Raw genomic sequence first — 56,204 nt, 5'->3', positions numbered from 1 at the left:
TGCCAGACGCATCCTCACCTGCGTCGGCCTGACCTGGAACGAAGCCCCTTTCAAGATACCCCCCGGGCGCACCCGAAAAACTGGCCAGACCAAAGCCTGAGCTCCCTCAACACTCCGAAACAATCGCTGGCGAAAAAAGTCCGTGTAGTGCCTTTTGGCAACCAAGGCATAATAATATCAATGACTTATACGAAAAAATGTCGGAAGTCAGGAAATGACCGTAGAGCCTGTCATCGCCCTCATCCCCGAACAGGGCGTCATCGTCTGCCTCGCCATGTAGAAGGTCATCGCCCTGACCGCCGGACAGTGTGTCCTCACCTTCGGCTCCGTGCATCACGTCGTCGCCATCGCCGCCCATGATGTGGTCGTCACCGCCATAGCCGTTGATCTGGTCCGTGCCGTTCTGCCCGGTAATGACATCGTTGTTGTCGCTTCCGGCGATCACCAGATCGCCTTCATGTTCCGAGATCACCGTGCCGCCGGTGGTCGTGTCGTCGCTGTCCTGCGCCGGCTCGAAACTCTCGCCTACGTCAAGGAACTCACCTTCGCTGATTTCCGTCTGGCTTTCGTCCTCCGCGCCCTCGTCCTGCTCATCTTCGTCTTCGATGAACACATCCCCAATGGCGTACGCTGCGCCGCCGACGGCGGCCAATCCGATCAAACCGGCCAGAAACATATCGAACCCTCCGAAAGAAATGAGACGCCTTGACGGCACTGTCCCATTCGAACGGTTCATCGGTCAAAGCATAGCTGGCCGAGTGGTTAACCCTTTGTCACCAGGGTTCGGGTTGCTGTGTATAGGCGATGTAAAGCGGATGTTTCGGGTGCCCGGCTTTGGACAGGCCTAGATGAAACAGAGGCTGCCCGGTGCCGCGCAGCAGCACCTCAACCGCCGGGCCGCGGTCCAGATGTGCGCCGTGGGTGCCCCAGGCCGCGATGACCTGATCGGCCCATCGGGCGCCATCCAGAATGGCCGCGTCGTTTGCAGGCCCCACCGGATCAGCGGCGGCGCGCATTTTGCGCGGATCGGTGTCGCGCCAGGCAAAGATGTTGGTGACCTGAAACGCCCCGAACCCCAGCGCCCGTGCGCGGCGTTCGCAGCGCTCGACCGTCGGGTCGTTCTGCACCTCAGTCGCGGTTGACGGGTTCAGCATCACAAACAGCGCCTTACGCCCTGCCGGATCCCAAACACGGGTCAGGCTATAGCGGTATTTCTCGCAATCCGAGTAGACGGCGGTCGAGGGCGCATCGCCCTTGGTATGCGTTCGGGTAATCATGCCCTTCGCCTAACACGGAGTTCAGGTGACGAACACCCGGCTTGGGTGCAGCTCGCCGGATTTGTAGATGCCTACCGCCACGGCCTTGCCGTCGAACGAGGCCCAGGCCTCATCGCCATATTCCACGCCCGAGGCCAGCACCATGCCCGGATTGCCGTTGCGCAGACGTGTGGCACCTTCGAGGGTGCATTTCAGCTCGGGCAGGTCCGACAGGCCGGTTTCCAGCGGATGCAGGTAGTCGTCCAGCGCCTCGGTCTTGGCCATCTCGTCGATCTGTTCGATGGACAACCCATCTTCGGCCTCAAAAGGGCCGGACCAGTTGCGGCGGAGTTCCTTGACGTGGCCGTGGCATCCCAAAGCCTCACCCAGATCCCGCGCGATCGAGCGGACATATCCGCCTTTGCCGCAGGTCATCTCCAGCACCACGTGATCGGCGTCGGGGCGATCAACGAGGATCAGTTCCTCGACCCAGAGAGGGCGGGCGGACAGCTCTACCTCTTCGCCGTCGCGGGCTAGTTTATAGGCGCGTTGCCCGTCGATCTTCACGGCCGAGAACTTGGGTGGGACCTGCATGATATCCCCTAGAAACGGGGGCAGCGCCTGTTTGATATCCTCGTCCGACGGGCGCGCATCGCTTTGCGCAATCACTTCGCCCTCAGCATCGTCCGTGTTGGTCGCCTGACCCAAACGCACGGTGAAAGTGTAGGCTTTCAGCGCATCGGTGATGTAAGGAACGGTTTTGGTCGCCTCACCCAAAGCCACGGCCAGAACGCCGGTTGCTTCGGGGTCCAGAGTACCCGCATGGCCCGCTTTCTTGGCGTCCATCGCCCAACGCACCTTGTTGACCACTGCTGTCGATGTCATGCCCGCAGGTTTGTCCACCACCAGCCAACCGGAAATGTCGCGGCCCTTGCGTTTGCGTCCCATCTTACACCTTGCCTTTTGCTAAGGCGCGCGGGTTAGCGGATCGTTTTGCCACTGTCAAACTCAGGGTGCGTCTTCGACGACGCCTACGATTGGCCCTAGCGAGAACCCGATATCCGACCGGTTGCTGGCGCGCTCATACATGCGTGAGATATTTCCATCGAGGAACAGCGCATTCGGCGTTTCCAGCACGTCGCGGAACAGCCTGCCGAACTCATGGAAGGTCACGTAATCATCAGAGATCGCAAAGACCGTGCGCGTGCCATCAGCACTGGTGCCCACACCGTTGCGAATGTAGGGCGAGGTCGAATCGGGCAGGAACCGGGGGTGCAGTTTGCCGTCGATCACCAGCATCGGGCCGGATTGGGTGGCAAAACGGCACTGTGGGGCCTGATCCACGAAAGTGAGCGTTTCGAACACGTCAGCGCGGCCCTCACGGATGCAGAACACCCCGTTGGGCAACAATCCGAAATTGCCGGGCCCGGCATTCGGGATCACACGCATCTTCTCTTGCCCGTTTTCGACATAGTGGCCGACGGGCGAGCGGTCGTCGTGATACATGCCCGCATTCATCGCAAATACCAGCTGTTTGCCTTCGGGCGCGAGCGTATCGTTCACCGATGAGAAATGCCCAAGCAGTTCGCCTTGGTCATCGTTCAGAAACAGGCGCAGGTCTTCCGAGGCATCGACCTCGCAGACCGTATACCGATTGTCCTCATGGGTCAGCTTTTCACAAGTGACCGCATGGGCCTGCGCAGCCCAGAGAACCGCGCCAAGTGTTACGAATGCCCGGATCACTCGTCCAGATCGCGGCGTACCGCGTCCTGTTCGAACATGCGGCGGGTGTCTTCCAGACGGTCAAACGTGTCATCCAGACGGAACCGCAGATCGGGTGAGAATTTCAGGTTCAGCTTTTTGCCGATCATGCGCCGTAGTTCACCCTTGTTACGGGCGAGCAGGTCGATCACATCCTCTTGGCCCTTGCCGCCCAGCGGCAGCACATAGGCGGTGGCGATCTTGAGATCGGGCGAGGTGCGGACCTCACCTACGGTAATCGACATACGGTTCAGGTCGGGGTCGTGGACATCTCCGCGCGCCAGAACTTCGGACAGGGTGCGGCGGATCAGTTCGCCGACACGCAGTTGCCGTTGGGACGGGCCGGGGCCATCGTGGAATTTGTTCTTTGCCATAAACCCCAATCTAAGCGCAAAGCAGGGCTTTGCCAAGCGGGCGCGAACCGGGTAGGAGGCTTTGAGCCGACTTAGCGAAAAGGACCAGCGCAATGACCCATATTCCGGGGATCGTCATCACAGGGGCTTCTGGCCGTATGGGGCAGATGCTGATCAAGACCGTGACTGACAGCGATCAGGCCCGTCTTGTGGGTGTGGTCGAGCGCGCGGGCCACGATTGGATCGGTCAGGACGTGGGCACCGCGATGGGCGGGCAGTCGCTCGGCGTGACTGTGACAGACGATCCGCTGGAGGCGTTCGCACAGGCGCAGGCCGTGATCGACTTCACCGCGCCCGAAGCGACGCTGGAGTTTGCTGCTTTGGCTGCGCAGGCGCGGTGTGTGCATGTGATCGGCACCACCGGCATGACCGAAGAACAGATCGCTGCCCTCGAGCCTGCCTCGCGCCATGCGGTGATCGTGCGGGCGGGGAATATGAGCCTTGGCGTCAATCTGCTGGTGCAACTGACCAAAAAAGTCGCCGCTGCGCTGGATGAGGATTTCGACATCGAGGTAATCGAAGGCCATCACCACCATAAGGTCGACGCGCCCTCGGGCACTGCGCTGATGCTGGGTGAAGCCGCTGCCGAGGGGCGTGGTGTCAAGCTGTCGGATGTGGCCGACCGGGGCCGCGATGGTATCACCGGTGCCCGTAAACGCGGAGACATCGGCTTCCATGCCATTCGCGGTGGAGACATCGTGGGTGAACATGACGTCCTGTTCGCCGCGCCAGGCGAACGGATCGTCTTGCGCCATCTGGCAACTGATCGCGCCATCTTTGCCCGCGGCGCGCTGAAGGCGGCGCTGTGGGGGCAGGGCAAGGCACCGGGTCAGTATGACATGGTGGATGTGCTGGGGCTCTAACTCAACACAACCAATGAGATTTTTGAACATGGGCTTTACCTGACGCCGGGACTCGATCCATGCTTGCCTCGTAAGGCAAGGGGGAAGAGTGCTTTGGTCAAGTCTGTTGCAGGGGCGTTTCTGCTTTCGCTGGCCGCTGGTAGCGTTTTGGCCGAGGACCAGCAGGTGGTGTGCACGGTCGAGGGTTGCAAGGAAATCACGCTGCAAAAGCCCCGCTTCAGCGAGTCCAGTGCGTTTTCGGTACAGCAGGTTTGGGGTGTGGTGGACAGTATCCTGGCCGTGTCTGGCCTGTTGCCGAATTTCGAGGTGCTTGAAACCACCGAGGTCGATAACGCAGCGGCTGTAATCTTCAAAGAACAACGGTACTTGGCATTCAACCCGGACTGGCTGTCGCAATACGAAGCGGACCCGAACGCCTATTGGCAGCTTTATGGTGTGATCGCCCATGAGGTCGGTCATCATCTTCAGGGACATACGATCATCGAAGGAGGGTCGCGCCCGCCCACCGAATTGGAGGCAGATGAATATGCCGGATTCGTTCTCGCTGCACTTGGGGCCAACCTGACGCAGGCTCAGTCCCTGTGGGAGACGTTGCCCGCACAAGGCTCAGCGACCCATCCGCCCCGCCATCAGCGCCTTGCAGCGGTTGAGCGCGGATGGCTGCGACGCAATGGGCAGGCGCCATCCACTGCGACACCAACGGCTGAGCCGCCTGCGCCCGAAGTGCCACCGCCACCGGGTTGGCTTATGAACAGCTGCACCGGTATTTCTGTTGCCGGGCAGTGGGCGGATTTGTGTTTCAGTTCAGTTTTGAAGGCTCAGGGCAGCAACAACTACGGCCCTCGAAATGTGACGGACCAAGACAACCGCACCGCTTGGGTGGAAGGCGCGCCGGGGCATGGCTACGGTGAAGCATTCGTTCTGGCTTTTGATTCACCCACTCGGATCAACCGCTGGGCAATTCGGAACGGCTATGCCAAATCTGAACGGACCTTCATCCGCAACAGTCGTGTGCGCGAGCTGAAGTTGAGCTTTTCGAATGGTTCGACGACATCTTTCACGATCGACGACACATCAGACTGGCAGGAGACCAGCGCTTTGGCCAACTATGGTGCCGTATCCTGGGTCGTGTTCGAGATCACTGATGTCTACCCCGGCACGCATTATCAGGACACGGCGATTACCGAGCTTGTCTTCGAGTGATCGTCAAAGATCCTTAACCTTGTCCGCGCGCAGCGGGCAGGCGAGATAGACGCCGAATTCTTTGCCGATATCCGCGCTGACGCGGGCGTGAACCGCGCCTTGCCGGTCGAGAAAGCGCTGGTTGTCTTCGACCGGGAAAATCCCCTCATGCCAAATGCCGGGATGGATATAGAGGCCGCGAGACCCATCGCACCAGAACGCCACCACTTTGTCTGGGGTCAGATTATCGCCCGGCAGGGCGGCGGGAACGATGAAGGGCTTGTTGTCCAGCGGCCAGAACATCTGTCCGCCATCGGGGTGGTAGTTCATGTGCCACAAAAGGACTTGATCGCGCGGTGCGCTCTGCCGTTCGACCTGTGCCTGCTGAGGATCAGTTGACCAACCCAGAACGTAGTGGCCGCCCACGGCTTCGTTTCGGCCATAGAGGACATCGCCTTTCCACTGCCCATGGAATGTGCCTTCGACCCAGCCGCCTTCATCGCCGGTGCCTTCGTCGATGGGCCGCCAGCCTTGCTGCGGCCAGCGAGTGATCTCGATCTCGAACCCTTCAGGGTCATCGACCAGACAGCCATGACCTTTGACCGATGCGTCCGTGGCGCGGATAAGGGGAACCTCTTGCCACGGCAGCGAGGGTTTTGTGCTGGCTTCAAAAATGTATTCAGGGGCGTTCATGGCGTACCCATGTGCTTGTCGACCATACGCTGCACCATCGGGGCGAAATGTGCAAAATCAGGGGTCTCCATATCCGCGCGCTTTCCGGCCTCATCGAGATATCGCACCTGAATGATCTCTTTCAGGTTCGGGTTGGCCTCGAACGCGGTCACTTCTTCGGAACTCATCGGGCCCCCTTGCAGTTTCAGCGTGTGAACCGAGGCGGTGGACAACCGGTTGAAGTACTCAGGCTTCGTTGCGCAAAGATACCGTTTGGCCGCCACATGATAGCGGCAGCAATCGGTGATGACGGACGGGAAGAACTGCTCCAGCACTTCCGCACCTGCGTCTTCGTGATGGCGATCTTTGGTGTCATCCGGGTGATATGTTCCGAATTCCGAGGTGAAATGGCCGATGTCATGCAGCAGGGCCCCCACGATGATCTCTTCGGGCATGCCGTTCTGTTCGGCGATGGTGGCCCCTTGCAGCATGTGTTCGGCCATGGTCACGGGCTCGCCCAGATATTCCTCGCCACCACGGCGGTCGAAGATATCTCCGATGAAAGCCACGATATTGTCGCGGTTCAGAGTCGTAAAATCGGGTTTCATTCCGCCGCCTCCGGCTGTGCAATGTCCATAGCGGCCAGAGTGGACAGCAACCCGTCCTTATCGGCGTAGCAGCCCTGCAGCCACCGCGACCCTGCGCCCGAATAGCCAAGTCGCGCGTGCAGCACGCGGGTGTTGTCGACGATGAAGCTCTCGCCCGGTTCAAGCTTGAACGACACGCCCATCGCAGGGTCGTCGATGATGTTCCCCAATTGGCGGTAGGCGGCGTAGTAGGCCTCCATCTTGTCGAAGGGCACATCCACAAAGGGCGCGGAGGAGCGATTGTTGAACCGGATGCCAATGATTTCGCCATCGGGAGACAGCTCGATCATCGGACGGCGTGACCGCAGGCAAACCCCGTCTGAGCCTTTGTATTCGAACCGCGCCGGGAAGCCGACCAGCAGGGCAAAGCCTTCGGGATTCTGGTCGCGCAGCTTCTCGGCGGCTCGGAACCCGTCAACCACGATCGAGTCGCCGCCCTCGGCGCTGTTTTCAAGGCAGTAGAGGATTTGTAGCGTCGGCACCGGATCGCGATAGGGATTGTCGGTGTGGGCCTGCAATCCCAACCCGGTATAGGCGAGGTTGGTCGGGTTCACCTCGGTCCGGACCTCGAAATAGGGGCCGTAGTTGGTCTCACGCACATAGCCGAACAGGTCGGCCACCTTCAGCAGCGACTCGGGCTCGGTCGGGCCACCGGTCAGTTTGGCAAAACCGTATTCGGCCACAGCCGCCAGCCAGTTGCGTTTGGCGCTCGGGTCGGCGTGAACCGCGTTCCAGTCGCCGCTTGGGGCCGTGATACCGCTCTCCCATGTGGTGATGCCGGGGGCGATGCGCCCGAACGGGGCGCTTTGATCGCGATCGTAAACATGATCGGCCAGCCATGCGGCGGGGAAGGTGACGGTTTTACCTTCCGGCTGGAAGGTGACGCTCAGGTCACCGTCGATCACCTCGGCCGCGCTGACTGAGGTGTTTTCGGGAATGTCGCCAATGGTGATCAGGCGCTGCCCGTTGCCCGGCGCGCGGGTGTCCGGGTCAAGCGCGTTGTCGCGCAACCAAATGGCATGAAATCGGGCTGAGGTTCCGTCGGTGTACTCAACAGTCACAACCGAAGGGTCAAAGGTGGCGGTGCGCAGCATGAGGTCTCTCCTGTTCAGCGCGGGCTTTACTTGAAGGGGATACGCCCCCCGTGCCATTATCACAATTAATGCTTATTTCGCCTGAGGGTTGGTTTTTCTAATGGCTAAGGAAAAGATCGGTTTGCCGCCTCTTGACTGGCTGCGGGTGTTCGAGGCGGCTGGTCGACTGGGCGGTTTCTCGGCCGCTGCACGTGAGTTCGGTTTGACGCAGGCCGCGGTCAGCCAGAGGATTGGCAACCTTGAGGCCTGGCTAGGGCGTACGCTTTTTGTGCGCGAGGCGCGGGGCGTGTCGCTGACCATCGAAGGCGAAAGTTATCTGCCGCTGGTGCAGGACAGCTTGCAGGCGCTGGAACGCAACACCGAAGACCTGTTCGGCAAATCCCCGCGCGAGCTGCGGGTCGCGGGGCTTTCCTCACACATCCACGCACTGGTTCTGCCAGCCTTGCCTGCCTTTCTGAACATGCGGCCCAAGGTGCGGGTGATGACGGATTCGGTGACACGCAGAACGTCGCTGGAGGAAGAGCGGACATGGCTGCAAATCCGCTACGGTCGCGGTGTATGGCCGGGGCGCAAGGCCAAGCTGATCGCGCCCGAGGTGCTGGCCCCGATGGCTGCGCCGGATGTGTCCTGGGGCGCGCCGGTGATTGATCTGCGGGGCGAGCGGCCCGGCTGGCAGGATTGGGCGCAGAGCGTGGGGATCAAGGACCTCCCGAAGGGTAGGATCAGCTTTGATTCCGTCGGTCATGCGATGAAGGCGGCGCGGCAGGGATTGGGGGTTGTTCTGGGCTCGGTGCCTCTTGCTGCAGAAAGCCTGCAGTCGGGGCGTTTGCTCAGGCTCGACCTGCCGGAATTGAAGACCAAGGATAGCTATTGGCTGACATGGCCCGAGGAGCGAGCCAAATCGAAAAAACAACGCGCGTTGTTGGATGATTTCCTGCAAGCGCTGCGGGGATGAGCCATCAAAAGTCGATGGCGATGCCCTTTTTCTCCCAATCGCCATAACGCGCCGGGTCCGGGCCGTCACGCCCGCCCAGCTCTTTCGGCATGTCTTTTGCCTCGGCTTCGGCCTTGCGGCGACGCTCGGCGGCCTCGGCAAGTGCGCGCTGGGCTGCGGGCGGTAGATCTTTGGTGTCGTCACTCATGACATCGGGTTCCTTTCCGGTCACGGTCTTGATATACGCCACCGTCCGCCAAAGGCAATGCGGACCACAGGCACATCAAAAGGCGGTTCCATGTCCGACAATGCAACAGCGGCGCGACGCAGCGCGATCTATCTGCTGGATCAGATTTTGGGCGAAGGGCGGCTTTTGTCCGAATGTCTGGCCGCAGGCGCGCTGGACCGGTTAGCCCCGGAAGACCGGGCGCGGGCGCAGCGCCTGACGCTGGAAACCCTGCGCGGGCTCGAGCGTGCGGACCGGCTGCTCGACAATCACCTCAACCGTACCCCCGCGCTGACCGTCCACAATGCGTTGCGTCTAGGCGCGGTTGAGCTGTGCCACGGCGAGGCTGCGCATGGTGTGGTGAACTCCATGGTGGAAATTGTTGCCCGCTCACGCAAGCATGGGCGTCTCAAAGGATTGGTGAATGCGGTGCTGCGCAAGGTCGCCGCCGAAGGGCCAGACGCTTGGCCCAAGATGCGCGTGCCGCGTCTGCCGGACTGGCTTCGTGATCCGCTGGTCATGGCGTGGGGGGCGGAGGCCGTCGCTGGCATGGAACAAGCCCATTTCGCGGCTGCCCCACTGGATCTGACGGTCAAGCCGGGCTCGGACGCGCCGGGTCAGGTGCTGCCGACCGGGTCAATGCGCGTGCAGGATGCGGGACAGGTTTCGACTTTGCCGGGCTACAACTCGGGCGATTGGTGGGTGCAGGATGCAGCGGCGGCGATGCCTGTGCGCGTGCTGGCCCCACAGGCTGGTGAGAAAATCCTCGACCTCTGCGCCGCGCCGGGGGGCAAGACGCTGCAACTGGCCGCTGCTGGCGCCGAGGTGACGGCGCTGGATATCTCGGAGCAACGGTTGGTGCGCGTGCGCGAAAACCTCACGCGCACCGGGTTGGAGGCAAGCGTTATCGCGGGCGACGCGCTGGAACATCAGGGTCAGTATGATGCGATCCTGCTGGACGCGCCCTGTTCGGCTACCGGTACGATCCGCCGCCACCCTGATCTGCCCTTTGCCAAGGATGGCTCGGAATTCGGCGGTCTGATCGAGCTGCAGACGCAGATGCTGGCCCATGCCTGGAGCCTGCTCAAGCCGGGCGGGCGGTTGGTCTATTGCACCTGCTCTTTGCTGCCTGACGAGGGCGAGGTACAGGTCGAAGAGGCGTTGGACATGTATCCGGAAATGTCTGTGGATCGCGACGCGCTGAACATCGACGGGGTTGAACCGGACTGGATCACCGAGGAAGGCGGCCTGCGTCTACGGCCCGATTATTGGCCGGATCGCGGCGGGATGGATGGATTCTACATCGCCTGTCTGAACAAATCTGCCTGAGCGCATGCTTTTCGATGACTTGACGATCGGCGCGGTCTATCGTTGGGTCTCAAGCGCCAGCAGAGCGCAAGAGGCAGAGTAACGAGCGTCATGTCAGATACGGACACCATGACCAGCCGGTGGATGCGGTTCCAGAACCGTCTCTATGCGCGCCTGAGCCAACGGCAAAAGGCGGTCACGGGGTTTGTCACGCAGCCTGAACCGCGCACCGTTGGGTCTTTTGCCCGCGGCCGTCAGCTGGTGGCGGGCAATCTGCTGTTCTCGGGATATCTTGTCGAGGCACAGGATACGGGTCTGTGGGAGGTCACAGCCCCCAGTCTTGGCTTTGACGATGAGAGGCACGGCTTTGCTTGGCTGGATGATCTGGCGGCTGTCGGTGATATGCGGGCGCGAGACAAGGCGCAGCGCTGGGTTTGGGGCTGGATCGAGGCGCATGGGCGCGGGCAAGGGCCCGGGTGGGTTCCCGATCTGACCGGACGGCGTGTCATGCGCTGGATCAATCACGCGTCTTTCTTGCTGCGCGGCGCAGACGAGGCGCAGAGCAAATTGTTTTTCCGGTCTCTCGCGCAACAAACATGGTTTCTGTCTAAACGCGCGCATGCCGCAACGCCGGGATTGCCGAGATTTGAGGCACTGGCCGGTCTGGTCCAGGCTGGATTGGCCTTGCAGGGGCTGGGGGGGATGGCCGATCCAGCCCTGCGTGCGCTGGCGCGCGAATGCGAACGGCAGGTCGACAAACAGGGCGGCATCCCAACACGCAACCCTGAAGAGCTGCTTGAGGTGTTTACGCTGCTCGGCTGGACCTCCGCCGCCCTCAGCGATCTTGGGCGCGGCACACCGGTGGCGCAGGCCGCAGCGATCAAGCGGATCGCGCCTACCCTGCGCAGTTTGCGCCATGCGGATGGCGCTCTGGCCCGGTTCCATGGCGGCGGGCGTGGGATCGAAGGCCGGTTGGAACAAGCGCTGGCTCAAAGCGGGGTAAAGCACAAGGCGGCAACCGAATTGCCAATGGGCTTTGCCCGGCTGTCTGCTGCCCGCACGACCGTGATCGTTGATGCCAGCCCTCCGCCCGTCGGCGCGGCCTCGCTGAACGCGCATGCCTCAACCACGGCGTTCGAGCTGACGTCGGGCCGGCGTCCGTTGATCGTTAATTGCGGCTCCGGGGCCAGTTTTGGGCTGGATTGGCGTCGGGCGGGACGGGCCACGCCGTCTCATTCCACGCTCTGTCTGGATGGATATTCCAGCGCGCGTCTCGCCAAACCTGTGACGGGTAGCGAGCGGCAGGCGCTGGTGGATGCGCCGCAAGACGTTCCCGTGGATTTCGAGGACGCGTTCGAGGGCATCCGCTTCATGGTTGGCAACGATGGCTATACCAAGGTTTTCGGCCTGACCCACGCGCGCACGTTCGAGCTGCGCTTTGACGGGCGTGAGTTGACCGGCGAGGACATCCTGCTGACCACAAGCGACAAATCCAAGCGGCAGTTTGACAAGGCGATGGATGCCTCGGGCCTTTCAGGTGTAGGGTTTGATATCCGGTTTCATCTGCACCCGGATGTGGATGCGGCCGTGGATTTGGGCGGCTCCGCAGTGTCGATGGCCCTCAAAAGTGGCGAGATCTGGGTTTTCCGCCATGATGGCGTGGGAAAATTGTCCGTCGAGCCAAGCGTTTACCTTGAAAAAGGGCGTTTAAAACCGCGCGCGACAAAACAGATCGTTCTATCTGGCCGCGCAATGGAGTATGCGACGCGCATCCAGTGGACGTTGAGCAAGGCGCAGGATACAGCCTATGCCGTGCGCGACATGCACCGGGACGAACCCGAATTCGACTGACGCCAAAAGGACCTTTGGACCCATGACCGACCTTCACCCCGTGCGCCGCGCGTTGCTTTCCGTTTCCGACAAGACCGGGCTGATCGAGCTGGGAAAGGCGCTGGCCGAGCGCGGGGTTGAGCTGCTGTCCACCGGGGGGACCGCCAAGGCCCTGCGCGATGCGGGGCTTGAGGTTCGGGACGTCAGCGAGATCACCGGCTTTCCCGAGATGATGGATGGCCGTGTGAAAACGCTGCACCCGATGGTGCATGGCGGCCTTCTGGCGCTGCGCGACAATGACAGTCACGTCGCGGCCATGGATGAACATGGCATCTGTGCGATCGACCTGCTGGTCGTGAACCTCTACCCATTCGAGGCGACTGTGGCCAAAGGGGCTGACTATGACACCTGCATCGAGAATATTGATATCGGCGGTCCGGCGATGATCCGCGCGGCGTCCAAGAACCATGCTTTTGTGAACGTGGTTGTGGATGTCGAAGACTATTCATCGCTGCTGGACCAGTTGGAAGAGAACTATGGCAAGACGTCCTATGGCTTCCGACAATGGCTGGCGCAAAAGGCTTATGCCCGCACAGCGGCCTATGACACCGCTGTTTCAAATTGGATGGCTGATGCCCTGCAGCTGGAGGCCCCCAAGCGCCGTGCCTTTGCCGGTGAGTTGAAACAGACCCTGCGCTATGGCGAGAACAGCCACCAGCAGGCGGCGTTTTATACCGATGGCACGAACCGCCCTGGCGTGGCGACCGCCCAACAGCATCAGGGCAAGGAACTGAGCTACAACAACATCAACGACACGGACGCAGCGTTCGAGTTGGTTGCCGAGTTCAACCCGGCTGACACTGCCGCCTGCGCGATTATCAAACACGCCAACCCCTGCGGTGTCGCGACCGGAGCGACCTTGCTAGACGCGTATAAGTCGGCTTTCGATTGCGACCGGACCTCTGCCTTTGGTGGGATTGTCGCGCTGAACCAGCCTCTGGACGCGGAAACGGCGCAGGAGATCACTGGCATCTTCACCGAGGTCGTCATTGCCCCCGGTGCCTCGGATGAGGCCAAGGAGATCTTTGCCGCCAAGAAGAACCTGCGCCTGTTGACGACTGAGGGTCTGCCGGACGTGACCGCCGGTGGGAAAACCGTGCGTCAGGTGGCCGGTGGCCTTCTGGTCCAAGACAAGGATAACGGGTTTGTCGGAATGGATGACCTGAAAGTGGTCACCAAGAAGGCGCCGACCGACGAACAGATGCGAGACCTTCTGTTTGCGTGGAAAGTCGCCAAACACGTCAAATCCAACGCTATCGTCTACGTCAAGGACGGCGCGACCGTCGGGGTTGGCGCGGGCCAGATGAGCCGCGTCGATTCGGCGCTGATTGCGGCCAAGAAAGCCGAGCGTATGGCTGATGTGCTGGGCCTGCCGCAGCCGCTGACCATCGGCTCAGCGGTAGCCTCGGATGCGTTCTTCCCCTTCCCTGACGGTCTGATGGAAGCCGCTGAGGCGGGTGCCACCTGCGTGATCCAACCCGGCGGCTCAATGCGCGACGACGAAGTGATCGCGGCGGCGGATGAGGCCGGTCTCGCCATGGTCTTCACCGGCATGCGTCACTTCCGCCACTGATGCGCAGCCGTCTTTTGCTCTGGGCCGCACTCACGGCATTTCTGATCGACCAGATCAGCAAATATCTGGTCGTTCACGTGATGCGCGTGGCTGAGGGCAATATCGAGGTGCTGCCGCCGCTGCTTGTTTTCAAATACGGCGAGAATCGCGGGATCAACTTTGGCCTTTTCCAAGGCAACTCAGACGCTGCGCGGTGGGTTCTGATTGGCATTTCCGTGGCCGTCTGTATCGCGGTTGCGATCTGGCTGTGGCGGTCGGCCCCGACCAAGGTGATGCTGCTGAGTGGCGGACTGCTGATCGGTGGCGCGCTGGGCAATGTGGTTGATCGGGTGCTGTATGGCTATGTTCTGGATTTCCTGAACATGTCCTGTTGTGGCATCAACAATCCCTTCGTGTTCAATCTGGCCGATGTGTTCATCTTTGCCGGTGCCATCGGACTTGTGTTGTTCGACAATAAAAAGGCCTCGTGACGCGCCCGAAGAGATGCGTTAAAAGCACCTGAAACAGGTTGGAGACTCTGATGCGGTTGTCGCGCGCCCTACTTGCCATGATCCTTGGTGCAGCCGTTGCAGGTTGCAACAACCCCGGCCTGCGCGATCTTGACCCTCCGGGGGAAGGGCCAGATGAGTTCTCCGTGCTGCCGGTCAAACCCCTGACCCAGCCGAAGGATTATGCGTTTCTGCCGGCCCCCACACCGGGCGGTGGCAACCTGACAGATCCGAACCCGAACGCAGACGCCGTGGTGGCCCTTGGGGGCAACGCATCGGCGCTGAACCCTAATGCGGCGATCCCATCCTCGGATGCCGCGCTTGTAACTGCCTCAAGCCGTTATGGCGTTCCGGCAAACGCGCGCGCCGTGGTCGAGGCTGACGACGAAGCCTTCCGCAAGCGCCGTGGCCGTTGGACCGGTCTGCGCCTGTTCCCGGTCGATCGCTACCAGCAGGTTTACGAACGTCAGTCGATCGATCCCTTTGTCGAGACCGATGCAGCCCGTCGCATTGGGGTAGAAACTCCGTCTTCACCTCCGAATGAATAATTCTTTAACTTTCTGTCATCTCCCTTGATCCCGCCGGGCGCCACCGTAGTTTGAAGTCTAGAAACGAAACGGAGGATGCCCCATGGTTCGGGCTTTGGCACTATCTGCCGCCCTGATTGCAGCCACCCCGGTCCTGGCCGAGGACGGGAAAGAGGCGGTCACAACCTTCACTTTGGACAACGGCATGGATGTTGTCGTGGTCGAGGATCACCGCGCGCCGGTCGTGCAGCACATGGTTTGGTATCGCGCCGGGTCCGCGGATGAGCCAATCGGGTCGTCCGGCGTGGCGCATTTCCTCGAACATTTGCTGTTCAAGGGCACCGATACTCTGGCACCTGGCGAGTTCTCGGCCACGGTTGCGGCCAATGGGGGCAATGACAATGCCTTCACCTCCTATGACTACACGGCCTATTTCCAGCGCGTCGCAGCCGACCGGCTGGAGCTGATGATGCAGATGGAATCGGACCGGATGCGCAATATTCGCCTGTCCGAAGACGATATTGCCACCGAACGCGACGTGATTCTGGAAGAGCGTAACCAGCGCACTGACAACAACCCGCGCGCACTGTTTGGCGAACAGATGAACGCAGCGCAGTACCTCAACCACCGCTACGGCGTCCCGATCATCGGCTGGCGGCATGAGATGGAGACGCTGGATATGGAGGACGCGCTCTCCTTCTACCAGACCCACTACGCCCCCAATAACGCCATCCTTGTCGTGACCGGAGATGTCGACCCGGACGAGGTGCGCAGCCTTGCGGATCAGTATTACGGTGTGATCCCGGCCAATCTGGACCTGCCGGAACGCATCCGCTCGCAGGAGCCTCCGCAAACCGCTGAACGTCGCCTGACCTACAAAGACCCGCGTGTGTCGCAGCCTTATGTGCAGCGCAGCTATCTAGCCCAGGAACGCGATCCGGGCGCGCAGGAAAAAGCGGCAGCCCTGTTTCTGTTGGCCGAACTGCTTGGGGGAGGCACGACCTCATATCTGAACGAGAAACTGCAATTCGAAGATCAGGTCGTTACCTATGCAGGCGCGTTCTACCGGGGGGTCTCGCTGGATGACACAACCTTTGACCTGTTGGTGGTTCCGGCCGAAGGCGTCTCGCTGCAAGAGGCCGAGGATGCCATGGATCGGGTCGTGGCGGAGTTCATCGCCGAGGGCGTGAACGCAGAAGATCTTGACCGGATCAAGATGCAGCTGCGCGCCTCGCAAACCTATGCCCGTGACAATGTGGACGGCATCGGCAACCGCTACGGCCGTGCCCTGACCAGCGGATTGACGGTTGAGGATGTGCAGGCCTGGCCCGACGTCCTGCAGGCCGTGACCGGGGATGAAATCATCGCCGCCGCCCGTGAGGTTCTGCAACTGGAAAGCTCGGTTACCGGCTGGCTGATGAAGGATGATGAGGTGACCCAATGAAACGCATCTTCGCAACCCTGATCGCCTTTGTCATCGCGCTGCCCGCATGGGCCGAGATTGAAATCCAAGAGGTTACCTCTCCCGGTGGCATCACCGCGTGGCTGGTCGAGGATCACTCGATCCCGTTCGCCGCGCTCGAGCTGCGCTTTCGCGGCGGCACCTCGCTGGATGACCCGAACAAGCGTGGCGCAGTTTACCTGATGAGTGGCCTGATCGAAGAAGGCGCGGGTGATATGGATGCCCGCACCTATGCGCGCGAGTTGGAGTCGCTGGCCGCCTCATTCACCTACAATGCTGGGGACGATACGGTTTCGATCTCGGCCCGTTTCCTGACCGAAAACCGGGATGAGGTGATCGACCTGCTGCGCACAACCCTGCTTGAGCCGCGCTTTGACGAAGACGCGGTGGAACGTGTGAAGGCGCAGATCCTGTCCGGCCTTCGCTCGGATCAGACCGATCCGAACGACATAGCAGGTCGCAGCTTTGCCGCTATGGCCTATGGCGATCATCCCTACGGGTCCGAGGGCAAAGGCACGCTTGAAACCGTGGCAGCCTTGACGCGCGACGATGTAGTCACCGCTTATGAGAGCGTATTTGCTAAGGATCGTCTCTACGTTGGCGCTGTCGGCGATATCACCGCCGAAGAGCTGGGCGTACTTCTGGATACCTTGCTGCTGGACCTGCCCGAGACCGGCAAACCGATCCCTGAAAAAGCAGAGGTTCAGATCGAGGGTGGCATAAGCGTGGTCGAATTCGACACGCCGCAATCCGTGGCGCTGTTCTCGCAGAAAGGGATCGACCGGGATGATCCCGATTTCTTCGCGGCCTTTGTGCTGAATCACATCCTTGGCGGCGGCGGTTTCGAAAGCCGCCTGATGCAAGAGGTGCGCGAAAAGCGCGGCCTGACCTACGGCGTCTATTCCTATCTGGCGCCCAAGGACCTTGCCTCGGTCTATCTGGGTTCGGTGTCGTCCTCCAACGATCGCATCGCCGAAGCCGTCGCGGTGATCCGCGACGAATGGGCCCGAGCGGCGTCCGAGGGCGTGACCCAGAAGGAGTTGGATGACGCCAAGACCTATCTGACCGGCGCCTATCCGCTTCGGTTTGATGGCAACGGCCGTATTGCCGGGATCATGGTCGGGATGCAGATGCAGGGTCTGCCGATCGACTATATCGCGACCCGTAACGACAAGGTGAATGCGGTGACGCTGGATGAGATAAACCGCGTGGCGTCCGAATTGCTAGACCCGGACGGCTTGCACTTCACCATCGTCGGACAACCAGAAGGGTTGGACGGCTAACGCCGTCCCCCTGCGCTTGGCGTGCAGGATAACCATTGATAACGAGCGATGCGCCGCTTACCGGATCGGCAACTCTCCGCCTTAACTAGCCGTTAACGCGTCTCGGCCATACTTTCGCCAGAAATGACGAGAATTCTGTGTTAATCGGGACATGAGATAGGATTCCTTTGGTCCTCATCTCTTGTCACAGCTAGGGATGGATAGTGACGCTATGGTAGTTGCGATTATGGGATTGGGAACAGTTGCGGGGTTGCTGACCTTTGCGGCCGCTCTGATTCTTGGCCAATCTCTGCTCAGCGCCTTTGCACTTTACGTTGTGGCCGGCGTCCTGACCTCGCTGCTGGTTGCTGCAGGGATCTATTTCAGAAGCTCTTGAACGAGCTTTAGCCGAAAAAAAGTCCAACGACTTGTAGAAAAGCGTGCAATTTTGACCCCCTAAGCGGGGAAATCGGCGTCCAAATTTGACCCCTCCCTATGGTTGTAGACATCCTTTTCATTGAGCAGTCGATGGAGAGGCAAGCGGGATGATTTGCGTGGAAACTATTAGAAAAGTGCGTCGCTTACACCTGATCGAAAAAAAGAGCATCAAGGAAATTTGCCGTTCGCTCAATTTGAGCCGTGCAACGGTTCGAAAGATAATCCGATCGGGAGTGACGGAGTTCAAATATGAGCGCAAATCGCAGCCATACCCGGTGCTCGGGCCTTGGCGCGCGCGTCTGGATGAAACGCTTGAGGAGAACGAGGCGCTTCCGAAGAAACACCGCAAGCGGATGACCAAAATCTGGAAGGAACTCTCCGATGATGGTTTTGGCGGCGGGTATGACAGTGTTCGACGCTACACAAAGAATTGGCGCATTGCGCACGGCCGACAACAGGCGCAGGCGTTCATCCCGCTGATCTTTGATCCTGGGGAGGCGTACCAGTTCGACTGGAGTGTGGAGACGGTTTTGATGGACGATGCACTCACGACCGTGAAGGTTGCCCATTTCAAACTTTGCCATAGCCGCATGCCATTCTCCATTGCCTATCCGCGCGAGACGCAGGAGATGGTCTTTGATGCCCACGACGAGGCCTTCAAATTCTTTGGTGGAGGCTGCATCAACGGGATCTACGATAACATGACGACCGCCGTCGATGCGATCCTGTCGGGCAAGGAAAGAAAGTTCAACAAGGCATTCTCCCGGATGTGTTCTCATCATCTGGTGAACCCGATCGCCTGTACGCGCGCGGCCGGTTGGGAGAAGGGTCAGGTTGAGAATCTGGTCAAGGAGAGCCGCGCCTATAGTTTTACACCGCGTCTGGAGGTGGCCGACTTCGATGAATTGAATGCCCGGCTGCAAAAAGACGCGATCAAACGCGCAAAAGAACTGCGGCATCCGGAAAACCTGGAGGTGACGGTCTGGGAGGAGTTCCAGCAGGAAAAGCCGCTGCTGACGCATCTGCAGAAGCCCTTCGTCGGGTTCCGTGAAAAGACGGTCGCCGTGAGCCGAACCTGCCTGATCAACTTCGAAAGAAACAAATACAGCGTTGAGGCAAGAGCTGTTGGACGTCAGGTCCAGTTGCAGGTCTACGCCACGCGGATTGTCCTGCGCCAAGACGGTGAGATTGTCGGAGAGCACGAACGGTGCTTCGGCCGAGGAAAAACGATCTTCAACCCTTGGCACTATGTGCCCGTCCTCAAGCGCAAGCCTGGCGCTCTGCGCAATGGAGCACCGTTCCGTGACTGGGACCTACCACCGGCAATGACGCAGATCTGGACCCATCTGCGGGGCACATCCGACGGAGACCGGCAACTTGCCGATATTCTTTTCGCTGCTTACCAGCACGACATTGATGTGGTCGAGGCTGCCTGCGAAGAAGCTCTAAAATCTGGCCTGCGCAAGGCCGATGCGATCCTGAACATTGTCTCTCGGCGCACCAATCCCCCGCCGCCAAAGGCGATTGAGCCGCCTGCCCACCTGCAGCTGAAAATGGCACCGATCGCGGATTGCGCTCGCTATGACAGGCTTGGAGGCTCCCATGCAACTGCGTAAGGAAATTCTCGAACTTGCCCGTCAACTGAAGTTGCCAGGCATCGTCAACTGCTTTGACGAAGTGATGCAGGCCGCAGCCAAAAACAACTGGCGGCCCCAACAGGTCGTGGCCGAACTCCTCACGGCCGAACTGGCCGAAAAGACTGCGCGCTCGATCCGGTATCAGATGGGTGCCGCAAAGTTCCCGGTCTGCAAGTCCTTACCTGAGTTCGACTTCACGGTCAGCCCCGTCAACGAGGAAGTCGTGCGCAATCTTCATGACGGCGATTTTATGGACCAGGCCAGGAATGGCGTGCTGGTCGGTGGAACCGGATCGGGCAAAACGCATCTCGCAACAGCGATCGGGGGCCACGCGGTCAATAACCGCCGGCGGGTCAGGTTCTTCAGCGCTGTGGATCTCGCGAACAAGCTGGAGGCTGAACATCGCGAAGGCAACGCCGGGCGGCTCAGCGAGCAGCTGATCCGCGTCGACCTCGTGATTATAGACGAACTCGGTTATCTGCCGTTCGCAGAGTCTGGTGGACGATTACTCTTCCATCTCATCAGCAAACTGTACGAGCGAACGTCTATTCTGCTAACAACCAACCTCGCATTTGCTGAATGGCCGAGTGTGTTCACAGATGCCAAAATGACCACTGCTCTCCTGGATCGACTGACACACCATTGCGATATCATCGAAACCGGGAACGAAAGCTGGCGAATTAACCACCGCGACTAACCTCGAAATCGGGGAATAAATTCAAAACAGACAGCAGGTCAAACCTTCAGTCGAGCTACGCTCTCTTTTCGGTTTGACCTGCTGTCCACCCCCTCCTGAATCAACCTAAACACGACCCCCTCAACGCCCCTCTTAGCTCCAAGGGGGGTCAAATTTGGACGCCGATGGGGGGTCATTATTCAATGCCGATTGACAAACGACTGAACACTCAGCCTTCAGGCTTTAGCCCTTTTTCGCTGCCCGCAGCATCTGACCCATCATCTGGCCAAACTTGCCCGAGCCGCGCTGATACAAGGCTCCATCAACCGCCATGACCGTGCCGCTGATATAGCTGGCCATATCAGAGCTGAGGAACAGGCAAGCGTTGGCCACGTCCTGCGGTTGGCCCCAACGGCCCAATGGAACGTCCTTGCGCAGCGCTTCGCCCGCATCGGGTTTTGGCGCAAGGCGTTTGGCCCCTTCGGTGCCCTCGATGAAACCAGGCACCACCGAGTTCACACGGATGCCTTCAACGCCCCATTCCATAGACAGGGTTCGGGTGATCTGATCAACGCCGGCCTTTGCCGCGCAGACATGCGCCTGCCCTTCGTAAGGCAGATAGGATTGCGGGGCCGAGATGTTGATGATGCTGCCACCCGGCCGTTTGAGGTAAGGGTAGGCCCCTTTCAAAACATGAACAGTGCCCATCAGATCGATGTCGACTACGGTTTTGAACGCATTGACCGACATCTCGGACATCAGCGCCGGGAAATTCCCCGCCGCACCTGACACCAGCACGTCGAAATCGCCAAACGCATCATGGAACTGTTTCAACCCCGCCGCCACGGCGTCCGGGTCGCGCACATCAAACGCCGCACCGATGGCCTCTGCCGCGCCTGCCGCTTTCAGGGCAGCGACCGTGTCATCCACTTTCTCTTGCGAGCGGCTGGCAACGGCAAGTTTGGCGCCCGAGGCCGCAAAAGCCTCGGCAATCCCCCGGTTAATACCGCTGGTGCCGCCAATGACGATGACGGTTTTGTTTGCAAAGTCCATGTGGGCCTCCCGTGATGCGGGGGCCCTACTCGCCGTAGGGCACCCAGATGTTTTTCACTTCGGTCGCAGCCTGCAGGAAGCGGCGGGAATGGTCCATGCTCCAATCAAATGCCGTCGCGTTATTGACCCAGGCGCGTTTCAGGTTCCCGGCTGAGACCACCTCGATCTCTTTCGACAGATCCGTCGACGAGAAGGACCAGACCGCATCCACGTTCAGGTGTGAGGCCAGTGGTTTCGCCAGTTCCGCATGGGTGCCGGTCAGGATATTGACCACACCTGCGGGCACGTCCGAGGTCTCGAGGATCTGATAGAAATCCGTCGCCGCCAGCGGATACGGCTCGGACGCCGCCAGCACCACCCGGTTGCCCATGGCAATTGCAGGCGCCATGGCCGAGACCAGCCCCAGCAGTGGGGCCTCATCCGCGCAGAGCGCGCCGATCACGCCAACGGGTTCTTTTATGGCGATTGCCACGCCCCGGATCGGAACGCCATGCACCTGACCGTCATATTTGTCGGCCCAGGCGGCTGCGGTGAACAGGCGCTGGATCGAGGCTTCGACCTCTTTCACGCCGTCTTTTTTGCCGGTCATGGCGTCGATACGGGCGGCGAACTCGCCCGCGCGGGCCGAGAGGTTCTCGCCGATATAGTACAGTATTTGCGCTCGTAGATGACCTGTGGTCTTGGACCAGCCTTTCGCGCCAGCGGCGGCCTCAACCGCGTTACGGACGTCCTTGCGGTTGGCCAAACCTACATGGCCCAGCAGGCCGGATTTGCCCCATACGGGTTTCGAGTACCCGCCATCCGGCCGGGCCTGCTTGCCGCCCACATACATTTTGGCTGTGCGGTCGATGGGGTCGACCGAGGCACCTTCGCCTGTGGCTGCCTCGACCTTGGCCAGAGGCTTGGCCTTGCCTTTGGGCTTTGTGTAGGCCGTCAGCCCCTCCCAACCGCCTTCACGGCCAAAACCACTTTCGCGCACTCCGCCGAACCCGGCTGCGGCGTCGAACAGGTTGGTGGCGTTGACCCAGACCACGCCCGCAACCAGCTTGGGCGCGATATCCAGCGCGAGGTTCACATTCTCGGTCCAGACCGTAGCGGCCAGGCCGTAGCGGGTGTTGTTGGCCAGTTCTACGGCCTCAGCTGGGGTGCGGAAGGTCGAGGAGACCAGAACCGGGCCAAAAATCTCCTCCTGCATCAGAGGGTCCGAGGTCTCGAGCCCCGAGATCAGCGTCGGAGGGTAGTAGCAGCCGTTTTCCGGCAGCTCACAGGCGGCCTGATGGACATGGCCTGCGGTGTTGCTGTCGACCATGGATTTGATCGTCTGCAGCTGAACCGGGTCCACAACCGCGCCCACGTCAATGCATTTGTCCAGGGGATCACCGACGCGCAAGCCGTCCATCCGGGCGCGCAGCTTGTCGTGGAAGCGGTCGGCAATGCCCTCTTGCACCAGCAGGCGGGACCCTGCACAGCAGACCTGCCCCTGATTGAACCAGATCGCGTCGACCAGACCTTCGATCGCGGAATCAATATCGGCGTCGTCGAACACGATATAGGCGGACTTGCCGCCCAGCTCCAAGGTCAGTTCCTTACCCGAACCCGCGGTCGCCTCGCGGATACGTCGCCCCACAACGGTCGAACCGGTGAACGCGATCTTGTCCACGTCCGCGTTCACGATCATCTCACCCACTGCGCCGTCTCCGGTCACGATATTGACGACGCCCTTAGGGAGCCCGGCCTGTGAGCAGATATCAGCGAACAGCAGCGCGGTCAGCGAGGTATATTCGGCCGGTTTCAGAACCACCGTGTTCCCCATCGCCAGCGCGGGCGCGATCTTCCAGGCCAGCATCAGCAAAGGGAAGTTCCACGGGATGATCTGGCCACACACGCCCAAGGCCTCAGCATCGGGCAACTCGCTCTCCATCAATTGCGCCATACCGGCGTGGTAGTAGAAGTGCCGCTGCGCCAGAGGGATGTCGATGTCACGCGATTCACGGATCGGCTTGCCGTTGTCCATGCTCTCAAGCACGGCGAACAGGCGCGAATGTTTCTGCAACAGCCGCGCAATGGCATAGAGATACCGCGCCCGGCCTGCGCCGCCCAGTTTCTCCCACTTGGGTTGCGCCTTGCGGGCCGCAGCGACGGCCGCGTCCACATCAGCCTGCTTGGCCTGGGTCAGCTTGGCCAGAACCTCTCCGGTCGCGGGGTTGCGGCTTTCGAACCCTTTGCCCGGTTTGGTGAAGGTCCCGTCGATATAGTGACCGAACGCATCGCCCTGATCGACCAGCCAGGCCAAGGCTTCTGCGGCATTTTCAGGGGCGGGGCCATAGTCCATGGTCTCGAAGATTTCTTTGACTGTCATTGTTCTTTCCTCAGCCCATGGAGTGACGGTAACCCGCGGAGTAAGCGCCGGTGACATAGTGTTCCAACTGCCGTTCGATATCGCCCAGCAGTGACGAGGCACCAAAGCGGAACAGGTCCGGCTCCAGCCAGCGGTCGCCCAGCTCATCCTTGATCAGCGACAGATAAACCAAGGCATCCTTGGCCTTCGAGATACCACCCGCAGGCTTGTACCCCACACGATACCCGGTGCGATCATAGTAGTCGCGGATCGCGCGGATCATCACCAGAGAAACGGGCAGGGTGGCGTTGACGCTTTCTTTGCCGGTCGAGGTCTTGATGAAGTCCGCCCCGGCCATCATGCAGACCAGCGAAGCGCGCGCGACGTTGCGCAGGCTGCCCAGCTCTCCGGTCGCCAGGATGGCTTTGACATGGGCATCGCCGCAGGCGGCGCGGAAGGCCTTCATCTCATCATACAAAGCCTGCCAATCGCCCGACAGCGCGTGACGGCGCGAGATGACGATGTCGATCTCCTCGGCCCCGGCCTTTACGCTTTCTTCGATCTCGGCCACGCGCAGGTGAAAGGGCGACAGGCCAGCCGGAAAGCCGGTTGAAACGGCAGCCACCGGTATCCCAGTGCCTTTCAAAGCGGCAACGGCAGTCTCGATCATGTCGTGATAGACGCAGACGGCCCCGGTTGTGATCGCAGGCATATCCAGCGCTTGCAGAGTTGCTGGCGCAACCGGTTGGCGCGCCTTGGCACACAAACGGCGCACGCGCCCCACCGTGTCGTCACCTGATAGAGTGGTGAGGTCGATCATCGTAACCGCCTTCAGCAACCACGCGGCCTGATAGTCTTTCTTGACCGACCGCCGACCGGGCAGAGTTGCCGCGCGGCGCTCAATGGCCGAGGTATTGGCCTGAACGGCCCGAACCCAATCCAGATCAAGATTCATTCCGGGGTTTCTGGGTTCAGTGACTTGCGGCAGATGCGCGGTGCGCACGGGGCTGTCTGAGCGCTGCGGTTCCATTCTCACATCCTTTGGGAGGTTTGCGCCAAAATCGCACGGCTTGGCGGTAAATGGAAGGCAGCAGAGCGGTTTCGCGGGAGTTTTTTGACCATTTGGACAAATAAACTGGGATTTTGTTGCGACTAATTCGCAATAGCATTGACTTAGTTGCGAGTCGTTCTCATATTTAATCGCAACAGGGTCCGAATTCCGGAGATCAACTATGTTTCGTCGCAGTTTCCTTGCTGCTCTCGCTATCGCCGCTGCCATGCCGCTTGCTGCATGGGCGCAGGCGCCGCTGAAGGTCGTGGCTACGACCGGCATGATTGCCGACGCCGTGCGACAGGTCGGTGGCGATCAGGTCGAGGTAAAGGGCCTCATGGGTCCCGGCGTTGATCCGCATGCCTACCGTCAGACCCGCAGCGATATCGTCGCCATGACCCGCGCAGATCTGGTGCTGTGGCACGGTCTCTACCTTGAAGCGCAGATGGAGGATTTCTTTGAAGACCTCAGCCGCAAGCAAACCGTGGTTGCCGTAGCCGAAGCGTCGATAAATCGAAGCTGCGCGCGCATGACGACTATGCCGACAAATATGACCCGCATATCTGGATGAGCCCGATCCTGTGGGCCGATGTGGTCGCCAAAGTCCAAGAGACGCTAACGGAGGCCCGCCCCGAGGCTGCCGAGATTTTTGCCGCAAACGCACAGGCGCATCTGGCCGAGCTGGACGCCTTGTCAGCCTATGCAGAACAGGCCCTGACGGCAGTGCCCGAGGACAGCCGCGTTCTACTGACCGCCCATGACGCCTTCGGCTATTTTGGTGTGGCCTATGGCTATGAGGTAATGGGCGTGCAGGGCATCTCGACCCAGTCCGAGGCCGGTCTGAACCGGATCGGAGAGCTGGTCGACACTCTGGTCGACCGCCAGTTGACCGCCGTGTTCGTGGAAAGCTCGGTCTCGGATCGCTCGATGCGTGCGCTTATCGAAGGGGCTGCGGCCAAGGGCCACAAAGTCTCGGTTGGGGGTGAGCTGTACTCCGATGCCATGGGCGAGCCGGGCACATATGAGGGCACCTATGTCGGCATGCTGGATCACAATATCACCGTGATCGCAGGGGCCTTGGGGGCGGATGTTCCCGATCAGGGTCTGAACGGCAAACTCTCTGTGGGGTTTTGACTGATGCTAGAGCTTGCAGCGGTTCAGGGTGTTTCCGTCGAAGACCAAGGGATTGAGGCCAGCCCGCTGGCGGTGCGGGGTCTGACAGTCTCATACGGTCAGAAACCTGCTGTATTCTCGGTGGATATGACGGTTCAGCCGGGAGCGATGACCGCGATTATTGGCCCCAACGGGGCAGGGAAGTCGACACTCCTGAAAGCGGCGCTTGGGATCGTCACGCCCTTGTCCGGGCAGGTGACAGTGTTCGGTCAACCGCTCGAGGCACAGCGTGCCCGGATCGCCTATGTCCCGCAGCGCGCCAGTGTTGATTGGGATTTCCCGACCCGCGTTATTGACGTGGTTCTCATGGGCCTGTCGCGGCAGTTGGGCCTGTTGGGCCGTGTTCGAGCGCGGTACAAAGCGGCGGCAATGGATTGCCTGAACCGCGTTGGCATGCGCGACTTTGCGGATCGTCAGATCGGCCAGCTTTCAGGTGGCCAGCAACAGCGCGTGTTTCTGGCACGTGCCTTGGCGCAGGACGCCGATCTTTACCTGTTGGACGAGCCCTTCGCCGGCGTCGACGCCGCCACCGAAAAAGCCATCATCGCGGTACTGAAATCGCTGAAAGAGGCGGGCAAGACCGTTGTGGTCGTCCATCACGATCTGGCCACGGTCACGGACTACTTTGATCATGTCTTCCTGATCAACACACGCAGGATCGCCGAAGGCTCGGTGGCGCAGGCCTTTACTGCCGAAACCCTTCAGTCCGCATACGGAGGCCGCTTGGCCACCGCGCAAATCGACCAGATTTCGCGCGCGCTGGGGTAGGGAATGCTCTGGGATGCGCTCAGCCTGCAGCTTGGCTACAACGCCACGCTGGTCGCTATCGGTGCGAGCTTGCTGGGAGTCTCGGCCGGTGTGACCGGCACTTTTCTGTTTTTGCGCAAACGCGCGCTGGTCAGTGACGCGATCAGCCATGCGACTTTGCCGGGGGTCTGTTTGGCCTTCATGCTGCTGGTCGCCCTTGGTGGGGATGGGCGCAACCTGCTAGGTCTGCTGGCCGGATCGGCGGTGTCGGCTTGGGTGGGTCTGCTCTGCCTGAACTGGCTAACACGTCACACGCGACTGGCCGAGGATGCAGCCATCGGCGCGGTTCTGTCCGTGTTCTTCGGCTTCGGAATCGTCCTGCTGACCGTCATTCAAACCATGGGCGTTGGTCGGCAAGCGGGGTTGGAGGGGTTCCTTCTGGGCTCAACCGCCGGGATGCTGTGGGCGGATGCCTTGATCATCGCAATCGGAGGTGCGGCGACTCTGGTGCTGGTGATGATCCTGCGTCGCCCTATGACTTTGGTGGCGTTTGACCCTGAATATGCCGCCGCCCGTGGCTTGCCCGTGCATCGCATTGACCTCGCGATGATGGGGTTGGTGATGGCGGTCACTGTGGTTGGGCTGAAGATCGTTGGTCTGATCCTGATCGTGGCTTTGCTGATCATCCCTCCCGTCACTGCGCGGTTCTGGTCCGAGCGGTCGGATCGCGTTGTCTTGCTGGCCGGTTTCGCGGGCGGTTTGGCGGGCTATATCGGCGCCGCCTTGTCGGCCACTGCGCCGAATCTGCCGACCGGGCCAATCATCGTCCTGGTCAGCTTCGCCTTTTTTGTCTTGTCCCTGTTCCTCGCCCCGGTCCGCGGGATTCTGGCCGCCGTTCTGCGCCATCTGAGGTTCCAACGTCGGGTGCATATCCGGCAAGGGCTGTTGGCCTTGGCGCAAGGTCAGAAGATCTATGAACCTTTGACCCTGCGCCTGTTGCGCCGCGCTGATCTTGTGCGCGCCGATGGCGTGGCGACCGAGGCTGGCAAAGCTCGCGCTGCAAAAGCGTTGCGCGATGAAAAGCGGTGGGAGGTCGTGCGCGCAGATCAGGCGCATGAGGCGACTGCCGCGCTGTATGATGGCCTGCGCGATATCGAAACCGTACTGACCAAGGATCAGATCGCCGAAATAGACCACCGCATCGGCGGACCACAGGGGGTTCCGGCATGAGCGGTGAGGAATTCGTACCCCTGTCGCTGACGCCGCTGCTGATCGGCACCTTCGCGGCGATTGCCTGCGCCTTGCCAGGCAATTTCCTCGTGCTGCGCAAACAGGCGCTGATCGGGGATGCGATCAGCCATGTGGTCCTGCCCGGCATCGTTGTGGCCTTTCTGCTGACCGGAGCGATCTCAACCTGGCCCATGATGCTGGGTGCGGCGGGTGCGGCGATCGTGGCCGTTATTCTGATCGAGGCGATCAGGAGGCTGGGTCAAATCGAGCCGGGTGCGGCGATGGGTGTGGTCTTTACCACCATGTTTGCGGCAGGTGTGCTGATTTTGGAGCAGACGGATACTTCAACCGTACACTTGGACGTGGAACATGCGCTGTATGGCAATTTAGAAAGCCTGATCTGGCTGGATGCGACGGGCTGGTCCTCGCTTTGGGACCTGCAGGCCTTGGCCGGGCTGCCGCCGGAACTGCCTCGGATTGCAGTGACGATGCTGGGTGTTCTGCTGTTCACATGGCTCTTCTGGCGGCCGCTAAAAATCTCGACCTTCGATGAGGGGTTCGCGCGTACCATAGGCATCCGCACGGGCGCGCTAGGGCTGGCGTTGGTCATCGTCGCCGCGATCGCTGCTGTTGCCGCCTTTGATGCCGTCGGCTCGATCATCGTGATCGCCATGTTCATCTGCCCCCCTGCTGCGGCGCGCATGATGACCAACCGGCTGGAGACGCAAATCGCCTGGAGCGTGGGATCCGCCATCCTCTCAGCTCTTTCGGGATATGTGCTGGCCGGGTATGGCCCGCTTTGGCTGGGCGCGGCGGACGCCGTCAGCGCGGCAGGGATGATCGCCACCATGTCCGGCGCGATCCTGGCCCTGACCGCCATTTTCGGCCCGTGCCGCACCCGAGTGGGTGCGCACACACCTGCGTGAAGCGGCACTTTCCTGCCACTGGTTCCCGCAGGTCATCGGCTGAACTTTGCCCAGAGTAAATAAAGATGACTCTTAATAAGCAATTTAACTAATTGCATGTTAGGTCAATTATTACCGGCTAACAGCTACCACTCACTTCGGTAAGTCCGGGCAGGGTTCGGTGAGGGCGGCACAGCCAGCCCCCGAACACTGTCCGGCCCCCCTCCTTCTTGATCTGAAAGATCGGCCGATATTACGGTTCAATCCGGTGGCAGAATCGGGCCGTGATGTGCTAGGTCTGGTGGTATGGCGCAGACGACCCCCAATATCAGCGAAACACGACCCGTTATCCGGCAGCTCGACGATGCTGCGATCAACCGCATCGCCGCGGGTGAAGTGGTCGAACGTCCGGCCTCGGCTGTCAAGGAACTGGTCGAGAATGCCGTCGACGCCGGAGCCACCCGTATTGCCATAGATATCGCGGGCGGGGGCAAGACCTTGATTCGTGTCACCGATGATGGCTGTGGTATCGCGCCCGAGGATCTGCCGCTGGCCTTGTCGCGTCATGCGACCTCGAAAATCGACGGGTCCGACCTTTTGAACATTCACACCTTCGGCTTTCGGGGTGAAGCTTTGCCCTCGCTCGGCGCGGTAGGTCGTTTGTCGATCACCAGCCGCGTTCCGGGGGCGAATGCGGCGTCGATTGCGGTTTCGGGCGGCAAGATGGAGGCGGTGAAGCCCGCCGCCCTTCGTGCAGGCACAGTGGTCGAGCTGCGCGATCTGTTCTTCGCCACGCCGGCGCGGCTCAAGTTCATGCGCACCGACCGGGCCGAGGCGCAGGCCATTGGCGATACGGTCAAACGCCTCGCAATGGCCGAGCCTTCCGTCACGTTCACCTTGCGCGATGTTTCGGGCGGAGGTGAGGGTCGCGTGACCTTCCGCGCCGACCGCGAAAATGGCGATCTTTTCGATGCCCTTCACGCCCGTCTGGCCCGCGTGATCGGCCGCGAGTTCGCCGAAAACGCCCTGCAGATCGACGCGACGCGCGAAGGTATTCGTTTGTATGGCTACGCTGCCCTTCCGACCTATTCGCGCGGGGCTGCGGTTGCGCAATACCTGTTCGTCAATGGCCGTCCAGTCCGTGACAAGATGCTAACCGGAGCACTTCGGGCGGCGTATTTCGACTTCCTCAGCCGCGACCGCCACCCGGCTGCGGCGCTGTTTATCGACTGCGATCCGACGCTGGTGGACGTCAATGTGCACCCTGCTAAATCCGAGGTTCGGTTCCGTGATCCCGGCGTTGCGCGCGGATTGATCGTTTCCGCCCTGCGTCACGCGCTGGCCGAGGCCGGGCATCGTGCGTCCTCGACCGTAGCCAACGCGACTTTGGGCGCGATGCGGCCCGAGGCACCTCAGCCCATCCCTGCGCGGGTCTACCAGATGGACCGCCCGTCTCAGGCGGCCCGGCAAGCAGCGTATCGGGCGCAATCCCCTGGCTTTGCCGAGCTGGCGAGGGACTATAGCGGCAGCATCGTTGAGCCGACCCCGGTTGTGACTCCGGTTACCGCTGAAGAACCTACACCTCAGGACTTGCCCTTGGGGGCCGCACGCGGTCAGGTGCACGAGAATTACATCATAGCCCAAACAGCCGACGGGATGGTCATCGTCGACCAGCACGCGGCGCATGAGCGGTTGGTTTATGAAAAACTCAAAACGCAGATGGCTGAGAACGGTGTCGCCGCGCAGGCTTTGTTGATCCCTGAAATCGTTGAGCTGCCCGAAGGCGATTGCGCGCGGCTGATGGCTGTGGCCGACGACCTCTCGCGCCTTGGCCTGACGCTCGAGCCTTTTGGCGGCGGCGCCATAGCGGTGCGCGAAACTCCTGCCATTCTGGGCGAGGTCGATGCCCGCGCGATTATCCTGGATATCCTTGATGAGCTTGCCGATCAGGGCGACAGCCAGATGGTGCAGGCGCGGATCGAGGCGATCCTCAGCCGCGTTGCCTGCCATGGTTCGATCCGCTCCGGCCGCCGGATGCGGGCCGAGGAAATGAACGCCCTGCTGCGCGAGATGGAGGCCACCCCGCATTCCGGCCAATGCAACCACGGCCGACCCACTTATGTTGAACTGAAACTCAGCGATATCGAGCGCCTGTTCGGGCGCAGTTGATCCGGTCACGCGAAGCGTCTAAAAAGATAGAAACAAAACGAGAACATACAGGTTTATATGATCGAGATTGCAGGCACCCAATATGCACTGAATGACCCCGTAATCCTCGTTGCGGGTGGCGTTCTGGCGCTGATCCTTTTGTTGCTGTTCCTGTCGCTACGGGCGTCGCAGCGTTCCGCGCGGATGGCAGAACCTCTGGCGCGTCAGATGGCACATCTGGGGCAACATGTGCAGGCCTTGGGGCAGGGGCAGGAGCAATTGCGCGGCGGGTTGCAGCATGTCTCGGACACGCAGGCCAATGCGCAGGTGCAGGTGATCCAGACGGTCGAATCCCGCTTGTCCTCGGTACAGCAGCAGATGAATGACCGGCTGGCCGACAATGCCATGAAATCGGCCCGTGCGCTGGCGGAGATGCAGGAGAGGATGAAGGAGTCGCTGCATGGGTCCTCCAAGCAGACTGCGACTTCGCTGACCCAGCTACAAGAGCGGTTGGCCGCCATCGACAAGGCGCAGGACAACATCACCAAGCTGTCCGGCGATGTGTTGTCGCTGCAGGATATCCTGTCGAACAAACAGACCAGGGGCGCGTTTGGTGAGATTCAGCTGAACGACATCGTCTCCAAAGCGCTGCCGCATGACAGTTTCCAGTTGCAGGCGACCCTCTCGAACGGACGTAGGGCGGATTGTCTGATCCATCTTCCGAACCCTCCGGGGCCAATTGTGATCGACAGTAAATTCCCGTTGGAGGCCTATGAGGCGCTGATTGGATCGACCAATGATGCCGAGCTGAAGGCGGCGGTTCAGATGTTCCGCAGCACGGTGCGCAAACATATCAACGATATCGCTGAGAAATACATTCTGGATGGCGAAACAGCCGATGGCGCGCTGATGTTCCTGCCGTCCGAGGCGGTCTATGCGGAGCTGCACGCCAAGTTCCCCGAATTGGTACAGGAGAGTTTTACCAAACGCGTCTGGATCGTGTCACCGACCACCTGCATGGCGACGCTGAACACGATGCGGGCGATCCTCAAGGACGCACGGATGCGCGAACAAGCAGGCGCCATCCGCAAAGAGCTGGGAATGCTGCACAAGGATGTCGAGCGTCTGGGCGACCGCGTTGCCAATTTGGATCGCCATTTCGGGCAGGCGGCCAAGGATATCTCGGACATCAAGATCAGTGCGGAAAAAGCTGGCCGCAGGGCGCAACGGCTTGATAACTTTGATTTTGAGGAATTGGCGCCAGAGGCCCCCTCGGAGGTCGTCCCTTTAACACGGCACGAGGGCTGAGTGCGCATCCTGACAAACAGGTTGCAGAATGAAAAATGCGGCGCACCCGCCTGAAATTGACCAACTGCTGAGAACGGCCGAGCAGGACGCGGAGCAGATCGTTGGCCTGTTGCGGATGGGTGTTGCAGCGGGCCTGGGCGTCTTTTTCCTTGTCACGATCCAACCGGTTTCGAACAGCGGACACGCGGTTCTGGAGCGCCAATGGGCGTTCGCGTTCGGAACCCTTTTTGCCTATTTCCTGCTTGGCTTCGTGACTTGGATCGCAGCCCGCAGGGGGCGCTTTCGGGTTGGATGGCGTGGCCTGTGTCGGGCGCGGATTCTGTGTTCCTGATTGTCTCGGTTTGGTTGGGCTTGCTCAATACTGGCCTTGTCGGGGACGAGGTCTTCGTTTTGCCCGCCGTCTGGCTGGCCCCTGTGGTTCTGGCTTTCGGAGTATTGCGCGGCAACCCCAAGGTCATGTTGATGCAGGTTGTCTTGCTGTCGCTTGGGTTTCTGTTCCTGATCGGGATAGATGCAGGATCCGCGAGGGGTCACACAGACAGTCCTATCTGGCTGTTTCTGGCACCCCCTCCCAACCTGATCCGTGTCTTCATGATCGCCCTGGCCGGGGTGGTTCTGATCGTCGCCGCAAGGCGGGTTAACAAATTGCTGTTTCAATCCATAACTGAGGCGCAGCGTCGCGCGAACCTGACGCGCTACCTGCCCTCACAGGTCGTGCAGGACCTTGGTGACAGCGGATTGGCGGCGTTGAAGAACGGACGCCGCCAGAAGGCCGGTTTGATTTTCATCGACCTGCGCGGATTCACAACACTGTCGCAACAGCTGGAGCCGGATGAGGTCTCTGAGCTTATCTCAGACTACAGACGCCGGGTCTCGGCTGTCGTGCGTCGGGAAAACGGTATCATCGACAAGTTCATCGGAGACGCCGTCATGATCGTGTTTGACGGTGAGCAGGCCGCAAAACGCTGCCTGAACTGCGGCGCAGGACTGTTGGACGAAATGGCCCGCTGGACCGCCGAGCGCAAATCGGCGGGCCTTCCTTCACTTGGCACCGGAATCGGCTTGCATTGGGGTGAGGTGTTTCTCGGCGTGATAGGCGATCAGGACAGGCTGGAGTTTTCGGTGTTCGGAGACGCGGTGAACACAGCCGCAAGGCTTGAAAGCCTGACCCGCGATCTGGAAATGGACCTGATCGTCTCGAACGACCTTGTGACAGCGGCCGGAGGGCCGGGCCTCCTGGACGGGCTGGTCAGCATCCCCCCGATCGAGGTCAAGGGCCGCAGCGGCGCGTTAGAGCTGTTGGGCGTTCCCATCCGGTCTGAAAGCGCCAAAGACCACAACGAGGCCAAGTAGCAACTTACTGGATCGACAGGTCCAGATTGTAGCCCACCGTTTTGCCCGTATCCCGGTCATTGCCCATCAGGTACACGCGGATCGTATAGTCCCCGTCCTCGGGCAGATCGATGCGGGCGGTGTTGCCGTCAATCGAGCCGTTATAGATCGCGACGCCATCGCTACCGGGGGGCAGGATGTTGAAATAGACCACACCATTGCCATTGGTGTCGCTGACCTTGAGATCGGCAAACATCTCTTGCCCGGCTTTCGCGCCGAGAGAGTAGTCAAAATACTCATCTCCGGTCACGGTACCGTTGACCATTGTGCCAAAGTTGCCTGGCTCGAACTTCACCTCGGCCTTCATTTGGGCAGACGCAATCGTGGAAAAGCACGCAAAGCCAAGCGCGATCAAGCTTGTTCGGTTCATGAAATATCTCCTGTCAGAGGCAGTTCTGATCCGAACTATACACGATCAGATCCGCAGGAAGGGCTGGAAAAGGCGCGGCATCAGTTTGCTAAACTTCAGCGGCGCGTCCGTGACAGCCAAGCAGATGCAATCCTCGGTGATGTCCGCCGTCGGCGTGTGATGCAGGTCTTCATCTGCAATCTCGACATCGCCGCGTGCGAAGCGATCAACCTCATCCGAAAACGCGCCCTGAAGAACCATCGTCAATTCCGTGCCGTTGTGGCTGTGATCCGGGACGGCGACACCTGCGGGAATGAACAGCAAGCGGGCGGTGGCCTCTTTGCTGGTCGGCAGGATCGCTTGTTTCACGCCCATGCCAATCGGTTTCCACTGGATGTCATCAACTGTCCCGCCGACGTAGTCTTGCAGGGGGGTCGGCAGGATGGCGCAGCCCGGACGGGCGGGCTTGGGGGTCGGTGCGCCTTGAGAAATCAGGGCCATCGTTGCGGCAAGGGATGTGTCACTCATGCTGACAGCGTCGGGTTGCGCGTCCAGAACATGTCCACCGACGGCCTCATAGCTTTCGGCGCGCGCACGGCAGTGGTCGCAAAGCGACAGATGGGTTGCGACCATCAGGTCGAACGCCTCGGGCAGAGAGCCGGCGGCATAGGCCATCAGCAGCTCATCTGTCAGGTGATGTTTAATCGACTGGCTCATCTTGCTCATCTCAGTTCATCGCGTGGCGCAAGCGGTCCAGCGCCAACCTAATACGTGATTTGATCGTTCCCAGGGGCAACCCAGTCTGAGACGCAATCTCTCGGTGACTCAGGTCCCCGAAATACGCCTTCTCGATCAGCTCTCTCTGCGCCTCGGGCAACGCCAGCATGGCGGTGCGCAGCTGCGCGGTTTCCTGTTGCAGCGCAAGGACATCGTCCTGCTCCGGCTCAGCCTCGGGGCCCCATCCCAGTTCCTCGGGTTCAGGGCGGCGTTGCTTGCGCAGGACGTCAATGCGCTTGTTCCGAGCGATGGTGAACACCCAAGTGGCCACCGTGCCCCGCGACGGATCGAACAGATGGGCCTTGTGCCACAAGGTCGCCATCACCTCTTGCGCGCATTCTTCGGCCAGCGCGGCGTCTGATCCTGACTTCATCAGGAACGCCTTGATACGCGGCGCGAAATGCTGGAACAGCTCGGCAAAAGCCGCCTGGTCCTGCGCGTCTCGGATGCGCCTGACATGGTCCACCCACTCGGTCCTGGTGTCGCAACTGCCGTTCGTTCCGTTCACCTGTCTACCCTTGATGCGTTTCTTTGCGCGCCAAGGCTGAGGGGCGGCCTGTTCAGCCGCAGGTTCGTCCAAGGTCACGGTATTGATCTCGGTAAACATAACCGGATTACGCGGGGGGCACCAAGGCGGATCACTTTCATGCGGCAAAAAAAGTCCAAACCGGGGTGGATTCCGTATTTCAAATGACGTCTCTTTTCTGAAAAGGGCGCAAGTCGAACAAATTACGGGCAAAGCAGGACGCGCGGCGGAATGAAAAATATCGACCACATAGCAGGTTACACCTATCACGGTCGCAGAGGGGCGATTGAAAACGCCTTTCGCTATTCGGTCGATTACATCCTGCTGGACCCCGAAGCCGATCTGTTCACGCCGCTTCTTTTTTCGGTTGACCGAGTGAATATCACCAATTGGCGCAAGTCAGATCACGGCGGTGAACCGGGGCAGGGGATCGGAGCCCCATGGCTGCGCGCCCGGTTTGAGGAACTGGAGGTGCCCCAGCCTGCGCAGATCATGTTACTGACGCAGCCGAGGGTTCTGGGCCATGTTTTCAACCCGGTCAGTTTCTGGTTCTGTTTCGATGGGAATGGGCAGGTTTACGCTGTGGTTGCCGAAGTCACAAACACTTACGGGACACGCCACAGCTATGTTTGCCACAAGCCGGGTTTTGCGGTCATCGACCCTTCGGACCGGGTGGTGGCGGACAAGCTGATGCATGTGTCGCCCTTCCAGAAGATTGAGGGGAACTACACCTTCCGCTTCGACTATCGCCCAGATCGTGTTGGGGTGTGGATCGATTATGGGCGTGAAGGAGGCGGGCTGATCGCTACGCTGACGGGTCCGCGCCAGCCGCTGACCAACCGCTCTATTCTGTGGTCTTTGCTGCGCCGTCCGTTTGGTGCGCGGCGCACCTTTGCGCTGATCGTATGGCAGGCAATCAAGCTGTGGATCAAAAAAGCCCGCTTTCGTCCATTCCGCACGGAACCCGTTCCGGATCAGCCTGTGTCGCGGGTTCGCCGATAGTTGCCCTTCTGTTTGCGTAAGATCAAAGACTCAGGGCGCGTGTCGGGGTCTGATGTGTCGAAACCGCGAACAAGAGGAGCTAAAGGCATGTTGGAAATTTCGGCAAGGAAAGTGGCTCAGGTTGCCATGATGGGGCGTGAGCTGGGACGGGCCGAAGGTGAATTGCGCGCCTTTGTCGACCGGATGAGCGAGGATGAGCAGGCCGAGCTGGTTGCCATCATGTGGATCGGACGCGAAAGCTTTTTTGCCGAGGATCTGGCTGAGGCCATTGCCACCGCCAAATCCGAGGCCTCAACCCCCTGCGCCGATTATCTGATCGGCACGCCGCATCTGTCGGATCATCTTGAGAATGGGTTGGATGCATTGGGCATATCGGCTGAGGATATCGAGAACGATCTGATGTAGCCGAAGGCTCCGGATAGCGCGTGCCATCGCGCTCCAACTTCCTAAAGAAACTTTAATGGAACGCTGCTTTTTGGTTAACGCAGCGTCCCTTTATTTGATGTCAGTACTACACTGAAAATCAAATTTAGGAGGAAAAGAAATGGCACATACACATACTGCAGAAGCCCGGACTGGCCTCTTTGACGGTTTGTTCTCGAACTACGCGGACGCAAAGGTCGAGTTTTTTCGCAGACGCATTTTCTCGAACACGGTGCGCAATCTGGAAAGACTTTCGGATCACCAACTCGCGGATATCGGGATTGATCGGAGCGAGATTAAACAACGCGCCTATGAGAGCGTTTTCAAGGGTGCCCCACTTCGAAAATGAAACAGGGTCCGCGACCGTTCGCAAACGCCGTTTTTGTAATGAGTGAGGTAACGAATATGTTTGATGTCATCCCGCCCGCAAATCAGCCAACGCCATCCGCTACGGCTCTACTACTGTTTGATCGCGCCATGCGCATTAGGGCCATAAGTCCGGAAATTGTGCGTGCTGCGCAGTATCTTGATGGCCTGAGCGACAATCAGTTGGCCGAGTTGGGCATAAACCGTAGCGATATCGAGGACACGATCAATCGATATATCTGACGCTCGGGCGTCGTAAGGAAAGCCAGACGATAAGATGGAAAAAATACGAGATTGAAGGCCATTCCAGACGTGCTGGGATGGCCTTTTTCTTTTTGCCGGCTGGCTAACCCAGGTGATCCACGATTTGCAGATGCTGCGCGAGCGTGTCGATTTCACCCATCCAGCCTTGCACCAGTTTCGGATCGCTGGGCGCTGCGTGAACACCAGCAGGGATGCCGCGGTTCAGGACGGCCTCAACCGCCAGTGAGACCGGGATCGACACCAGACGTGCCATCGCGGTGCCGCGTTCATCGCCCCAGGCATCCATGACGTAGGTTTTGTTCCACACCTCAACGCCATCTTTCTCGGCTTTCAGGCCAACGCACAGAACCACGCGGTCGGGCTCGCCTTCGTCATAGGCGTTTTCGGCCCAGAACTGATCCGACATCTCTTTCAGACGCGCATCGCCTTCGGGGCCTGAAAGGGTTTCGATTTCGGTGAACACGCCGTCCCATGCATCTGTCCAGCCGTTCAGGCGCAGGGTGCCGCGGACGAATTCTTTGACCGGCCAGTGGTCCTCGAATTGATATTCGGCCATGAAGGGCAGCGAGTCGCGGTTGGGGTAGACCTCGAAGCTCTCGGGCGTTGGCAGCGGCGCGATATAGCTGCTGATCGCGTCCCATGGGCGGGCGACGTCTAGCGGGGCGTAGTCACGGATCGACTTCGATGGCGACCGCAGCGCTTTGAGAACACCCAAGGGCGACCAGCTGAATTTATAGCGGAACGGGTTCGGGTTCTTGGGGATGCCACCGCAATAAGAGATGAAGCTGAGGTGGTTCTGCGCATCGAACGCGTCCGAGGCGCGGTAGTCGTCGACCAATGCGTGGGCCATCAAGTGATCGATGCCCGGGTCCAGCCCGACTTCGTTGACCAAAGCCACACCAGCCTCCCGCGCCTTGTCGTCCAACGCGCGCATTTCGGGCGCAATGTAGGAGGACGAGACGAAATTGGCCTGTTTCGAGATCGCCAGCTCCGCCAGCGGTACGTGCCAGTCGCCGGGCAGCATAGAGACGATCACGTTGCCCTTCTCCAGCACCGCGCCCAAGGCGTCGATGCCAAAGGCGCGGATGTCGTCGGTCAGGTCTCCGACCTCGGCTTTGGCCTTCTCAACGGTTCGGTTCCAAACAGTAACCTTTTGCCCGCCTTCGATCAGGCGGCGCAGGCCGGGGATGGCCGACAGGCCGGTGCCACACCAGTGAATCGTCATCGCTCAGATCCCTCTCATATGCGTTTTGTAGGTTGCTTCTGCCCGACCCCAGACGCCGCTGTCCAGATCGGTGAGCGTCAGCAGAGACGGCAGCAGTTGCGCCGCGTAGTCTTGCGAGCTTTCGACCGGCAGCATCGAGGGCAGGTTGTCGATGGCCATCACATCCATCACCGGGTCGGTCGCGACGCGCAGGGCGGGGGCCTCCCACGTGGTGGCGCGGTCATAGACCGGGACCGGGTTGTAGTCGCTGTCCGGGTCGCAGGCCACGTCGCCGATGGCGGTCAACTTACGCGGCGCGGTCAGCGCCTCACGCGGGACAAAGACCGGCGTGCCGGGGCGCGCGAAAATGCAATTCAGGAACAGGTCATGATCCAGGATTTCCGGGAATGGGCCTCCGCTGGCGGTCTCGGCCATGTCCCATTTGGTGACGTTGACACCCATCGCTTCGCACATATCTGCGGCACCCGTACCCACTCGGCCTAACGCGCCGATAACGATGGCGCGAGGGCGGGTGCCAATGGCGTCCAACTCGGCCAGCAATTCGGCGTTCAGGGCGTCTTTGTTGGCATAGACGCCAACGGGCGGGCATTCCTGTCCGCGTTGCTGTGCGGCCCATGTTTTCAGCGTGACCGCTGCCCCGGCATATCCGGCCCAATAGCCAAAAGCGGCGACACGTCGGCCGTTTTCGTCGACCAGATATTCCAGATCATAAAGCGTGCCGCCGCCCGCCTTGAACCGCTCTAGCAGTGCCCGACCGGAATGTTGGCCCTTGTAGGCATGGCCAAACATGATGTGGCGATGAGGCAGGGGGGTGCCGTCCTCGGGCAGCTCTTTCAGGCCGAAGATGATCGCGTCCTGCGGGGCCTCGGGCCAGCTGTTTTCAGCCGCGATCTCGCAGCCTGCGTCCTTGTAACCGTCCAGCGGGATGGCGCGGACAGAGCTTTCTTCGACCGTCAGACGGATGCCTGCCGCGATCAGCGCGGCGGCGCCTTCGGGGGTCAGCCCGACCCGATCCTCGTTCGGGCGCTGTTCTGCCCGGACCCAGAGATGTGTCATTGTCATTCCTTTTGTCAGAGCATTCCGGCGGCATGGGCCGCCTGAACGGAAGGGCGTGCCTCCATCGCCTCGCGGAAGGCGAGGATTTTGGGGAAGGCCGAGACATCTACGCCGTCGCCCTCCAGCCAACTGCACACCACATAGAGGTAGGCATCGGCAAGCGAGAAGGTCTCACCCAGAACGAACGGCCCGCGCAGCCCGTTCGACGAGATGTATTTGCAGGACGCGGTCATGGTCTGCGCGACCTTATCCTTCATGTTTTTCCAGCTGGATTTCTTGTCGGCCCAGCGGTGCCCGCGCATCTTGTGGGCATGGTTCACATGCATGGTCGAGGCGAGGTAGTACATCACCTCGCGCATCCGCGCGGCCATGACCGGGTCTTCGGGGACCAGCCCGGCTTGCGGCGCGATGGTTGCGATATAGTCGAGCAACGCGCCGGTTTCGGTCAGGATACCGCCATCCACCGCCAGCGCCGGAACCCGGCCCTTGGGGTTGATCTGCTTGTAGGCGGGTCTGGTCTGTTCGCCATCGGCAAAGTCCAACCGGATCGCCTCAAATTCCAGACCGGCCTCCTCCAGCGCTATGGCGACAGCGACCGAGATGGTGCGGGGAGCATAATAGAGCTGCATCGGGACCTCCTTAGAGATGGGTCTGGGCGAATTGCCGGTCTGGCGCTTCCAGATGCGGGGTTGCGTTGAAAAGAACCGGGCTGAGCTGCGCTCCAATCGGGTGGAGGCGGTGCATCGAGGTGTTCATGATGGCAAGCGCCACCCGCGCCATCGACGGGATATCCAGACCCATAGCCTGCCGGACCACCATCGAGATCAGCCCACCCGAAGTTACGACAATGGCTGGCCCGCCCTCGGTTCCGATCTCATGCAGGGCGTCACTGACGCGGGTTTCAAACTGTTCGAAACTTTCGGGCGCATCCTGGATGTCGCCATCGGCCCACGCAGCGAAAGTGCGGGGCAGGTGATCAACAAACCCTTCGCGATCAGTCGGGATCGCCACGCCGTGCTGTTCGTGAAACAGCTGCGCCAGGGTGAAATACTCGATCTCGTTTAGGCGTGCGTCGCGAACCGGCTCAGGCAGCCCCATGCTCGAGGCGGTTTCGACATGCCGGGTCAGCGTGCCGCAATAGACGCGAGGATAATGCGCGCGCGTGTCGCGCAGATGCGCACCCAGCCAGCGCGCTTGCTGGTGGCCCAGATCGCTGAGCTTGTCGTAGTTAACCTCGTCCCGCGCTGCCGTGTTGGCCTGACCGTGACGAACCAGTGTTATATGTGACATGGCGGTCCCTCTTGCTGGCAAGTCTTAGGGCAGGTTCCGGGCCGGGGCCAGAGGGGTTTGGCAAAAATCGAAGGGTGATTGCAGGTTGCCGCCCGGGCGCTATGGTTGGCCGCACAACAGGTGGGGGGAGTTCATGGCAATCAACGAAAACCGCTTTTTGGCCGATCTGCACAAGCTGCGCGAATTTGGGGCCTCGGGCGTGGGCAAAGGCGTCATCCGCCCGGCCTATTCCGAGGCCGACATTGCCGCCCGGACATGGTTGGCAAGCCGGATGGCCGATGCGGGCCTGACCCCGCAATTTGATCCGGTCGGGAACTTGTTTGGTTTGACCGACGGGCCGTCCCTGCTGATGGGGTCACATAGCGATAGCCAGCCCGAGGGCGGCTGGCTAGATGGCGCGCTAGGCGTGATCGCCGCGCTTGAGATTGCGCGCAGCAGTGATCAGCCTGTCTCGGTCGTCAGCTTTCAGGATGAAGAGGGCCGGTTTGGCGTCACCACAGGCTCGGCCATCTGGTCCGGCGGTCTGCCTTTGGATCAGGCGGACAAGCTGACCGACCATGCGGGCCTACCTTTTGCCACAGCTCGGGACGCGATGGGCGATCTGGTCGGGGGCTTTGTCGATCCCACCCGTTTTACCGGGTTCATCGAGATGCATATCGAGCAAGGCCCGACGCTTGATACCCAGAAGGAACAAATCGGCGTCGTCACCGACATCGTCGGTATTCGCGATATGGTGGTTCAGTTCGACGGTCAGCAGAACCACGCCGGAACCACGCCGATGCATCTGCGCCGCGACGCGTTTCAGGCTCTGTCTGCGTTCAACACCCGTTTGAACGATCGGTTCCGAAACGTGGTTACGCCGCAAACCGTCTGGACCATTGGGCATGTGGATCTGCACCCCAACGCATCGTCCATTGTACCGGGGCGGGCGCGGTTTTCGATGCAATGGCGTGACGGGGATGCCGACCGTCTTGCAAGGATGGAGGAGGTCATTCGCGACACAGCCGCCGAGATCGCCGCAGAGATGAACATGGACCTCAACTACGGCCCGATGCTGGGGCTGGAGCCGGTGCCCATGGACCTCTCGCTGCGCGCCGCGTTGGAGCATGGGGCCGAACAGGTCGCGTCCGGTAAATGGCGCAGGATGCCCTCGGGCGCGCTTCATGATGCCACCAACGTCTCGCGCCTGATGCCGGTTGCCATGCTGTTTGTGCCGTCTATCAACGGAATCAGTCACGATTTCGCCGAGGATACCGCCGAAAGTGACCTGATCGCCGGGCTTCATGTGCTGGATCACGCCGTTCAAAGACTTCAGCCAAAACCGTAATGAGCTGTGGCGAATACGCAAATTCTCAATTGTCTGCGTGACCATAGCCAAACTCCGAGTTCAAAGTGCAGCTTCGCAATTGTGCCAGTTATCAACGCTGGGAATATCGCCTGTTGCCTAACGGAAAAAAGTTTCCTATAGGAACATTGCCGATGCATGCGCTCGTATACATGCCCGCTCTGGCTGCGGTTCTGGGCCGAAACACCAAGGCTGAATCGTTGCATTAGAGCCAGCTTGGGGCAAACTTACGAGTATGCGTTCCGACCAATCGATACGAAAAGGTATCTGCCATGACCCACGCACCGAATCGCACTCCACTTTACTCTCTTCATGTTGAGTTGGGTGGGAAGATGGTTGATTTTGCGGGCTGGGAGATGCCTGTTCAATATCCGTTGGGGATTATGGGGGAGCACAAGCAGTGTCGTGAGAAGGCGGCGGTGTTTGATGTGAGCCATATGGGTCAGGTGATCCTGCGCGGTGAGAATGTGGGCGAGAAGCTCGAGGCGCTTTGCCCGCAGGCCTATGCGACGCTGAAGGAAGGCAAGGCGCGGTACGGGTTCTTTACGAATGAAGACGGCGGGATCATGGATGACCTGATCGTGTCGAACGCGGGGGATCACTATTTTGTGGTGGTGAACGCGGCGCTGCGCCATCAGGACATTCCGCATATGCGCGAGCACCTCGAAGGCGTCGAAGTGACCGAGATATTCGACCGCGCGCTGGTCGCCGTGCAAGGCCCCGCAGCGGAGAACGTTGTGGGTGAGCTTTGCCCGCCCGCCCGCGATCTGAAGTTCATGGAAACCACCGTGGCCGATATCAACGGCGTCGAATGCCGTATCTCGCGCCTGGGCTATACCGGTGAGGACGGGTACGAGATCTCGATCCCAGAGGACAAGGCGATTGAGATCACCCGCGCCTTCCTGGCGCATGAGGATTGTGAAGCGGCCGGTCTGGGCGCGCGCGACAGCCTGCGGCTGGAGGCCGGGCTGTGCCTTTATGGCAATGACATCGACCAGAGCACCTCGCCGATCGAAGCCTCGCTGAGCTGGGCGATCCAGAAGCGCCGCAAGGAAGAAGGCGGGTTCCCGGGGGCCGAGCGCATCCAGAGAGAACTGGCCGAGGGCGCATCCCGCAAGCTGGTGGGCATCAAGCCCGAGGGCCGCGCGCCTGCGCGTCAGGGCGTTGAGATCCAGTGCACGGAAGGCAACACCATCGGTCAGATTACCTCGGGCGGGTTTGGCCCGACGGTCGGTGGCCCCGTTGCGATGGGCTATGTGTCCGCAGGTCATGGTGAGCCGGGCGAGACCGTCAATCTGATCATTCGGGGCAAGCCACAACCGGCCGAGATCGTGGCGCTGCCCTTCGTCACCCAGAATTACAAGCGTTGAAGTCAGGAGAGAGACAAGATGGCAACCTATTATTCCGAAGAGCACGAGTGGATCGACGTGAATGGCGACACAGCCACTCTGGGCATCACCAAACATGCCGCCGAGCAGCTGGGCGATGTGGTCTTCGTGGAACAGCAGGAAGTGGGTGATGAGTTTGAGAAAGACGGCGAGATCGGTGTGATCGAATCCGTCAAGGCGGCCTCGGAACTCTATGCCCCGGTTGATGGCGAGATCGTCGAGGTCAACGAGGCGCTGGCCGACAATCCTGGCGCGCTGAACGAAGACCCCGAAGGTGAGGCATGGATCTACAAGATCAAGATCACCGACGCGTCGCAGCTGGAAGATCTGATGGATGAGGCCGGCTACAAGGACTTCATCGGCTGATCCAGACCGGAGCCCTGAATGGGGCTCCGCCCGTTCGGGCCGGACCGGCTCGTGATGATGTATCGGAGGCCTGCGCGGTCTCCGCCCGACCTGACTTATTCATAGGAGCGCTGCAATGGCTTTCAAACTGACTGACTACGAAGCCTATGACTTTGCCAATCGCCGCCATATCGGTCCCAGCCCGACCGAGATGCGCGACATGCTCAAGGTGATCGGCTTCAAGACGCTGGACCAACTGATCGACGCCACCGTTCCGCCGGCGATCCGCCAGAAAGAGCCGCTGGACTGGGGCCCGGCGATGACCGAGCGCGATGCGCTGTTCTACATGAAAGAGGTGGCGAGCAAGAACAAGGTTCTGACCTCGCTGATCGGTCAGGGCTATTACGGTACCACCACGCCTGCGCCGATCCTGCGCAACATTCTGGAAAACCCGGCCTGGTACACCGCCTACACACCTTATCAGCCCGAGATCAGCCAGGGCCGTCTTGAGGCGCTTCTGAACTTCCAGACCATGGTCAGCGATCTGACCGGGCTGGACGTGGCCAACGCCTCGCTGCTGGACGAAGCCACAGCGGCGGCCGAAGCCATGGCGATGGCCAAGCGCGGCGGGCGTTCGAAAGCCAACAACGCGGCCTTTTTTGTCGATAAGAACTGCCACCCGCAGACCATCGCGGTGATCAAAACCCGCGCTGAGCCTCTGGGCATCGACGTGCAAGTCGCCGATCCCGACACGCTGGATGCAGGTGCTGTCTTTGGCGCGATCTTCCAATACCCCGGCACCCACGGCCATGTGCGCGACTTCACCAAGGAAATCGCAGCGCTGCATGAACACAAAGCCATTGCCATCGTGGCGGCCGACATCCTGTCGCTGGCGCTGCTGAAGTCACCGGGTGAGATGGGCGCGGATATCGCCATCGGCTCGACCCAGCGCTTTGGTGTTCCGATGGGCTATGGCGGCCCGCACGCCGCTTACATGGCGACCACCGACAAGCTGAAGCGGTCCATGCCGGGCCGGATCATCGGCGTCAGCATCGACAGCCGCGGCAACAAAGCGTATCGCCTCGCGCTGCAAACCCGCGAGCAACACATTCGCCGCGAGAAAGCGAACTCGAACGTCTGTACTGCGCAGGCGCTGCTGGCGGTGATTGCCTCGATGTATGCGGTCTATCACGGCCCCGACGGCATCAAGGCCATCGCGCAATCGGTACACCGCAAGACCTCGCGCCTGGCCGCTGGCCTGGAAGAGGCGGGCTTCTCGGTCGAACCCGAAGTGTTCTTCGACACCATCACCGTTGAGGTCGGCCATCTGCAGAAGACCGTCATGGAGGCCGCCGTAGCCCGGGGCGTCAACCTGCGCAAGGTCGGCGAGACCAAGGTTGGCATCAGCCTGGACGAACAGACCCGCCCCGAGACCATCGAAGCCGTCTGGGGGGCCTTTGGCATCGACAAGACAGACGACAGCTCGAACAAGCAGTACCGCCTGCCGGACTACGCGCTGCGCGAGACGCCCTATCTGACCCACGAGATCTTCCACAAGAACCGGGCCGAGGCCGAGATGACCCGCTATATGCGCCGTCTGGCCGACCGCGACCTGGCGCTGGACCGGGCGATGATCCCGCTGGGCTCGTGCACCATGAAGCTGAACGCCACGATCGAGATGATCCCGGTCACCTGGCCCGAGTTCGGCAATCTGCACCCGTTCTGCCCCGAAGATCAGGCGCAGGGCTATCACGAGATGATTGCCGATCTGAACGACAAGCTGTGCCAGATCACCGGCTATGACGCGATCTCCCAGCAGCCCAACTCGGGCGCGCAGGGCGAGTATGCAGGCCTGCTGACCATCCGCAACTATCACTTCGCCCGCGGCGAAGGGCACCGCAATGTCTGCCTGATCCCAACCTCGGCGCATGGGACCAACCCGGCCTCGGCGCAGATGGTGGGCTGGCAGGTTGTCCCGGTGCAGGCGGATGAGAATGGCAACATTGATCTGAACGACTTCCGCGCCAAGGCCGAGAAGCATTCCGATCATCTGGCCGGTTGCATGATCACCTACCCCTCGACCCATGGCGTGTTCGAGACCACCGTGCAGGAGGTCTGCCAGATCACCCATGATCACGGCGGTCAGGTCTATATCGACGGCGCCAACATGAACGCCATGGTGGGTCTGTCGCGTCCCGGTGACATTGGCGGCGATGTCAGCCACCTGAACCTGCACAAGACCTTCTGCATCCCGCATGGCGGCGGCGGTCCCGGCATGGGTCCAATCGGCGTCAAGGCTCACCTGACCGAACACCTGCCCGGCCATCCGGAATACGGCACCGCCGTGGGTCCGGTCTCGGCGGCGCCCTTCGGCTCGCCCTCGATTCTGCCGGTCAGCTGGGCCTATGTGCTGCTGATGGGTGGCGCGGGCCTGACCCAGGCGACCAAAGTAGCGATCCTGAACGCCAACTACATCGCGGCGCGTCTGCAGGATGCCTATCCGATCCTCTACACCTCCGAGACCGGTCGTGTGGCGCATGAATGCATCCTCGACACCCGTCCGCTGGATGAGGCGGCGCATGTGACCGTGGATGACGTCGCCAAACGTCTGGTCGACAGCGGCTTCCACGCGCCGACCATGTCCTGGCCGGTGGCGGGCACCCTGATGGTGGAACCCACCGAGTCCGAACCAAAGGACGAGCTGGACCGTTTCTGCGACGCCATGCTCTCGATCCGGGCCGAGGCGCAGGACATCATCGATGGCAAGATCGACGCGGAGAACAACCCGCTGAAAAACGCCCCCCACACGGTGCGCGATCTGGTCGGCGACTGGGACCGCCCCTACACCCGCGAACAGGCCTGCTTCCCTCCGGGCTCCATGGGCGTCGACAAATACTGGTCCCCCGTCAACCGCGTCGACAACGCATACGGTGACCGAAACCTCGTCTGCACATGCCCACCAATGGAAGCATACGAAGAAGCAGCTGAATAAAACAACAAACCCCGCCAAAAGGCGGGGTTTTCGCTTATCGGAAACCTCTGTTCTCATTTGCGCTCATCTTTGGTGTCGTTTTTTGCGGTGAAAGCGTCTTTTTCGCTTGCTGCGTCTGCGAAGGCCTCATAGCTCTGTCGGCGGGACACCCCTCCCCAACGAGGGGCGTGTATCTGGAAGGGTAATACAGATGAGCATTGAACAACCGGCGACGCGGCCGGCGAATCCGCGTTTTTCCTCGGGCCCCTGCGCCAAACCCCCCACATTTGATCTGTCCAAACTGGCCGATGCCGCGCTGGGTCGTTCGCACCGTGCTGCTGTCGGCAAGGACAAGCTGAAAGCGGCCATTGAAGGCACGCGCGAGATTCTGGGCATTCCGGCGGACTACAAGATCGGTATCGTTCCCGCCTCGGACACTGGCGCGGTTGAGATGGCGCTTTGGTCGCTGCTGGGAGAGCGTAAGGTTGAAATGCTGGCTTGGGAGAGCTTCGGCACGGGCTGGGTGACTGACGTGGTCAAGCAGCTGAAGATCGACGCCGAGGTGAAGACCGCAGATTACGGGCAGATCGTTGATCTTGCTTCGGTCGATTTCTCCAATGACGTTGTGTTTACGTGGAACGGCACAACCTCGGGCGTGCGCGTACCCAATGGCGACTGGATTGCCGATGATCGTCAGGGCCTGACGATTTGTGATGCGACCTCGGCCGCCTTTGCGATGGACTTGCCCTGGGACAAACTGGATGTGACCACTTTCAGTTGGCAGAAGGTGCTGGGCGGTGAAGCTGCCCACGGGATGCTGATTCTGAGCCCGCGTGCCGTTGAGCGGTTGGAGAGCTATACACCCGCATGGCCTTTGCCCAAGATTTTCCGTCTGACCAAGGGCGGCAAGTTGATCGACGGTATCTTTACCGGAGCCACGATCAACACGCCCTCGATGCTGGCGGTTGAGGATTACCTGTTTGCGCTGGACTGGGCACGCTCGGTTGGTGGGTTGCAGGGGCTGATCGCTCGTGCCGATGCCAATGCCGGTGCGGTGTATGCGTTCTGCAACCAGAACGATTGGATCGCCAATCTTGCTGAGGACGAGGCGACGCAGTCGAACACCTCGGTCTGCCTGAAATTCACAGATGGGCGCATTCAGGACGGTGCAGCATTCGCGAAAGCCGTGGCCAAACGGCTTGAGGCCGAGAATATCGCCTTGGACATCGGTGCCTATCGTGACGCGCCTGCAGGCCTGCGCATCTGGTGCGGCGGTACGGTTGAGACCTCGGATATCGAAGCGATGCTGCCATGGCTGGCATGGGCCTTTGAGGCCGAGATCGCGGCGCAGTCTGAGGCTGCCTGACTTTTCACCGGGCCGTCCAAGGCCCGGACCTTCCATACAATTCAAGGACCAGAGAAAATGGCCCCCAAAGTACTCGTATCTGACAAGCTCAGCGAAACCGCCGTGCAGATTTTCCGCGATCGCGGCATCGACGTGGATTTCATGCCCGATCTGGGTAAGGACAAAGACAAACTGGCCGAGGTGATCGGTCAGTATGACGGCCTTGCCATCCGTTCGGCCACAAAAGTTACACCGACCATTCTGGAGAAAGCCGACAAACTGAAAGTGATCGGTCGTGCCGGGATCGGGACCGACAATATCGACAAGGATGCGGCGTCGAAGAAGGGTGTGATCGTGATGAACACGCCGTTCGGCAACATGATCACCACCGCTGAGCATGCGATTGCGATGATGTTCGCAGTGGCGCGGCAGATCCCCGAGGCCAGCACCTCGACCCATGCGGGTAAGTGGGAAAAGTCCAAGTTCATGGGCATCGAGCTGACCAACAAAACCCTCGGCGTGATCGGGGCGGGCAATATCGGCGGTATCGTTTGCGAACGCGCGCTTGGCCTGAAGATGAAGGTTGTGGCCTATGACCCCTATTTGGGTGAAGAGAAAGCCGCGCAGATGGGCGTTGAAAAGGTCGAGCTGGACGAGCTGCTGGCCCGCGCTGACTTTATCACTCTGCATGTTCCGCTGACCGATCAGACCCGCAATATCCTGAGCCGAGAAAACCTTGCGAAGACCAAGAAGGGCGTGCGGATCATCAACTGTGCCCGCGGTGGTCTGGTCGACGAAGAAGCCCTGGCCGAAGCGCTACAATCGGGCCATGTCGCAGGCGCGGCGTTTGACGTGTTCAGCGAAGAGCCGGCGAAAGAAAACGCTCTGTTCAACCTGCCCAACGTCGTCTGCACGCCTCACCTTGGCGCGGCAACGACCGAGGCGCAGGAGAACGTGGCGCTGCAAGTAGCCGAGCAGATCTCGAACTATCTGCTGACCGGTGCGGTGGAAAACGCTCTGAACATGCCCAGCGTGACAGCTGAAGAGGCCAAGGTCATGGGCCCGTGGATCAAACTGGCGGGCCATCTTGGCAGCTTCATCGGCCAGATGACCGATGAGCCGGTGCAGGCGATCAACATTCTCTATGATGGTGTCGCGGCTGACATGAACCTGGCCGCTCTGAATTGCGCCGTCGTTGCGGGGATCATGAAGAAGTCCAATCCCGAGGTGAACATGGTCTCGGCGCCCGTTGTGGCCAAAGAGCGTGGTATCAAGATCTCGACCACCAATCAGGACAAGTCCGGTGCCTTTGAGGGCTACATCAAGGTCACCGTCGTGACCACCAAGCGCGAACGCTCGATCGGTGGCACAGTGTTCAGCGACGGCAAGCCTCGCTTCATCCAGATCAAAGGCATCAATATCGACGCCGAGATCGGGGCGCATATGCTTTACACCACCAACGAGGATGTGCCGGGCATCATCGGCGCGCTGGGTCAGACCATGGGCGAGAACGACGTCAACATCGCGAACTTCACCCTCGGCCGGTCAGAGGCGGGTGGCGAGGCCATTGCGCTGCTCTATGTGGACGAACCTGTGCCAGCCGAGGCGCGCGCTAAGCTGGCGGAAACGGGCTTGTTCACGCAGATCAAACCGCTGGAGTTCGACGTCGCCTGATTGGCACCCTTTGTCATTTCAGACAATTTGACACCCGCGCCAAGGACCGGCGCGGGTGTTCCTGATTGCGCTATCAACGCTTTCGCCGCTAAACTGCCGTGACAGCAGCCGAGACCTTTTCATGACTAAACCGATTTACGCCATTGGCGACCTGCACGGGCAGAGCGCCGAGTTCGACCGACTTCTCTCATTGATCGACCGCGATGGCGGGCCTGAGGCTCAGGTGGTGTTTCTGGGCGACTATACCGACCGGGGGCCGGACAGTAGGGGTGTTCTCGACCGCTTGATCGCGGGACGTGCGGCAGGGCGGGACTGGATCACTTTGAAGGGGAATCACGACCGCATGTTTGCATGGTTTCTTGAGGACTTCCCTCGCCATGATCCGCATCTTTTGGTCGGATACCACTGGCTGCATGAGCGTCTGGGCGGGGTCGAAACACTTGCCAGCTACGGGGTCGTGTTCGAGGGGCAGACCCGGCTTGAGGATGTGCACGCCATGGCGTTGCAGGCTGTGCCCGAGGATCATTGTGCGTTCCTGCGCGGGCTGGTCTTGATGCACCAGACACCCGATCTGGCTTTCGTTCATGCGGGCATCCGCCCCGGTATCGCGCTGGATCAGCAGGATGAAAACGATCTGGTCTGGATCCGGCAAGAGTTTTTGAAACATACCGAGCCCCATCCCAAGGTGATCGTTCACGGCCATACTCCGGTCGACCGGGTGATGCATTGCGGCAATCGCGTGAATCTGGATACCGGCGCGGGGTATGGACGCCCAGCCAGTGCCGTTGTCTTCGAAGGCCGCACCTGCTGGGAGCTGACTGAAAAGGGCCGGGTCAGCCTCGTGTAAAGCTGTCTTTATAGGTCTCGCGCAGGGCGTTTTTTTGCACCTTGCCCATGGTGTTGCGGGGTAGCTCATCCAAAACGATCAATTTGCGCGGGTGTTTGAACCGGGCCAGCTGGTCTTGAACGCGCGCCAGAATGGCATCCAGATCCAGGACCTGTCCGGGCTGAGGCACTAGGATGCCCAGCACCGTTTCGCCAAAATCCGGATGCGGCACACCGATGACCGCGCTTTCCAGAACACCGGGTTGGTCATCCAGCAGAAGCTCGATTTCCTTGGGGTAGATGTTGTAACCGCCCGAGATGATCAGGTCTTTGCCGCGGCCAACGATATGGACATAGCCATCCTCGTCCACCCGGCCCAGATCGCCGGTGATAAAGAACCCGTCCTTGCGTAGTTCGGCCGCGGTCTTCTCGGGCATCTGCCAATAGCCCTTGAACACGTTCGGACCGCGAACCTCGATCATGCCGATCTCGCCTTGTGGCAAAGGCGCGCCGGTTTCGGGGTCCGTGACTTTCAGCTCGACATCCGGCAGCGGGAACCCGACGGTCCCGGCGCGGCGTTCGCCGTTATAGGGGTTCGAGGTGTTCATATTGGTCTCGGTCATGCCATAGCGTTCGAGGATACGATGCCCGGTACGGGCCTCGAACAGCTCATGAGTTTCCGCCAGCAGAGGCGCCGAGCCCGAAATGAACAGCCGCATATGGCGCGCCAGATCTCCGGTAAACCGGTCATCGCCCAGCAGGCGCGTGTAGAAGGTAGGAACCCCCATCATTGAGGTCGCACCAGGCATCAGACGCAGGATGTCGTCCAGATCGAATTTGGGCAGAAAAATCATCGACCCGCCAGAGGCCAGCACCACATTTGTCGCCACGAACAGTCCATGCGTGTGAAAGATCGGCAGCGCATGCAGCAGCACATCGTTCCTGGTGAAGCGCCATTCCTGCACCAGCGTTTCGGCATTGGACAGCAGGTTGGCCTGCGTCAGCATCGCACCTTTCGACCGCCCCGTGGTGCCAGAGGTATAAAGGAACGCGGCCAGATCATCTTCGGACTGTGAAACAGGTTCAAACGCAGGCAGCATACCCAGCGCGCGGCGCATCAGGCTGCCACTGCCATCGGCGTTCAGCGTCTCAAGATGCGCGTCTTGCGCTTGGGCTATCGGGGTCAGGTCAGCCTCGTTCGCGATATCGCAGACCACTAGCTTCGCGCCGCTGTTTTCGATGAAATACTGCAGCTCAGTAGTTGTATACGCGGTGTTGAGCGGCAGGAAGATCAACCCAGTCTGCGCGCATGCGGCGTAGAGGGCAAGCGCCTCGGGCGATTTTTCGACCTGAACGGCGACGCGATCTCCGGGCTCAAGCTCCAGCCCTGTCAGCACGTTGGCGAGCTGCGCGGCCATGTCGAGAAAGGCGGAGTGGGTCAGAACCTGACCGTCGGGCAGATGCAGGAACGGCGTGGTTTTCCCGGCGTGAATGCCAAACAGACGATCATAAAGCGGGTTGGCCATTCGGGGTTCCTTTCCGTGCGTCGCGGGCTGAATCTGGCGGGGAAAACCGGGACCGTAAAGCCCCGTTTGCCAGATATTTCCAACCAACTCTGGCGAAAATGCTGCACCTGCGATATGCGCTATGCAGATTGCCGGAGACCTGCCATGTACGTTGCCACCTTGCTGACAAATCCCGCCACGCCCTCTCTTGAGGTCCCGATGGTGGACGCGTTGCGAAATGCGTGGGGCGGGGGTGAGGTCACGTGGCTCAACCCCGGTGAGGCGGCCGAGTTCACACTGTCCGAGATGCCAGACAATCGTTGGAACGTCTGGGCCGATCTGCAGGAAATGAGCGTTGATCTGGTCGTTCAGCCATCCGAGGGGCGGCGCAAGAAAATGCTGCTGGCGGATATGGACAGCACCATGATCCAGCAGGAGTGCATTGATGAGCTGGCGGATGAGGCGGGCGTCGGTGAGCGCGTCAAGGACATCACCGCCCGCGCGATGAATGGTGAACTGGATTTCGAAGGCGCGCTGATCGAACGGGTTGGCTTGTTGAAAGGGCTGGATGAGGCGGTCATTGACCACGTTCTGAACACGCGGATCACCCTCATGCCCGGCGGGCGCGAGTTGGTGGCGACCATGCGCACGGCTGGCGGCTATGCGGCCTTGGTCTCGGGCGGGTTCACGGCATTCACGGCCCGCGTGGCAGAGCAGTTGGGGTTTGATGAGAACCGGGCGAACACGCTGTTGACCGAGAATGGGCAGCTGACGGGCGATGTGCAGCGCCCGATCCTCGGGCGGAAGGCCAAGGTTGAATCGCTGGAGCGGATCACTGCAACGCTTGGATTGTCCGAGGGCGACGTGATCGCGGTTGGTGACGGAGCCAATGATCTGGGCATGTTGGGGCGGGCCGGAACCGGCGTTGCACTGCACGCAAAGCCCTCGGTTGCGGCTGAGTGCGACGTGCGGATCAATTACGGAGACCTGACGGCCCTGCTTTACATTCAAGGTTACAGCAAGGCTGATTTCAGCGTCTAAAACAAGTCAAAGCGCACCGGATTCTGCGCCCAGTACACACGCGCGGCCAGCAACAACCGGGCCTTTGGATCGCTGGCGGCGGCATAGGGAACTGGAACACCGAACTTGGCGCTGATATTCTCGAGCGCAGTCAAAGTCGCCGGGCCGACTTGGCCATCGACGGTGACATTTTCCCCAAGTTCGTTCAGCGCCAGTTGCAAAGCCCGATCCAAATCGCCGCGCGAGAGGCTGTTCAGCTGCGACTGAGCCTGCGCGGCAGGTTCCTCATTCGGCAGCAGGGCTGCTTTGGCTGCCCTGAGCGCGGCGTCAGCGGGACCTTTGCCCGGTACCTGACCGTCCAGAATGATATAAGCTCCGTTCGCACCACCCCAGGCGTCACCGCGTTCCAGCGATGTATCGTACCAGGCCAAAGCCTCGGTACGGGGCCGGCCCTGTAGCTGGTCCCGCATGATCATGCGGGCGATACTGGCCGGAGCGGTGGGGTGCCCGCCTTGGGCTGCCGCCAGAAAATAGGATTCAGCTTTGTCGAAATCGACCGGATTGCCGCCCAGACCATTCAGCGAGACATAGGCCAGATTGTCGTACCCATAGATGTCCTGCCGTAGTTCGGAAGCGCGGAGATATCGCAACCCACGCTCGGGGATATAGCGTTCCGAGTTTTCACGCAGGAAATACATGCCCAGTTCATTCATTGAATAGGTATGTCCAAGCTCGACCGACCGTTCCAACAGTTCGAAGCCGCGGTTTTTCTCTTCGGTCGTTTCACCTTTGCGCAGCAGTTGTTGGCCCAGCCGGTGCATGGCATAGGGGTCTTGCTGGGCGATGGCTTCTTCTAACAGCGCGCGCGCTTTATCCGGGTCATAAGGGGTCTTGGTGACCGCGCGGTCGATGCGCTGTGTATCCAACAAAGTTGCCAGAGCGTATTTGGCGCGAATATGCCCGCCGTCGACAGCGGTCGTGAAACTCTCAAAGGCGCCAGACACATTTCCTGCGGCTTGTTGCAAACGGCCCAGTTGATACTGGAACCGTGCGTTTTCCGGATAGTCCTCGACCGCTTGCGAACAGGCGGCCAGACCTTTGGTGATATCCAGCTCATTCGGCAGGCGAAACACGCCAACGCCATTAAGATCCAGCGCATCCCCCGCTTCGAGATCGCAGGCATTCATCCCCAATTCCAGAGAGACCTCAACCGTCTGTCGCGTCTGATCAGCGGTTACGACTTCGACTGCGAAGGTATCGGCAAAATCGGTTTTGGGCAGGTCAACGGCACGTGTGTCCGTGATCTCGGGCGTATAGGTCAGAGATGTTTCGCTTGCGCTGACAGCACCCCGGTCAGGGGTTTCCGTCACCCGCACATCTACAATGTCCCTTCCCAGCGCTTGGCTCAGGCTTTGGGACAATGGGACGGATTTATCAAACTGATAACTGAGCGATAGGGATTGTGGGGCGCCATCCTCCAGCGCCTCTGGTTCAACCTCGACTTTTCGCTGCGCCAGGTAAAACGGGCGCACCAGTGTCGAGCTTTCCCAAGGGATCTGCTGGCCCGATGTTTTGGTGTGAACCCTCTCGCGAATGACCGGAAAGAGCTGTTGGATATTCTCAAACGGAGAGGATTGGGCAGTTTCCAGTACAGCCGCCGTATAGGGGCTGTTGTGGCCGATCTCGCCGTCACTGGCCACCGCACCGGGCGAGGTGGAATAGGCTACCAGTGAGTTCAGCGGTGTCTTGAAAACATCGAACCCTTCGCGGGTCTCAAAAAGGTTGGCGTCCAGATCGGCCGCCAATCTGAGGTCTTGAAACGGATTGTCCCTGCACGAGTCCAGAATGGCCACATGGGCCGCGCTGCGGGCGGATAGGGTGTCAATCACGCGATCCAGCGTCATCGTTGCCAGCGGCACATCATAGACGCTTTCGAACTTGGCATCCACGGGCAGCAAATAGTTTCGCCGCCCGATCTGAATGCCGTGACCCGCATAGTAGAACAGAACATCTGCGGAATCCGGGATGTTCAGAACCGCTGTGCGGATCAGCTCTTCAAACTCGCGTTTGGTCAGGTCATAGCCGTCGAAGACTTGGAAATCGAAGTCTCGCAGCATGTCCGCGATGTCTTCGGCGTCTTTTCTGGCATTGGTCAGGTCGCCAACGCTCGTGTAGTCCTGATTGCCGATGACGATCGCAACCCTGCTGTTAGCGCTGGTTGCCGACGAGGACTGCGCGCTGAGGCCGCTTGCGCAAATCGTTAAGATAGACGCAGCTGCTAGTAAATGGCGCCGACCAGTTTTAGACCCAAGCTTAAGCATGTGGTGTCGTCTCCGGCTTAACCGCCCCAGCCGCCGCCGCCGCCGCCACCGTCTCCACCACCGCCGCCACCGCCGCCGCCGCCACCACCATCTCCGCCGTCGCGGTCATACGCATTTTGAGGCGCTGTCGATGAAACGGCCGTCGGGGTCACCGCGGGGGCTGCTGCAGGGGCTACTGCCGCCGTCGTTGTGGCGGCAGGCGCGGGAGTTGTCGCTACCGCCGCCGCAGGGGTTGGTTGAGGGGCGGTTGCAGTCGGGGTGACAGTCTCAGTCTGTGACCAAGGGGATGCACAGCCTGCAACAACAAGGGTACAGGCGAAAAACAATGAAGTGGACGCGAAGCGCATCTCAAGCCTCCTAAAATAAAACAACTTATTAAACTCACACATAACACCGTAACTTGTGTCTTTGGAGCAGGTCTATGAACCTTTTCACATATACACGAAAAGAAGGGGCTCGGCCAATTTTCCTGATTGGCGCCGACAAAAAGGTAGGCTTTCCTTTATTTAACAATTGTGTTAAATAATAATCAT

The 56,204-nt window shown here is 60.3% G+C and carries 55 protein-coding genes and 1 pseudogene (2 of these 56 only partly in view); 35 read left to right on the top strand and 21 right to left on the bottom strand.

What is annotated here, in order from left to right; translation table 11 throughout:
* Positions 1 to 100, top strand: partial view of an IS1634 family transposase gene (locus ACOERD_RS27810; protein ID WP_419737624.1) — the 3' portion only. The gene continues 1,643 nt to the left of window position 1, outside the view; only the last 100 of its 1,743 coding nucleotides appear in the window; its start codon lies off the left edge, out of view; it ends in the stop codon at positions 98 to 100.
* A gap of 6 nt (positions 101 to 106) precedes the next feature.
* Here the strand turns inward: ACOERD_RS27810 and ACOERD_RS27805 are convergent, their stop codons facing one another.
* From ACOERD_RS27805 to rbfA, 5 genes are all read right to left on the bottom strand, one after another.
* Positions 107 to 676, bottom strand: a complete 570-nt coding sequence (locus tag ACOERD_RS27805) for a calcium-binding protein (protein ID WP_419741165.1) — start codon at positions 674 to 676, stop codon at positions 107 to 109.
* A gap of 97 nt (positions 677 to 773) precedes the next feature.
* On the bottom strand, positions 774 to 1,277 hold the full coding sequence (locus tag ACOERD_RS27800; protein ID WP_419741164.1) for a DUF1643 domain-containing protein: 504 nt from the start codon (positions 1,275 to 1,277) through the stop codon (positions 774 to 776).
* A gap of 21 nt (positions 1,278 to 1,298) precedes the next feature.
* Complete coding sequence (gene truB / locus ACOERD_RS27795; protein ID WP_419741163.1) at positions 1,299 to 2,204, bottom strand: tRNA pseudouridine(55) synthase TruB; 906 nt, start codon at positions 2,202 to 2,204, stop codon at positions 1,299 to 1,301.
* A gap of 60 nt (positions 2,205 to 2,264) precedes the next feature.
* A complete protein-coding gene (locus ACOERD_RS27790; RefSeq protein ID WP_419741162.1) occupies positions 2,265 to 2,999 on the bottom strand; it encodes a phosphodiester glycosidase family protein in 735 nt (244 codons plus the stop codon).
* The gene (gene rbfA / locus ACOERD_RS27785) at positions 2,996 to 3,391 is read right to left on the bottom strand and encodes a 30S ribosome-binding factor RbfA (RefSeq protein ID WP_170643656.1); all 396 of its coding nucleotides are present in this window, start codon (positions 3,389 to 3,391) and stop codon (positions 2,996 to 2,998) included. The genes ACOERD_RS27790 and rbfA overlap by 4 nt, the downstream gene beginning before the upstream one ends.
* Positions 3,392 to 3,483: 92 nt before the next feature.
* Here rbfA and dapB point away from each other — a divergent pair, with 92 nt between their 5' ends.
* Together dapB and ACOERD_RS27775 are read left to right on the top strand one after the other, a co-directional pair.
* The gene (gene dapB / locus ACOERD_RS27780) at positions 3,484 to 4,293 is read left to right on the top strand and encodes a 4-hydroxy-tetrahydrodipicolinate reductase (protein WP_419741161.1); all 810 of its coding nucleotides are present in this window, start codon (positions 3,484 to 3,486) and stop codon (positions 4,291 to 4,293) included.
* A gap of 93 nt (positions 4,294 to 4,386) precedes the next feature.
* On the top strand, positions 4,387 to 5,496 hold the full coding sequence (locus tag ACOERD_RS27775) for an NADase-type glycan-binding domain-containing protein (RefSeq protein ID WP_419741160.1): 1,110 nt from the start codon (positions 4,387 to 4,389) through the stop codon (positions 5,494 to 5,496).
* A 3-nt stretch (positions 5,497 to 5,499) separates the two neighbouring features.
* Here the strand turns inward: ACOERD_RS27775 and ACOERD_RS27770 are convergent, their stop codons facing one another.
* The 3 genes from ACOERD_RS27770 to ACOERD_RS27760 are packed head-to-tail and all read right to left on the bottom strand — an operon-like array spanning position 5,500 to position 7,888.
* Positions 5,500 to 6,168 carry an ureidoglycolate lyase gene (locus tag ACOERD_RS27770; RefSeq protein WP_419741159.1) on the bottom strand — a complete coding sequence of 223 codons (669 nt, stop codon included), beginning with the start codon at positions 6,166 to 6,168 and terminating at the stop codon, positions 5,500 to 5,502.
* Positions 6,165 to 6,755 (bottom strand): HD domain-containing protein, encoded by a 591-nt coding sequence (locus ACOERD_RS27765; protein ID WP_419741158.1) that lies wholly within the window; start codon positions 6,753 to 6,755, stop codon positions 6,165 to 6,167. Before ACOERD_RS27765 ends, ACOERD_RS27770 begins: the two co-directional genes overlap by 4 nt.
* The gene (locus tag ACOERD_RS27760) at positions 6,752 to 7,888 is read right to left on the bottom strand and encodes a gamma-butyrobetaine dioxygenase (protein WP_419741157.1); all 1,137 of its coding nucleotides are present in this window, start codon (positions 7,886 to 7,888) and stop codon (positions 6,752 to 6,754) included. Before ACOERD_RS27760 ends, ACOERD_RS27765 begins: the two co-directional genes overlap by 4 nt.
* A gap of 100 nt (positions 7,889 to 7,988) precedes the next feature.
* Between ACOERD_RS27760 and ACOERD_RS27755 the strand changes: the two genes are divergently transcribed.
* Positions 7,989 to 8,843, top strand: a complete 855-nt coding sequence (locus ACOERD_RS27755) for a LysR family transcriptional regulator (protein WP_419741156.1) — start codon at positions 7,989 to 7,991, stop codon at positions 8,841 to 8,843.
* A 4-nt stretch (positions 8,844 to 8,847) separates the two neighbouring features.
* Here ACOERD_RS27755 and ACOERD_RS27750 read toward each other — a convergent pair whose 3' ends face one another.
* The gene (locus ACOERD_RS27750; RefSeq protein WP_170643653.1) at positions 8,848 to 9,030 is read right to left on the bottom strand and encodes a DUF1674 domain-containing protein; all 183 of its coding nucleotides are present in this window, start codon (positions 9,028 to 9,030) and stop codon (positions 8,848 to 8,850) included.
* A gap of 90 nt (positions 9,031 to 9,120) precedes the next feature.
* On the opposite strand from ACOERD_RS27750, the gene ACOERD_RS27745 reads away from it, so the two are divergent.
* The 10 genes from ACOERD_RS27745 to istB all read left to right on the top strand — a co-directional run bounded on the left by ACOERD_RS27745 (position 9,121) and on the right by istB (position 20,330).
* Complete coding sequence (locus tag ACOERD_RS27745; protein ID WP_419741155.1) at positions 9,121 to 10,377, top strand: RsmB/NOP family class I SAM-dependent RNA methyltransferase; 1,257 nt, start codon at positions 9,121 to 9,123, stop codon at positions 10,375 to 10,377.
* Positions 10,378 to 10,467: 90 nt separating this feature from the next.
* The gene (locus tag ACOERD_RS27740; RefSeq protein ID WP_419741154.1) at positions 10,468 to 12,207 is read left to right on the top strand and encodes a heparinase II/III family protein; all 1,740 of its coding nucleotides are present in this window, start codon (positions 10,468 to 10,470) and stop codon (positions 12,205 to 12,207) included.
* A 22-nt stretch (positions 12,208 to 12,229) separates the two neighbouring features.
* Entirely contained in the window at positions 12,230 to 13,819 is a 1,590-nt protein-coding gene (gene purH, locus ACOERD_RS27735) for a bifunctional phosphoribosylaminoimidazolecarboxamide formyltransferase/IMP cyclohydrolase (RefSeq protein WP_419741153.1), read from the top strand.
* Positions 13,819 to 14,289: a signal peptidase II gene (gene lspA, locus ACOERD_RS27730; protein WP_170679378.1), complete on the top strand. Its 471-nt coding sequence runs from the start codon at positions 13,819 to 13,821 to the stop codon at positions 14,287 to 14,289. Before purH ends, lspA begins: the two co-directional genes overlap by 1 nt.
* A gap of 50 nt (positions 14,290 to 14,339) precedes the next feature.
* Complete coding sequence (locus ACOERD_RS27725; protein WP_170555488.1) at positions 14,340 to 14,855, top strand: DUF3035 domain-containing protein; 516 nt, start codon at positions 14,340 to 14,342, stop codon at positions 14,853 to 14,855.
* A gap of 82 nt (positions 14,856 to 14,937) precedes the next feature.
* On the top strand, positions 14,938 to 16,278 hold the full coding sequence (locus ACOERD_RS27720; RefSeq protein WP_419741152.1) for a M16 family metallopeptidase: 1,341 nt from the start codon (positions 14,938 to 14,940) through the stop codon (positions 16,276 to 16,278).
* Positions 16,275 to 17,579, top strand: coding sequence for a M16 family metallopeptidase (locus tag ACOERD_RS27715; protein WP_419741151.1), 1,305 nt, complete (start codon positions 16,275 to 16,277; stop codon positions 17,577 to 17,579). The genes ACOERD_RS27720 and ACOERD_RS27715 overlap by 4 nt, the downstream gene beginning before the upstream one ends.
* Before the next feature lie 211 nt (positions 17,580 to 17,790).
* Entirely contained in the window at positions 17,791 to 17,955 is a 165-nt protein-coding gene (locus ACOERD_RS27710) for a hypothetical protein (protein ID WP_170379318.1), read from the top strand.
* A gap of 148 nt (positions 17,956 to 18,103) precedes the next feature.
* Positions 18,104 to 19,612, top strand: a complete 1,509-nt coding sequence (istA, locus tag ACOERD_RS27705) for an IS21 family transposase (RefSeq protein ID WP_419737976.1) — start codon at positions 18,104 to 18,106, stop codon at positions 19,610 to 19,612.
* Positions 19,599 to 20,330 (top strand): IS21-like element helper ATPase IstB, encoded by a 732-nt coding sequence (gene istB / locus ACOERD_RS27700; RefSeq protein ID WP_419737606.1) that lies wholly within the window; start codon positions 19,599 to 19,601, stop codon positions 20,328 to 20,330. Before istA ends, istB begins: the two co-directional genes overlap by 14 nt.
* Positions 20,331 to 20,552: 222 nt before the next feature.
* On the opposite strand, the gene ACOERD_RS27695 is transcribed toward istB, so the two are convergent.
* From ACOERD_RS27695 to deoC, 3 genes are read right to left on the bottom strand one after another with little or no spacing between them, the layout of a single operon-like run.
* The gene (locus ACOERD_RS27695; RefSeq protein WP_419741150.1) at positions 20,553 to 21,362 is read right to left on the bottom strand and encodes an SDR family oxidoreductase; all 810 of its coding nucleotides are present in this window, start codon (positions 21,360 to 21,362) and stop codon (positions 20,553 to 20,555) included.
* 25 nt (positions 21,363 to 21,387) lie between these two features.
* Entirely contained in the window at positions 21,388 to 23,721 is a 2,334-nt protein-coding gene (locus ACOERD_RS27690) for an aldehyde dehydrogenase family protein (protein WP_419741149.1), read from the bottom strand.
* Positions 23,722 to 23,731: 10 nt separating this feature from the next.
* On the bottom strand, positions 23,732 to 24,730 hold the full coding sequence (gene deoC, locus ACOERD_RS27685; RefSeq protein ID WP_419741148.1) for a deoxyribose-phosphate aldolase: 999 nt from the start codon (positions 24,728 to 24,730) through the stop codon (positions 23,732 to 23,734).
* Positions 24,731 to 24,932: 202 nt separating this feature from the next.
* On the opposite strand from deoC, the pseudogene ACOERD_RS27680 reads away from it, so the two are divergent.
* The 8 genes and pseudogenes from ACOERD_RS27680 (at position 24,933) to ACOERD_RS27645 (ending at position 33,615) form a co-directional block, all read left to right on the top strand.
* Positions 24,933 to 25,885: pseudogene (locus ACOERD_RS27680) on the top strand (metal ABC transporter solute-binding protein, Zn/Mn family).
* Between the two features lie 3 nt (positions 25,886 to 25,888).
* The gene (locus ACOERD_RS27675) at positions 25,889 to 26,692 is read left to right on the top strand and encodes a metal ABC transporter ATP-binding protein (protein ID WP_419741147.1); all 804 of its coding nucleotides are present in this window, start codon (positions 25,889 to 25,891) and stop codon (positions 26,690 to 26,692) included.
* A gap of 3 nt (positions 26,693 to 26,695) precedes the next feature.
* Positions 26,696 to 27,901: a metal ABC transporter permease gene (locus ACOERD_RS27670; protein ID WP_419741146.1), complete on the top strand. Its 1,206-nt coding sequence runs from the start codon at positions 26,696 to 26,698 to the stop codon at positions 27,899 to 27,901.
* Positions 27,898 to 28,827, top strand: coding sequence for a metal ABC transporter permease (locus tag ACOERD_RS27665; protein WP_419741145.1), 930 nt, complete (start codon positions 27,898 to 27,900; stop codon positions 28,825 to 28,827). The genes ACOERD_RS27670 and ACOERD_RS27665 overlap by 4 nt, the downstream gene beginning before the upstream one ends.
* Before the next feature lie 285 nt (positions 28,828 to 29,112).
* The gene (mutL, locus tag ACOERD_RS27660; RefSeq protein ID WP_419741144.1) at positions 29,113 to 30,975 is read left to right on the top strand and encodes a DNA mismatch repair endonuclease MutL; all 1,863 of its coding nucleotides are present in this window, start codon (positions 29,113 to 29,115) and stop codon (positions 30,973 to 30,975) included.
* 57 nt (positions 30,976 to 31,032) lie between these two features.
* Positions 31,033 to 32,262, top strand: coding sequence for a DNA recombination protein RmuC (locus tag ACOERD_RS27655; protein WP_170459724.1), 1,230 nt, complete (start codon positions 31,033 to 31,035; stop codon positions 32,260 to 32,262).
* A 28-nt stretch (positions 32,263 to 32,290) separates the two neighbouring features.
* On the top strand, positions 32,291 to 32,593 hold the full coding sequence (locus ACOERD_RS27650) for a hypothetical protein (RefSeq protein WP_419741143.1): 303 nt from the start codon (positions 32,291 to 32,293) through the stop codon (positions 32,591 to 32,593).
* Complete coding sequence (locus ACOERD_RS27645) at positions 32,584 to 33,615, top strand: adenylate/guanylate cyclase domain-containing protein (protein WP_419741142.1); 1,032 nt, start codon at positions 32,584 to 32,586, stop codon at positions 33,613 to 33,615. Before ACOERD_RS27650 ends, ACOERD_RS27645 begins: the two co-directional genes overlap by 10 nt.
* Positions 33,616 to 33,619: 4 nt before the next feature.
* Here ACOERD_RS27645 and ACOERD_RS27640 read toward each other — a convergent pair whose 3' ends face one another.
* From ACOERD_RS27640 to ACOERD_RS27630, 3 genes are read right to left on the bottom strand one after another with little or no spacing between them, the layout of a single operon-like run.
* The gene (locus ACOERD_RS27640) at positions 33,620 to 34,024 is read right to left on the bottom strand and encodes a hypothetical protein (protein ID WP_419741141.1); all 405 of its coding nucleotides are present in this window, start codon (positions 34,022 to 34,024) and stop codon (positions 33,620 to 33,622) included.
* 45 nt (positions 34,025 to 34,069) lie between these two features.
* Entirely contained in the window at positions 34,070 to 34,720 is a 651-nt protein-coding gene (locus ACOERD_RS27635; RefSeq protein WP_170473205.1) for a ChrR family anti-sigma-E factor, read from the bottom strand.
* 10 nt (positions 34,721 to 34,730) lie between these two features.
* Positions 34,731 to 35,387 (bottom strand): sigma-70 family RNA polymerase sigma factor, encoded by a 657-nt coding sequence (locus ACOERD_RS27630; protein ID WP_419741140.1) that lies wholly within the window; start codon positions 35,385 to 35,387, stop codon positions 34,731 to 34,733.
* 150 nt (positions 35,388 to 35,537) lie between these two features.
* Between ACOERD_RS27630 and ACOERD_RS27625 the strand changes: the two genes are divergently transcribed.
* The 4 genes from ACOERD_RS27625 (at position 35,538) to ACOERD_RS27610 (ending at position 37,340) form a co-directional block, all read left to right on the top strand.
* Positions 35,538 to 36,308, top strand: coding sequence for a DUF1365 domain-containing protein (locus ACOERD_RS27625; protein WP_419741139.1), 771 nt, complete (start codon positions 35,538 to 35,540; stop codon positions 36,306 to 36,308).
* An 87-nt stretch (positions 36,309 to 36,395) separates the two neighbouring features.
* A complete protein-coding gene (locus tag ACOERD_RS27620; protein ID WP_170379290.1) occupies positions 36,396 to 36,713 on the top strand; it encodes a DUF3775 domain-containing protein in 318 nt (105 codons plus the stop codon).
* Positions 36,714 to 36,852: 139 nt separating this feature from the next.
* Complete coding sequence (locus ACOERD_RS27615) at positions 36,853 to 37,080, top strand: DUF1127 domain-containing protein (RefSeq protein ID WP_419741138.1); 228 nt, start codon at positions 36,853 to 36,855, stop codon at positions 37,078 to 37,080.
* Positions 37,081 to 37,136: 56 nt separating this feature from the next.
* Complete coding sequence (locus ACOERD_RS27610; RefSeq protein WP_170492715.1) at positions 37,137 to 37,340, top strand: DUF1127 domain-containing protein; 204 nt, start codon at positions 37,137 to 37,139, stop codon at positions 37,338 to 37,340.
* 103 nt (positions 37,341 to 37,443) lie between these two features.
* Here ACOERD_RS27610 and ACOERD_RS27605 read toward each other — a convergent pair whose 3' ends face one another.
* The 4 genes from ACOERD_RS27605 to ACOERD_RS27590 are packed head-to-tail and all read right to left on the bottom strand — an operon-like array spanning position 37,444 to position 40,932.
* Positions 37,444 to 38,586 (bottom strand): saccharopine dehydrogenase family protein, encoded by a 1,143-nt coding sequence (locus ACOERD_RS27605; RefSeq protein WP_419741137.1) that lies wholly within the window; start codon positions 38,584 to 38,586, stop codon positions 37,444 to 37,446.
* A gap of 3 nt (positions 38,587 to 38,589) precedes the next feature.
* Entirely contained in the window at positions 38,590 to 39,642 is a 1,053-nt protein-coding gene (locus ACOERD_RS27600; protein WP_419741136.1) for a saccharopine dehydrogenase, read from the bottom strand.
* Positions 39,643 to 39,656: 14 nt separating this feature from the next.
* Complete coding sequence (locus ACOERD_RS27595; RefSeq protein WP_419741135.1) at positions 39,657 to 40,271, bottom strand: glutathione S-transferase family protein; 615 nt, start codon at positions 40,269 to 40,271, stop codon at positions 39,657 to 39,659.
* Between the two features lie 10 nt (positions 40,272 to 40,281).
* Positions 40,282 to 40,932, bottom strand: coding sequence for a histidine phosphatase family protein (locus tag ACOERD_RS27590; protein ID WP_170482228.1), 651 nt, complete (start codon positions 40,930 to 40,932; stop codon positions 40,282 to 40,284).
* Positions 40,933 to 41,065: 133 nt separating this feature from the next.
* On the opposite strand from ACOERD_RS27590, the gene ACOERD_RS27585 reads away from it, so the two are divergent.
* From ACOERD_RS27585 to ACOERD_RS27555, 7 genes are all read left to right on the top strand, one after another.
* Complete coding sequence (locus ACOERD_RS27585; RefSeq protein ID WP_419741134.1) at positions 41,066 to 42,259, top strand: Zn-dependent hydrolase; 1,194 nt, start codon at positions 41,066 to 41,068, stop codon at positions 42,257 to 42,259.
* 290 nt (positions 42,260 to 42,549) lie between these two features.
* Positions 42,550 to 43,647 (top strand): glycine cleavage system aminomethyltransferase GcvT, encoded by a 1,098-nt coding sequence (gene gcvT, locus ACOERD_RS27580; RefSeq protein ID WP_419741133.1) that lies wholly within the window; start codon positions 42,550 to 42,552, stop codon positions 43,645 to 43,647.
* 18 nt (positions 43,648 to 43,665) lie between these two features.
* The gene (gene gcvH / locus ACOERD_RS27575; RefSeq protein ID WP_170381008.1) at positions 43,666 to 44,031 is read left to right on the top strand and encodes a glycine cleavage system protein GcvH; all 366 of its coding nucleotides are present in this window, start codon (positions 43,666 to 43,668) and stop codon (positions 44,029 to 44,031) included.
* A 115-nt stretch (positions 44,032 to 44,146) separates the two neighbouring features.
* Positions 44,147 to 47,002 (top strand): aminomethyl-transferring glycine dehydrogenase, encoded by a 2,856-nt coding sequence (gene gcvP / locus ACOERD_RS27570; RefSeq protein WP_419738812.1) that lies wholly within the window; start codon positions 44,147 to 44,149, stop codon positions 47,000 to 47,002.
* Between the two features lie 190 nt (positions 47,003 to 47,192).
* Complete coding sequence (locus ACOERD_RS27565; RefSeq protein ID WP_419741132.1) at positions 47,193 to 48,347, top strand: phosphoserine transaminase; 1,155 nt, start codon at positions 47,193 to 47,195, stop codon at positions 48,345 to 48,347.
* A 57-nt stretch (positions 48,348 to 48,404) separates the two neighbouring features.
* The gene (gene serA / locus ACOERD_RS27560) at positions 48,405 to 50,000 is read left to right on the top strand and encodes a phosphoglycerate dehydrogenase (protein ID WP_419741131.1); all 1,596 of its coding nucleotides are present in this window, start codon (positions 48,405 to 48,407) and stop codon (positions 49,998 to 50,000) included.
* A 121-nt stretch (positions 50,001 to 50,121) separates the two neighbouring features.
* Positions 50,122 to 50,847, top strand: coding sequence for a metallophosphoesterase family protein (locus tag ACOERD_RS27555; protein WP_419741130.1), 726 nt, complete (start codon positions 50,122 to 50,124; stop codon positions 50,845 to 50,847).
* On the opposite strand, the gene ACOERD_RS27550 is transcribed toward ACOERD_RS27555, so the two are convergent.
* The gene (locus ACOERD_RS27550) at positions 50,834 to 52,351 is read right to left on the bottom strand and encodes a malonate--CoA ligase (RefSeq protein WP_419741129.1); all 1,518 of its coding nucleotides are present in this window, start codon (positions 52,349 to 52,351) and stop codon (positions 50,834 to 50,836) included. The two genes, ACOERD_RS27555 and ACOERD_RS27550, sit on opposite strands and share 14 nt — an antisense overlap.
* 144 nt (positions 52,352 to 52,495) lie before the next feature.
* On the opposite strand from ACOERD_RS27550, the gene serB reads away from it, so the two are divergent.
* Positions 52,496 to 53,371, top strand: a complete 876-nt coding sequence (gene serB / locus ACOERD_RS27545; protein ID WP_419741128.1) for a phosphoserine phosphatase SerB — start codon at positions 52,496 to 52,498, stop codon at positions 53,369 to 53,371.
* Here serB and ACOERD_RS27540 read toward each other — a convergent pair.
* On the bottom strand, positions 53,368 to 55,671 hold the full coding sequence (locus ACOERD_RS27540) for a caspase family protein (RefSeq protein ID WP_419741127.1): 2,304 nt from the start codon (positions 55,669 to 55,671) through the stop codon (positions 53,368 to 53,370). The genes serB and ACOERD_RS27540 overlap by 4 nt on opposite strands.
* A 531-nt stretch (positions 55,672 to 56,202) precedes the next feature.
* Between ACOERD_RS27540 and ACOERD_RS27535 the strand changes: the two genes are divergently transcribed.
* Positions 56,203 to 56,204, top strand: a 2-nt sliver of a protein-coding gene (locus ACOERD_RS27535) for an ArsR/SmtB family transcription factor (RefSeq protein ID WP_419741126.1). It continues 328 nt past the right edge of the window; a 2-nt sliver of its 330-nt coding sequence is all that appears in the window; its start codon straddles the right edge of the window (only 2 of its three bases are visible, at positions 56,203 to 56,204); its stop codon lies beyond the right edge, outside the window.

Source organism: Ruegeria sp., from assembly GCF_965199275.1.
Classification (GTDB): domain Bacteria; phylum Pseudomonadota; class Alphaproteobacteria; order Rhodobacterales; family Rhodobacteraceae; genus Ruegeria.
This window is presented reverse-complemented; position numbering and strand designations above follow the sequence as displayed.

Coding starts and splice junctions, on each gene's coding strand:
- ACOERD_RS27620 (WP_170379290.1), top strand. CDS start 36,396: ATGTTGGAAATTTCGGCAAGGAAAGTGGCTCAGGTTGCCATGATGGGG.
- mutL (WP_419741144.1), top strand. CDS start 29,113: ATGGCGCAGACGACCCCCAATATCAGCGAAACACGACCCGTTATCCGG.
- ACOERD_RS27760 (WP_419741157.1), bottom strand. CDS start 7,888: ATGCTGCGCACCGCCACCTTTGACCCTTCGGTTGTGACTGTTGAGTAC.
- serB (WP_419741128.1), top strand. CDS start 52,496: ATGTACGTTGCCACCTTGCTGACAAATCCCGCCACGCCCTCTCTTGAG.
- ACOERD_RS27750 (WP_170643653.1), bottom strand. CDS start 9,030: ATGAGTGACGACACCAAAGATCTACCGCCCGCAGCCCAGCGCGCACTT.
- ACOERD_RS27585 (WP_419741134.1), top strand. CDS start 41,066: ATGGCAATCAACGAAAACCGCTTTTTGGCCGATCTGCACAAGCTGCGC.
- lspA (WP_170679378.1), top strand. CDS start 13,819: ATGCGCAGCCGTCTTTTGCTCTGGGCCGCACTCACGGCATTTCTGATC.
- ACOERD_RS27610 (WP_170492715.1), top strand. CDS start 37,137: ATGTTTGATGTCATCCCGCCCGCAAATCAGCCAACGCCATCCGCTACG.
- purH (WP_419741153.1), top strand. CDS start 12,230: ATGACCGACCTTCACCCCGTGCGCCGCGCGTTGCTTTCCGTTTCCGAC.
- ACOERD_RS27600 (WP_419741136.1), bottom strand. CDS start 39,642: ATGACACATCTCTGGGTCCGGGCAGAACAGCGCCCGAACGAGGATCGG.
- ACOERD_RS27720 (WP_419741152.1), top strand. CDS start 14,938: ATGGTTCGGGCTTTGGCACTATCTGCCGCCCTGATTGCAGCCACCCCG.
- truB (WP_419741163.1), bottom strand. CDS start 2,204: ATGGGACGCAAACGCAAGGGCCGCGACATTTCCGGTTGGCTGGTGGTG.
- ACOERD_RS27555 (WP_419741130.1), top strand. CDS start 50,122: ATGACTAAACCGATTTACGCCATTGGCGACCTGCACGGGCAGAGCGCC.
- ACOERD_RS27605 (WP_419741137.1), bottom strand. CDS start 38,586: ATGACGATTCACTGGTGTGGCACCGGCCTGTCGGCCATCCCCGGCCTG.
- ACOERD_RS27615 (WP_419741138.1), top strand. CDS start 36,853: ATGGCACATACACATACTGCAGAAGCCCGGACTGGCCTCTTTGACGGT.
- ACOERD_RS27800 (WP_419741164.1), bottom strand. CDS start 1,277: ATGATTACCCGAACGCATACCAAGGGCGATGCGCCCTCGACCGCCGTC.
- ACOERD_RS27740 (WP_419741154.1), top strand. CDS start 10,468: ATGTCAGATACGGACACCATGACCAGCCGGTGGATGCGGTTCCAGAAC.
- dapB (WP_419741161.1), top strand. CDS start 3,484: ATGACCCATATTCCGGGGATCGTCATCACAGGGGCTTCTGGCCGTATG.
- ACOERD_RS27650 (WP_419741143.1), top strand. CDS start 32,291: ATGAAAAATGCGGCGCACCCGCCTGAAATTGACCAACTGCTGAGAACG.
- deoC (WP_419741148.1), bottom strand. CDS start 24,730: ATGGAACCGCAGCGCTCAGACAGCCCCGTGCGCACCGCGCATCTGCCG.
- ACOERD_RS27675 (WP_419741147.1), top strand. CDS start 25,889: ATGCTAGAGCTTGCAGCGGTTCAGGGTGTTTCCGTCGAAGACCAAGGG.
- ACOERD_RS27655 (WP_170459724.1), top strand. CDS start 31,033: ATGATCGAGATTGCAGGCACCCAATATGCACTGAATGACCCCGTAATC.
- ACOERD_RS27595 (WP_419741135.1), bottom strand. CDS start 40,271: ATGCAGCTCTATTATGCTCCCCGCACCATCTCGGTCGCTGTCGCCATA.
- ACOERD_RS27665 (WP_419741145.1), top strand. CDS start 27,898: ATGAGCGGTGAGGAATTCGTACCCCTGTCGCTGACGCCGCTGCTGATC.
- ACOERD_RS27745 (WP_419741155.1), top strand. CDS start 9,121: ATGTCCGACAATGCAACAGCGGCGCGACGCAGCGCGATCTATCTGCTG.
- serA (WP_419741131.1), top strand. CDS start 48,405: ATGGCCCCCAAAGTACTCGTATCTGACAAGCTCAGCGAAACCGCCGTG.
- ACOERD_RS27765 (WP_419741158.1), bottom strand. CDS start 6,755: ATGAAACCCGATTTTACGACTCTGAACCGCGACAATATCGTGGCTTTC.
- ACOERD_RS27755 (WP_419741156.1), top strand. CDS start 7,989: ATGGCTAAGGAAAAGATCGGTTTGCCGCCTCTTGACTGGCTGCGGGTG.
- ACOERD_RS27635 (WP_170473205.1), bottom strand. CDS start 34,720: ATGAGCCAGTCGATTAAACATCACCTGACAGATGAGCTGCTGATGGCC.
- gcvH (WP_170381008.1), top strand. CDS start 43,666: ATGGCAACCTATTATTCCGAAGAGCACGAGTGGATCGACGTGAATGGC.
- istB (WP_419737606.1), top strand. CDS start 19,599: ATGCAACTGCGTAAGGAAATTCTCGAACTTGCCCGTCAACTGAAGTTG.
- ACOERD_RS27805 (WP_419741165.1), bottom strand. CDS start 676: ATGTTTCTGGCCGGTTTGATCGGATTGGCCGCCGTCGGCGGCGCAGCG.
- ACOERD_RS27770 (WP_419741159.1), bottom strand. CDS start 6,168: ATGAACGCCCCTGAATACATTTTTGAAGCCAGCACAAAACCCTCGCTG.
- ACOERD_RS27625 (WP_419741139.1), top strand. CDS start 35,538: ATGAAAAATATCGACCACATAGCAGGTTACACCTATCACGGTCGCAGA.
- ACOERD_RS27725 (WP_170555488.1), top strand. CDS start 14,340: ATGCGGTTGTCGCGCGCCCTACTTGCCATGATCCTTGGTGCAGCCGTT.
- ACOERD_RS27630 (WP_419741140.1), bottom strand. CDS start 35,387: ATGTTTACCGAGATCAATACCGTGACCTTGGACGAACCTGCGGCTGAA.
- ACOERD_RS27690 (WP_419741149.1), bottom strand. CDS start 23,721: ATGACAGTCAAAGAAATCTTCGAGACCATGGACTATGGCCCCGCCCCT.
- ACOERD_RS27565 (WP_419741132.1), top strand. CDS start 47,193: ATGAGCATTGAACAACCGGCGACGCGGCCGGCGAATCCGCGTTTTTCC.
- ACOERD_RS27715 (WP_419741151.1), top strand. CDS start 16,275: ATGAAACGCATCTTCGCAACCCTGATCGCCTTTGTCATCGCGCTGCCC.
- rbfA (WP_170643656.1), bottom strand. CDS start 3,391: ATGGCAAAGAACAAATTCCACGATGGCCCCGGCCCGTCCCAACGGCAA.
- ACOERD_RS27540 (WP_419741127.1), bottom strand. CDS start 55,671: ATGCTTAAGCTTGGGTCTAAAACTGGTCGGCGCCATTTACTAGCAGCT.
- ACOERD_RS27670 (WP_419741146.1), top strand. CDS start 26,696: ATGCTCTGGGATGCGCTCAGCCTGCAGCTTGGCTACAACGCCACGCTG.
- gcvT (WP_419741133.1), top strand. CDS start 42,550: ATGACCCACGCACCGAATCGCACTCCACTTTACTCTCTTCATGTTGAG.
- ACOERD_RS27640 (WP_419741141.1), bottom strand. CDS start 34,024: ATGAACCGAACAAGCTTGATCGCGCTTGGCTTTGCGTGCTTTTCCACG.
- gcvP (WP_419738812.1), top strand. CDS start 44,147: ATGGCTTTCAAACTGACTGACTACGAAGCCTATGACTTTGCCAATCGC.
- ACOERD_RS27695 (WP_419741150.1), bottom strand. CDS start 21,362: ATGGACTTTGCAAACAAAACCGTCATCGTCATTGGCGGCACCAGCGGT.
- ACOERD_RS27550 (WP_419741129.1), bottom strand. CDS start 52,351: ATGGCCAACCCGCTTTATGATCGTCTGTTTGGCATTCACGCCGGGAAA.
- ACOERD_RS27710 (WP_170379318.1), top strand. CDS start 17,791: ATGGTAGTTGCGATTATGGGATTGGGAACAGTTGCGGGGTTGCTGACC.
- istA (WP_419737976.1), top strand. CDS start 18,104: ATGATTTGCGTGGAAACTATTAGAAAAGTGCGTCGCTTACACCTGATC.
- ACOERD_RS27590 (WP_170482228.1), bottom strand. CDS start 40,932: ATGTCACATATAACACTGGTTCGTCACGGTCAGGCCAACACGGCAGCG.